Here is a 57,671-nt window from a genome sequence, read left to right as displayed (position 1 = left end):
CAGCGAGATTCGCCCCAAGAAACGGAGATGACGATGATGTCCATGTTGGTACCCCGCTCTAATCGTATTTTCAACGACCTTATGACCGACCCGTTCGAGAACTTCTTCGGTACCATGGCGGCGCCGAGCGTGAAGACCACGCCGAACCTGATGCGCACCGACATCCGCGAAACCGAGACCGGCTTCGAGCTGACCATCGACCTGCCGGGCTTCGATAAGGAAGGCGTGCAGGCCGAGCTGAAGGACGGCTACCTGACCGTCACCGCCGAAACCAAGCAGGAGACCGAGGACAAGAAGGGCACCTACGTGCGCCAGGAGCGCTTCAGCGGCAAGTGCAGCCGTACCTTCTACGTCGGCGACGACATCGAGGAAGGCGACATCAAGGCCAAGTTCGACAACGGCACCTTGCAGATCGACGTGCCGAAGAAGATCGCCAAGCCCGAGCCCGAAACCTCGCGTTCCATCTCCATCGACTAGCCGGGTCGAGCGCTTCCGGTCAATCGTGAGCTGCGCGCATAGCGCGAAGCCGCGAGCGCTTGCCGGTTGCCGGCAAGTCGCGGGCGATGCTTGCTCTTGCGCGGCTCGCGATCACGAATCGGTTCTTCCTCTGCCCCTCGCTTGAACCTTTTCTCAACTCTCACCTCCTTATGAAAGCCCCGTCGCGGCATGTCCGCGGCGGGGCTTTCCGCGTTTCTTTACCCCACTCTCACCTGGGTAAACACTAAGTTTACCCCACGGGGGTACTAGGCGTGCGCGCCTGTGCGGGCGCATGATGTGCGCGTTGAGTGGGGCCGTGGAGGTCCCCGCGGCAAGTCCGGCGGGTGGGGCACGGCGCAGCGCGTCGCTTTCGCCGGCATGCGGCCGCCGTCCGGTCGCTGACGTCTTCCTCCAGCGTCGTCGCACCCGCCGGGCTTGCCGAAGGTCTCAAGGAAAAGGAGAGGAACGAATGGCTGAAGACGAGAAGTTCTCCCAGCCCGAGGAGGGCGCGCAAACGCCTTCCCCGAAGCGCAAGGCCAAGCGCGGCTGGATCATCGGCGGCGTCGTGGCTGCCGTAATCGTGGTGGCAGGTGCAGGTTTTTGGGTGTGGCACGAAACGCCCAGCTTCTGCAACTCCATTTGCCACAGTCCTATGGACAGCTACGTTGACACGTACTACTCCGGCGACAAGGGCATGTTGGTGACTGCCCACGCCGAGGCGGGCAACAACTGCCTGAGCTGCCACGAGCCCGTGATCACCGAGCAGGTGGGCGAGGCCATGAAGTGGGTTGCCGATGACTACCCGATGACGGCCGACGGCGCGAAGCTGGCTGACGGCGCCGACATGGCCAGCGAGGAGTTCTGCGCGAAGAGCGGCTGCCACAACATGGACGACGTTGTGGCCGCAACCTGGGGCTTTGAGGGCAACGACGAGAAGTACAACCCGCACAGCAGCCACCAGGACCTGGCGCTTGAGTGCGGCGACTGCCACAAGGCGCACGAAACCAGCGTGCTTATGTGCAACCAGTGCCACGACCTGAACATGCCCGAGGGATGGGAGGCTCCTCATGCAGCATAACGGACTCGATCGCCGCACGTTTCTGAAGGGTGCGGGCATCACGGCCATCGGCGCGGCCGCCATGGGCGCGCTCACGGGCTGCGGCAACGGCTTCGCGGTTGCCGAAAGCGAAGAGCCGGTGCGCGAAACCGCTGGTCAGGCAAGCGCAACTGGCTGGCTGGGCGAGGCGCCCGAAATTGCCGAGCGCGACATCACCGAAACGCTGGACTACGAAGTGGTCGTGTGCGGCTGCAAAACCGGCGGCTTGCCGGCCGTTATCTCTGCAGCTGAAAACGGTGCGCGCGTACTGGGCATCGACCGCGTTTCGAAGGTGAGCAACCCGCGTGAGGACATCGGCGCCATCGACTCGAAGCTGCAGCTGGCCTCGTTCGACGAGTATCCGCAGTTCAAGATCGACAAGATGGAAGCCATGGAGGACATCGTCCGCTATGCGAACGGCTTTGTGAACTACGACTTGGTGAAGCTGTGGGCCAACGAATCCGGCGCCATGCTCGACTGGCTGACCGAGATTGTTGAGCGCGATGGCCGCCTGCGCATGGACTTCGAGGGCTCCGTGGGCACCGAGGGCCAGGGCGCACGTGACAAGGCGTGGGCAACCGGCCATTCTCCGAACAAGACCGAGCTGGGCAAGCAGGACAAGAACTTCACGTTCGGCGTGTCTCTGAAGGAATACGCCGAGGAAAAGGGTGCCGAGTTCCGCTGGGAAACTGAGCTTATCAAGTGCGAGCAGGACGCGAATGGCCGCGTGACCGGCGTCATCGCTCGCGACGTGAAGGACCGCCACTACATCCGCATCAACGCGAGCAAGGGCGTTATTCTGACCACCGGTGGCTACGGCAACAACCTTGAAATGATGCAGGCGCGCCAGCCGTGGAACCAGAAGATTCGCATTGCAGCTCCCGGCAAGGGCGGCAACCCCACCGGCGACGGCATCAAGGCTGCGCTGTGGTGCGGTGGTGAGATGGACCCGCTGGGTGCGGCGTGCACGTTCAACCGCGCATGCGTCAAGCCCGATGAGCTGGCCGGCGACGGCGTTGTCGGCGAGTGGTGGTGGTTCGGCGAGCAGCCGTTCATGAAGGTGAACCTCAACGGTAAGCGCTTCTGCAACGAGTCCGGCCCGTACGATTACATGCTGCACTCCACCATCATGCAGCCTGGTCACACGTACTGCGACATCTTCGACAGCGATTACGCCGCGCAGGTCAAGCAGATGAACGAGGTTGGCTGCTGCCGCCTGTACCCGTTCGACAACGGCAGCCCGTCGAACCGCTCGATCGACGACATGCCCGCCCTGTTCGACAGCTTGCTGGAGAAGGGCTACCTGCAGAAGGCCGACACGCCCGAGGAGCTGGCCGAGAAGCTGAACATCCCGGTGGACAACTTCGTGGAGACGTTCAACCGTTACAATGAGATGGCCGAGAACGGCAAGGACGAGGACTACAACAAGGAGCCGTATCGCCTGATGGCGCTGAAGACGCCGCCGTATTACGGCATCCGCACGGGCGCGTGGTTCCTGGCAACGCTGGACGGCGTGCGCATCAACACGAATATGCACCCGGTGCGCGCCGACGGCTCCGAGATCGAGGGCCTGTACATGGCCGGCGACTGCTCGGGCGGCTTCTTCAGCGTAAGCTACCCGAACCTGTTCACGGGCCTGGCCTGCGGCCGCACCATGACGTTCGGCCGCCGCGCCGGCATGCTGGCCGCAACCGGCCAGGCGTAGGGCCTGCCGGGAAGTTAGCGTATGAAGCGCCGCGCACCTTTGGGTGCACGGCGCTTTCGCTATATCGCCATGATAGAATGCGGGCATGACCGATAAGAAGCTGCATACCGAAGCCGGCCGCGCTAACGTGCGCGACTTGTTCACGCCGGCGTTTTGGCGTTCGTTCGCCGCGCTTTCGCTGGCGCTTGCCACCACATCGTTCATGAACGTTTCGGTGTTCCCCGGCTTCGATGCTGTGTTCGCCTATGCGCGCGACATTTCTGTGACGTCGCATGCGGTGGCGTTGATAGCGCTGGGCCTTGTTGCAACCTTCCGACCTGCGGTTTTGCGCGTGAATGCGCTGAACATCGGTGCGCTTGCATTATTGGCGCTGGGGTGCACGTTGCCGTTGGCGCTGGGGCTTGGTAGTGTTCCACTGCTGGTCTTGGCATCGTGCGCGCTTGCTGTTGGCCGCGCGTGGTGCATTCTTGTTGCGGGCATTGCTGCTTCGCGGTTGTCTCTTGCGCAAGCCAGCGTGTTGGTGCCGCTGGCGTTTGTGGTGCAGTGCGCGGCCTCGGCGTTCGCGTGGCTGCTGCCCGTATGGTTCGGCATGCTGTTTTTCCTGGTGGCGCTGTTTGCGGCGTGGGCGCTTTCGTGGCGCGACGCGCGTCCGGTGTTCGAGGAAACGCAGGCCGGCGAAGCGCCGCACGACTTTTCCGTCACGCGCCCGTCGTCGTTTCTGCCGCTGGCCAGTCAGCTGTTCGTGTGCCTGTTCCTGTTCCGTGTGGCGTTTGGCTGCTCGCTGCGTTTCGGCGAGGTTGACGGCGCGCCGCTGTCGTCGTTCTTCGTGATCCTGCCTGTGGCGGTGGTGGCCATTTGGGTGCTGCTGTCCAGCAAACGGTTCCCCACCGACCTGCTGGTGCAAGTGTCGGTGCTGTTCATCGTGGCGGGATTCCTTGCCATGACCATGCAAATTGAAGGGTCGAAAACGGCAACAGTGCTGTTGCTGAGCACGGGCAACACGCTGTTCGACATGGTGGCGTGGCTGGTGCTTATTGCGGTGGCGTCGCGCAACAGCCGCGGCGCAGTGGCGGCGTTTGCCTGGGGCCGGGGCGTGTCAAGCCTGGGCACCACGCTGGGCGCGGCCGTGGGCGTGCACGCCAACACGTTGGCCGGTATGGGCACGCCGCTGTTCGACGTGTTCGCGGCCGTGCTGGTACTGCTGTTCGTGGGGTACGCGCTTATCGGGCTGAAGAACTTCAGCTTCCGCGAGGCCATCGACGGCGTGACACCGGTCGAGACGGCGGTGGTCGAGGCGCCCAAGGCCACGTTCGACGAGCGCTGTCAGGCGCTGGCAAGCCAGTACGGCCTGACCCCGCGCGAGCTCGAGGTGTTCCAGATGCTCGCGCGCGGCCGCGACCGCGCCTACATCCAGGAGCAGCTGGTGGTATCGCGCAACACGGTGAAAGCGCACGTCAAGCACATATACGCGAAGCTAGACATCCACTCGCACCAGGACCTGATCGACCTGGTGGAAAAGGGGTAGGGCGCTGTTCGCGAGGTCGGCTTTCGCGGCTGCTGCGGGGCTGGAAGGTCGACGCGTCTACGTGGCGCTTGCGTTCGAAAAGAGAAGGTGATGCTTGCATGAAGCTGGTCGGATTGATCTCGGATACGCATGGGCGCCTGCCCGATGCGGCGCTGGGCGCTTTGGCGTATTGCAATCACATCATCCATGCGGGCGATATCTGCGACCCCGGCATTTTGCGCGAGCTGCAGATCATGGCGCCCACCACGGCGGTGCTGGGCAACAACGACTACGACGAGTACGGCAAGAACGTCACGCGGTTCGCGCATCCGGTTATCGACGGCGTGCGCTTCCTAGTTGCGCATTATCCCAACGACGCGCGCATCGGCTTCAACGGCTCGCGCGCCATCGCGCCGGGCGACCCGTTGCCGCAGGTGTGCGTGCATGGGCACACTCACATCCCCGAGCTTCTGACCGGCCGCGATGCCTATCCGGCCAGCTTGCTCATCTGCCCCGGCAGCTGTAGCCGCCCGCGCGGTGGATTCCCCGCATCCGTAGGCTTCATCGAGCTGGAGGCGGGACGCGTTCGCGCCGCCCGCGTGGAGTCGCTCGACGGCGAGGTGCTGTTGGAAATGGGGAAGTAGAACGAAAAAGGCCGCCCGGTGGGCGGTCGCTTGTGCGATGCTGGTTTCTTCTTATCGCTCAATTACATTTTCGCGGCTTGCTTCGAGGCTGAAATCGTCTGACCTGGGAAAACGCAAATCGAAGTCCCGGATTCTACTTATCACGTACTTATCATCTACTTGCCTTGTTCTTATCAGAAGCTGGTAACTGCGGACGAATTCCCGCGTGCGCGCCGCCCGCGTGGAATCCCTCGACGGCGAGGTGCTGCTGGAAATGGGGAAGTAGAACGAAAAAGGCCGCCCGGTGGGCGGCCTTTGCGATTCGTTTGCCTGCAGCTTAGAACTGCTTGAACACCTTGGCGGGCGCGCCGCAGATGGGGCAGTTCTCGGGGGCGGCGGAGCCCTTCTCGATGTAGCCGCAGCCCGGGCACAGGAAGTAGGAGTCGTCATCGGCGGCGTCGATGTTGTTGTACGCCTGCAGGTACAGCTCGGCGTGCACGGCCTCGGCCAGCTTGGCCTTGGTGAACACCTGGACGGCCTTGTCGTTGCCCTCCTCCTGGGCCTTCGCGATGAAGCCCGGGTACATGTCGGAGGTCTCGAAGATCTCGCCGTTGGCGGAGGCGATCAGGTTCAGGTCGATCTCCTCCAGCTCGGGGGCGTCGGCCGTGGGGCGCTCGTAGCCCGGCTCAAGCTCCTCGACCAGGCCGGCCTCCAGGCGGATGTGCACCTGCTCGGCGGCGCTGGTGGCCTCCCACAGGCGGCCCAGCTGCTCATAGCCCTTCTCCTTGGCCAGCTTGGCGCAGGCGGCGTACTTGGCGGAAGCGCCCGTCTCGCCGCACACGGCGGCCTTCAGGTTCTCCAGCGTGGTGCCGACCTGGCAGGTTGCGCCGGCGACGCGGTTGAAGTTGGAGGAATTCTCTGCGGTGGGCAGCTCGGTGCGCTTATTCATGGTGATACTCCTTCTCGTCTGAAGTAGTGCTTCCTGTTGGAATCGTTAATGAGAATTAATCTCAATAGCTATAGAATACCCGGCCCCCGGTTCGAGCGCAAGCGCCAATCGCCCGCAACCGCCCGGCTCCGCACAACCGTCACACGGATAGCCACGGGTAACTTTAACGCGACGATCATAGGGCGCGTTTGTCGGGATTGGGAAAAACGAGGCAGCCCGCCCCAAAGCGAGCCGCTGGTTTGCGCTCGATGGGAGTTTCGTGCCGCGGTGTCTGCGAGCGGTTCGGGTGGCTTAAGGCAGCTGCTGGAGCCAGCAGGAGGCTGCTAGCTCCAAAGAGTTCGCCATGGTTGCCTCAGCAAAGAAGCTATGGTAAACTTCTCGGAATTTGTTAGCGTGTTGAAACAGTGAGCGAGCGTGAGACGTGAACGAGCAGATTGTCTTGATCGAGCAGACGGCGCCTTCCGGCCCGGTGTATCCCGATGCCGTCCGATCAGCGGAGGCGGCCTGTCCGGTCGGTAGCGGCCTATTCCGTGCGGCATCGTGTCGTTTAACGGGCGATAGCCGTTGTTTCAGCCATGCCCTATGGGCCGTCGGCGGCTTCCTGTGCTTCGCGTTGGGAATGGTCGGCGTGGTGCTGCCGATCCTGCCCACCACGCCGTTCATTCTGGTCGCGGCCTTCTGCTTCGCCCGCAGCTCCACGCGTTTGAACAGCTGGTTCAAGGGCACGAAGGTGTACAAGCAGGTGCTGGAGGGCTACGTGACCAAGCGTTCCATGACGCTGCGCGCGAAGCTGACCATCCTCATCCCGGTGACGGTGCTGCTGGCCATCGGCTTCGCCCTGATGGGCCGCGTCCCCGTCGGGCGGGTCGTCCTGGCGGCGGTCTGGGTCGGCCACATCATCTACTTCGGCTTCATAGTGAAAACCGACAAGCAGGCGTAAGTCTGTCCCGCTTGCGGCAAACGCGGTGGTCCGCTCTTGGGCATGCGTTCCCGATGCGTTTCCCCGGCATCCCTTTCGCACAAAACGCAGCGGCTCCGAACCGGCAACTCCGGACTTCAAAAGAACGGCTTCGCATCTCCCTCGTGTCAACCGCGCTCTCTCCGCATTCTCTTGCGTTAAGCGAGGCAGTCCCAGCCTGGATAGGGGTCGATTAGACCGGCTCCGAAAAAGCTGACCGCGCTGATCATCTCGACGTCAGAGCGAGGCGGCTCTGATCCCAATAGGGGCCGGTCGCGCCGGCTCCGGAAAAGCCGACTGCGCCGATCATCGCAACGTCAACTCGATCACAAGAAGCGCCGCTGCCAGCGCTAGGGCCGCCCAGTCCGCGCGTCGAAGGCGGTAGCTGCGCAGACAGGTCCGCGAAGCGCCGGCAGCGCCGAACGCACGCGCCTCGACCGCATACGCGAGCGATTCCGATCGACGCAGAGCGCTGGCGAACATGGGGACGAGGGCGGATACGAGCGCAAGGCCGCGCTGCAGCACGCCGCCGTTTGCGAAATCGGCGCCGCGCGACATCTGGGCGACGCACACCTTGTTGAACTCCTTCGTCAGCGTGGGGATGAAGCGCAGCGTCATGCTCATGGCCAAGCCGGCGGATGCCGTTCGTACTCCGAAGCGGTTCAGGGGGCGCAGCATCAGCGAGAACCCGTCGGTCAGCTGCGTCGGCGACGTGGTGGTCATGAGCGCCGACGTGCCTAGCAGCACGCAAACGAAGCGCAGCACGTTCTCGATCGCGCATGATACCCCGCCCGCGGTGATCGTCGCCGGGCCTGCGCACCAGATGACATCGCCCGAGTTTACGAACAGCGTATCGAACACCAGGACGAAGCCCATAAGCCATGCGAACGGCTTCAAGGAGCGCAGCGCCGTATGCGCGCTCGAACCGGAGGCCGCCTGCACGGCCATGGCGGCCGCAAGCAGGATGAGCAATGCCGGCGCACCTTGCGCGACGAATGCCGTCGCGATGAACAGCACCGCGAAGACGATCTTCGCGCGCGGGTCCAGCTTGTGGGCCGTCGTCGTTCCGGGGCGATATGCCCCAAACATCGCGACGTCGACGGCAAGCGGCCTGAAGCCGTTCCCGCTCGATGGCGCCTGCTTTTTCATGCGGGGTCGCGGGATCTCGATGCTTTCGGCTGCGTACGGGCCGTTGGGCTGCGACGCCAGCACGCCCGCCGCAACGGCGCCCGTGACGAAGCCCGTTGCGCATGCCGCCAAGGCGAGCGGCGGCAAGCTGAGCAGCACCGATGGCGTTCCCAGCAACAGGGCGGCAACCGCGATCTGGCCTGCATTGTGGAGGATCGCCGCCACCATGCACGTTGCCACCGCGCCTAAGCCGGGGATGCGCGACGCCGCCGCGCTCCCTGCGAACGCGAGCGCCGTGCCGCCCAGGCTGTACATGAGCATCATCGGCGAACCGAACAGGAAGCCCGACGCCATCACCTTCACCACCGCAACTGCGGCCGCGGCGCGCACGTCGAGCCCTAAGAGCGCCACCACCACTGCCACGTTCGCCAGGCCGAGCTTCACGCCCGGCAGCGCCACGGGGAGCGGGATCATCGTCTCAATATAGCTCAGGACAAGCGCGAGCGCGCTCAAAAGCGAGATGCGCGCAAGACGCTGCGTGGCGATGATGCGGGGATTTACGGCCATAACGAAGCGTCCGACCCGCTATTGCCCGACGACATCGTAGGTCGATGCGGCGTCCTCGTCCGTTATGTTCACGACGAGCTTATGCGGAAGGCATACGATCTGCTGGCCCGCCTTCGAGATCCAACCCTGCTCGACGCAGTCCTGGTTGGGGCAGTCGGCCTCGCTCACGCGCACTTTGCCCGCTTGCACCTCGATCACGTTCGTGCCGGCGCTCGAAGCAACCGTAAGGACGTCATCTTGGGAAAGCGGCATCGTGAAGGTGTTGCCGTCCGCGTCTTGGATGACGGCGGTCCGGGCATCGTCTGCGCTGCCAAGCGCGTTGGCGGCCGCGGCGGCGGCCAACGCAACCGCTACGATGACCAACACCGCAATGACATTGAGCCTCATTCGCCTGCATGCTTTTTTCTGGGCGGTAGTCATGTTACATCTGCCTCCTTCTATTCGTTCAGGAGCGTGAACCCGGAGCCGTCCGACGCCGTGGCCGTATCGTTCATATCCACCAGCAGTCCGTTGAAGCGCTCGTCGGAGTTCAGCAGCTCCATGGCCTTGTCGTGACCCATCAAAAACAGCGTGGTGGAATACGCGTCGCCATCGGTGGAGCTGTCGGACACGATCGAGGCGCTTGCCAGGTCCGTCTTCACCGGATAACCCGTGCGCGGGTCGAGGATGTGGTAGTACAGCACGTCGCCAACGGTGAAGCTGCGCTCGTACAGCCCGCTTGTGACCAGGGATTTATCGCGTGCAGGAATGCTTGCGATCACGTCGTTCGCCGTGCCGTTGGGGTCTTGCACGCCAACGTTCCAGTCGTCGCCGCGGAAGCTTTCCCCCAGCACGTAGACATTTCCGCCCAGAGAGAGCATGGCGCTTTCGCAGCCCGCTTCCCGCAGCATGGAGACCAGGTCGTCGGTGATGAATCCCTTCGCGATGCCGCCAAGGTCGAGCATCGCGTCGGGGTCGGCGAGCGTCACCGTGGTGCCGTCGACCGAGATCGTGCGGTAGTCGACGTGCTTGACCGCTTCCTCGATCGCGTCGTCGTCGGGTTTGATGCCCTCAACGAAATCCCAGAGGCTGGAAACGGCGCCGATGCTGATGTCGAACAGGCCGTCCGAAGCCTCGGAATACGCAAGCGATGCCTCGATGCACCGCGCCGTTTCCTCGGAGACCTCTACCGGCGCGCCGTGCGCCTGGTTGATGTTCCAGATGTCGCTGCCTTCCTTCGTGCGCGAGAAGCGGTCTTCGAAGAACTGGCAACGCTCGGAGATGCGGTCCATCAGCTCGGGCGCGCATAGCGCGCTGATCTGGATGACGGTGTCGAATAGGAACAGCGTGAGGGATTGGACCTCGTAAGCTGCGCTATCGGCGGCATCGTTCGCGGCCGCGCCGTCGTTTCCGTCGTTTTGCCCCGCCGAGCAGCCTGTCAGCCATGCGGGCGCGGCCATCGCGCACATCGAGCCCGCCGCAAGCATGAGAAACCTTCGGCGCGAGAGCATTCCGTTCTCCATCGACCAAATCCTTTTCGTTTCCTATATGAACAACCAGCACAACGCGAAAAGCGCCGCCGCCTTGATCAGCACCAAGGGGATCTCGGTGCCGCGTAGACGCACGAGATATTCCTTGACCTGGGCCTTTTTAGCGCCAGGGGCCTCCGCCAGGTTCGACGCCGCCGAAGCGCTCGGGTTGGGCACGCGCAGCATCGCCACGTTCTCCAGAGGGCATCCGTCGGCGCATCGGCCGCACGAGATGCACTCGCCCGCGGCAAGCGCATCGGGGTCGGGGTGCACCGACACCGGGCATGAGCGCTTGCACAGCCCGCACCCTTTCGCGCAGCGCGTCGTGTTGCGGCGGAAAGAGGAGAAGGGGAGCACCGGCAGCAGGCTGAACACCGCGCCGAGCGGGCAGAGGAACTGGCAGAAGAAGCGCTCCACGAACAGCATGCCGAGCGCGATGGCGCCGAGGATGGCGAACGCGCCCGCCGCAACGCCGTCGACGTTGCCGGCGATGATGCCCGCGAACGCCGTCCAGGGGCTGTACCCCGAGACGCTCGACCACGAGCCCGCGATGCACAGCCCGCAGATGGCGACCAGCACCAGGTATTTCAGCAGCTGCAGCGCGCGCTGCAGCTTCGGGGGCAGAAGCGGTTTCCTGACGCCGATGCCCAGCTTCTTGCGCACGGGGGAGAACAGGGCGAACAGGGCATCGCCCAGCGTCCCGAACGCGCAGGCATAGCCGCAGAAGAAGCGGCCGAACACCACGGTGAACGCCAGCACCGCCGCCAATGTGACGATAAAAGCGCTCAGCTCTATCGGCTGCATGGCGCCGATCTGGGTAAATGCGTATTTCACGCCGTTGAACGCCGCGCTGAACACGGCGGGGAACGCTATGAAGAACGCGATTTGCACCGCCCAGCGCACCCCGCGATCCAGGAGGAGGCGGCGATGGCGCGCCAGGGCCTTCGTCTTGATCTTCGCCATGCTATTCGCCGTCCTCTGCCGATGCCGCGGCGCCTGCCTGGTCGGAGCTGCTTGCTTCAAGCGCCTGAACCGCGCCGTTGATGATGCCGGCAGACGAGAACGTGGCGCCCGATACCGTGTCCACGTTCGGCGTTTGCTTGGCCAACATGTCGTCGATGAGCTTGACGGCCTGCTCCAGGTAGGGGCCGTCCTCGTTGGGGGCGTCCACGACCTGAACGGCGTCGATGTAGCCGTCCTTCACGGTGACCTGCGTGGTCACCGGCCCGCCGTATCCTTGAGCGGTGCCCGTGAACACGCCGTCGACGGCATATGGCCCGCGGGTTGCCGCGCGCTCGGCCTCTTGGATCTGCTTTTGAACCATGGCATCGGCGGCGTTGGCGTCGGCGGCCCACAGGCTGAAGCCGACCGCCAACGCTCCGATAACCGCAACGTTCACGGTTTTCGCTATAAGGTTTCGCTTGCGTACGAGAAGGTTAAGCACGGTCGGCCCCGCCTTCGCTGTTCGAGGTGCTTCCCGCATCGTCCTTCCCGGATGCAGTGTCCGAGCTGCCGGCGTCGCCCGTTGCGGCGTCGTCTGACGGATTCGCCTTCTTGTAGGCCTCATTGGCCAGCTCGAGCGCCTTCTCGTATGCCTTCACGATGGCCTTCGAGGAATAGGTGGAGCGGGACACGACGTCCACGTTGCTTGGGGCCGCGTGCAGATCGATCAGCTGCTTGACGACGCCGACGTACTCCTTGCCGCGAACGACGCGTCCGAACGCCGCCCATTCAAGATACGCATCGTTCGATTCATCGTATTCCTCGAGCACCGCGTCTTTGTCGGTCGCCTTGTTCGTCCCGTGAACGTCCTTGATCGCGGATGCCTTGCCGTTTTCGACCGTAACGGTCATGGCCAGGTAATACGGCTCGAACGCGTTGGGGTCCTCGGTGTTCTCGCACTTCACGTACGCGGTATAGTCTCCGTCAAGGTAGCGGGTCTCGGTTTGCCCGCCCTGGGAAGGCTCGTCGACGTCGGGCTTGCTCGGCGAGTCGCCGCTTCCCGTGTTGCCGGAATCGCCGGAGGGTTTATCCGTTGCGGCGTCGTTGCCGCTTTTGACCGCCGCTTGGCGCAGGGCGTCCTCGACGGCGGCCAAGATGCCTTCCGAGGAGAACGTTGCGCCCGACACTGTGTCGACCGCCGTCGTCTGCTTGTCGATGACGGTTGCGATCAGCGATTTCGCGCGGTTGAAATATGCGGCATCGTCGTCTTGGGAGAGGACGTCTATCTTGGAGATCTTCCCTCCTGCGATGGTCACGGCCACGCGAATGGTGCTTTTGTAGCCTTCTCCCTTGCCGTAGTAGGTGCCATCGGCGTAGCCACCTGCCGGCACCTGGGTCGGGTTCAGCGTTACGTGGCTTTTGCCCGAGGCGGTGGATGCCGGGGCGGATGAGGCGCCCGTGGCGGATCCCGTTCCGCCCGCGGCCTTTTCAAGAGCGTTCTTGATGGCGACGAGGATGCCCTTTGAAGAGTAGGTTGCCCCTGAAATGGTGTCCACCGACGTCGATTGCGCAGCGATGACCGAGCTTATCAGCCCCTTCGCGTTGCTGAAATACGGCTCGTCGTCGCCCGCGGACACTATTTCGATTGCGACGATCTTCCCGCCGCTGATGGTCACCGCCACCGTGATGGTGCTTTTGAATCCCTGGCCGGAGCCGGTGTACGTGCCGTCCTTCAGGTTGGAGGCGTCGATCCCGTAGTCCGCCGCGCTATAGTTCGCATCGGTGGCGGGTTGCGCATCCTGGCGTTCCGCCGTCACCTCGACGGGCTTGATTTCGGCCGTGGCCTGCTCGGTCGATGCGTATGCATCGGGGTTGAACACGAGCGGTTGGTATTGCGCCACGACCAGCGCAACGGCCACGCTCGTCAGCACCGACGGCATCAGCAGGCCCGCCGTGGCCGCCTTCCGCGGCAGCGCTGCGTGCTTGCCCGGCCCCTTCTCCTCATTTCCCGGCGTTGCGCCGTGCGTCTCCGCCTCGGCGCGTTCTTCGGTCTTTCGATCCGTCACGGTCTTCGCTTCTCCTTTAAACGGCCTTATGGCGGAGCCCGGGCTCCGCCATAAGGTGCAATGCATCGCTTTGGCGCAGGTGGCGAATATGCCTTCGCCACCTGCGCTTTCATGTTGTGCGGAACCTATTCCCGCGTGCGGCGGCGCATGAAGCGCGCCACCGCGGCCAGCGCGGCCGCGCCGATGGCAGCTGCGCCCGTTGCCGCTATCGGGGCGACGTCGCCCGTGGTGGCAAGGCCGGAAGCGGTGCCCGTGCCGGTCGCGCTCGCTGCCGCGCCGTTGCCGTCACCCGTTGCGGCGCCGCTGCCGGAGCCGTCCGTCCCGGTGCCGTTGCCGGAGCCGTCCGTCCCGGTGCTGCCGGCGGGCGGATTCTCGGCGGTCGGCTTGGCCAGCTGCTCGCGGGCCTTCTTCACGGCGGCCGTTGCGGACTCGACGTCGGCGGCGGACGTGTCCTCATCGCCGAAGAGCGCCTCCGCAGCCTTCACGGCCTGCTGATACGCGGCCCAGCTTTCGGACGTGTAGTCGCTTTCCTTCAGGCTGGAGCCGGCCTCGATCTCGGCGCGCAGATCGGCAAGCTGATCTGCGGTGGGGGTTGCGGCGAGCGCGGCCTGGGCGCCCTGCAGGGCGGAAAGCGCGTTGGCGACTTCCTCGTCGGTGGCGGAAACGGATTCGTTCACGCCTTGAGCGGCCTTAAGCGCCGTCTGGAAGGTGTCCCAGCTGGTTGCGGTATAGGCGTGTTCGCCGTTGTCGAGCTTCAGGGCGGACTGGATGGCGCTCTCGAGCGCAGCTTTGTCGGCGACCTTGGCGTACGTGAACTTCAGGTTGTTGCTGTAGCCCGTAGCGGCGACTTCGACCTCGTATTCGCCGTTCGCGGCGAACACCAAGGAGCCGTCCCTGTTCGCGGCGGCAAGGTTCAGGGAGCCGTCCTCGTTGATGATCTTCACGGCGCCCTTGCCCTGTGCGTTGTACACCACGTTGTTCACCGTCACCTGGGAGATGTTGCCCAGATAGTTCGCAAGGTCGCTCTCGGTCGCGCTCTCGGCGGCGGTCAGCTTCAAGCTGGAAGCATTGAATGCGGCAACGCTCTTCGCCGTGGTCAGCGTGAAGGACGCGCTCAAAGGAGCGTACTTGTCGTTCTTGTCGGTAGCCGTGATCGTGTACTCGCCCGGCTGCGTGCCGGTCGGGATCGTCACAACGGAAGCGTACGGCCCGGAAGAGGGATTCGACACCTCAACCGCGCCGTTCCAGCCCTTGATGCTGTACTGTGCGGCGAACCCTTCGGGCAGCTTCGGGTTCATGCCGATGAGGGAGGAATCGTCGAGTGAAACGCTATCCTGAATGGAGATAGCGCCCTTATCTGCGGAAACCTTAACCGGAACGTACTGATTCATCGCCACGGTGTAGGTGCCGGTGGAGGTATAGAACACCACCGATTTGATGGTCTTGCCCATCATCGACGTGTAGTACTGCGAGCTCAGCGGGCTGCCGTGAGACTCGGTCACGAAGCCGCAGCTCCACGCAAGCTCCTTGCTCTTCCAGATGTTCTCCAGGGCGCGCATGCCGTAGCCCTCGATCTTGCCGGCCTCATCGGCGGCGTTCACCACGGCGCCGTATACGACCGCCTGGTTGCCGTCGGCGTCGACCATCTGCTCGCGCAGGTTGTCGAAGTCGATCTCGTAATCGCCGTACTTGCTGTCGGTGGTGAACTCGGCGGTGACGTTCGCGAGTTCGGTGGCTTTCTTGCTCTCGACGGCGCCGAACTTCAGGTTGCCGGATTCGTCAACCGTGACTTCCTTGTAATTGGCCGGCGTCTCGCCCTTGGGCAGCACGTAGTACGAATAGCTCGGCGCCTGGAACAGGGCGTCGCGACCGGAATAGGTCGTGGTGGACGTCTTACCCTTGATGGAAGTGGTGATGTCGACGGAGTCGGAATCCGTCACGCGTTGGAACTTGGACCAATCGATGCTCTCGGAGCCGACCTTAACGGCGAACGTGGCGCCCGTGATGTCGCTGCCGTCGGCGTTCACGTGGTAAGAACCGGCAACCAGCGAACCGGCCAGCGTCTTCTGCTTGGTAGCGGACGTCACCACGTCCGTGCCGGAGTTGTTCTGCTCTGCGGCATAGAACTGGCTGTACGGGATGTTCATGAGCACGTACGAGCCAACTTCGGGATACAAGCTGACCAGCGCGTCAAGCGCACCTTGGAGGTGCGTGATCTGCTCGGCGGCTTCGGCTTCGCCAAGGTTCTTCTTCTCCAGCAGGTCCTTGGTCTCGGCGGTCTCGGTCTCGATGGAAGATGCGGTCCAGGAGTCCTCGGTGTACTTGGACTTATCAAGCGCGGCGGCCTTGTCGTACAGGCTTTGCAGCTGTGCCTTCGTCGCCTCGGTCACAGGTTCCTTGGCGCCGACGATGTTGTCGTCGGTTGCCTGGAAGGTGTAGGTGTAATCGTTGTAGCCCAAGGCATGGACGGTGAGCTTCCAGTAGCCGGTGCCGTTGGTGTCCTCGGGCAGCTGGCAGCGCTCGGACTTGGTGAGGCCAAGCTGAATGCCCATGGACTTGTGCATCCAGTTGTCGGCGGCGAACTTGGTGCCGTAGGTGGCAAGGGCGTTCGTATAGGTCGCGTCGTCACCGTAGTAGGTCCAGGTGACGCTTTGCATGTTTGCGCCCAGGTCGCCGTAGTTGCCGTTAAGGTCCACGCGCAGGAACTCGCCGTAGGATCCGCTTGCTTCCTTAACCGTGGGCTCGATACCCGTGGCGGTCTTGAGCCCCTGGCCCTCGATGCCCGATTCGGTGCCGGTGGCGGCAGCCGAGAAGCTGAAGGTGCCGTTGTCGTTTGCCACGGTCTTAAGGCCGTTGGTGTCGGCGTCGACATTCGCGACCAGGCCGGAGTAGGCCTGGAGGTTTTGCTCGCCAAAGCCGCCGGCCAGCGTCTCACCATTGGCGACGAAGCTGTGGCTCGCCTTGAAGGCCTCGAGATCTGCGGTCTTGATCTTGACGGGAACGTATTTGAGGCCCGTGACCTCGTAGTCCTTGAGCGTGTAGCTCGCACCGTCACAGGTCATGGCACCGCGGTTCCACGTTACGGTCTTGCCGTCGGTCGTAGTGAACGATTTGCCGTCGGCGGCCCAGGTGGCCAAATCAAACGTTGCACCCTCGTTGGTGTAGATGGTGGCCATGCACTGGTAGCTGCCGCGGTGCAGACCGTGGTTGGCGGTTGCGCGGGTCACAACGTCAAAGGCGCCCGTGTCGGACTCGTTGTGCGAATCCAGCTCGGCACCAGTTGCCGTGGAGCCTGCGGCCTGTACGTCCTCGGCGGCCCAATACTCAGCCCAGGTAAGGCCGGCGTAGCCGTAGGTGTACTCGTCGGTCGCGGGGGTCGACGGATTCTGCTCGTCGTAAGCGGCCTGCAGGGCGCTGTCTGTCGCAGCCTTGATGGCCGTGCTCGTAAACGTGGCGCCGCTCACGCTGTCGACGTCTGTGGACTGTGCGTCGACGATCGCCGCGGGCACGCCGGTGGCCTTTTTGGTACCCTCGACTGCTTTCTTGACGTAGGAGGCGCTCTCGCCCGGTTCATCGCGGACCATCTCGACCTTTGCGATCTTGTGGTCGGCGACGGTCACGTTGACGGTCACGGTATAGCCAGCGAACTCGTCGTCGTTGTCGGCGTTGCCGTTATCGGCGACCTGAGCGGTTCCCCGGTAGGTGCCGTCTGCGATTTTGGTCAAATCGTAGGATGCTTCTTGCGCGGAAGCGGACTTTTCGCCCCCCGACAAGGTATAATCCTCGATTGAGCTAGAAGACGTTTCCGCGTCTTCGCTCGCTAGCGGGGCAGCCGTTTCAGTGTTGGTAGCATCGGAGCCGGCTGCCCCTTCTATTTCGCCGCCGTCGGTTTGGGCAAGTGCCGTCACCGGGGTTAGCGACAACGTGAGCGCCATGGCCATCACGCCTTTGGAGGCATTGCCTCCCGCCGTGGCCAGGACACGTCGAATCGCGTTGCGTTCGATCATCCCGTTTCCTTTCTTCGATTGTCCGTGTGGATGCGTTCCCCCGCGCCTATACCATTTGGGGTTCGCTGGAGCGAAGCTGCGGATCGGGCCTCCGTTCTAGCTGCGATGACCGGCGATGATGTATGCGCGGGCTAACTAAAGCAGAAGGATAACCTATGGTTAACTATGTTTGCCAAATAAAACATAGTTCCCCTACATAGCTTTCAGCTTCGCTCTCGGGAAAGCTGCTCGAGCTTGGCTTTCGGTCGGGCCTTCCGTTCGCCGAGGCGGCGTGCCTGCTCCCCTGCAGCCGGCAAGCCCTCGCGGAAGCCTCCGCCTTCTCGGCTTCCGCTCGCGTTCGGCTGGCTCGCAACCCCCGCCCGCGCGAACCCCGTCAGCCCGCGGCTCGCGCACAGTCCCGCCCACGCAAAAGGCCCCGCGTTCGCGGGGCCTTCGACCTGCGGTTATTTCGTTTTCCATACTTTCACGCGGCAGCAGTTCACGGCTTCGCCGCCGATGGGCGTGTAGTCGATGTTGGAGTACGTGACCACCGTGTCGTTCTGGCCGCTGGAGGCCAGCCACTCGCCGTAGTCGTCGGCGCCGTTTTCCGCGGACAGCGCGAAGTAGCGCTTGCCCTGCAGGTCGACGCCGCATACGGCGCTCGTGGACTTCACCATCAGCCAGTTGCCGCACCATGCCGGCGCGGTGGTGGGCGTGCGGTCGAAGCGCAGCCACTTCTGCGCGCTGTAGCCGCCGCTGCCCGGCGACTCGGCGGGGGCGTACGTGCCCAGGCTGGCGATGCCGTCGCCGTAGCTGTACGTGGCGTCGAACGCGAACGTGAAGCCGGTCTTGCCGTAGCCCGCCTCGAGCGGCTTCATGGACGCGGGAAGCGTCAGCGTGTCGGTGACGTCGCCGTTCTCGCTTACGCGCGTGAGCTGGTAATACGACGATGCGCCGGTGACGCGGGGCGTGATGACCACGCCGTCGCCCGCCGCGTACGGCGCCGTTGCCATGCGGCCGGCCGACTCGTACACCACGCTGGCGTCCGAGCTGCCCATGGAGGCGCTCTTGAGCTGCGCGATCAGCGACGCCGCGGTGACGGTGCTGTCGGCCTGCGGCATGACCTGCCAGAACGCATGCCCGCCCACGGCGGCGATGGTGGGGGTCTCGAACCGATCGGTGGACCCCTCGTCGAGCTGCTGGATGTTGGAGAGCGCGTCGCCGTTGGAGTTCAGCTTCCCGGCGAAGATCCGCCAGGTGCCGTCCATGATGTTCGCCTCGGTCCACACCACGCCCTGCGAGGTGCAGCGCGCGTCGTAGATCTCGAAGCCCTCGTCCTGACCGCGCGCCTTGTCCAGCACCACGGCCGACGTGCCCGACGACAGGGCCAGCGTGGCCACCTGTGCCAGCGGCTTGGCCTTTTCCGTGGGGATCAGGCAGCAGGCGAGCTTCGAGTCGTTGCACCAAACCAGGGAGCCGTAAGGCAGGTCGTAAGAACCGACTTGCTCCGCGCAGTCGTCGGCGTTCTCCACCTGCGACAGGTCGGAGATGGAGAAGACGGCGTCGGTGGGCACCTTCAGCGTCTGGATGTCGGGTGTGGAGGAATCCTTGCCGCCCGCGACCGCGGCGACGCCGGCGCCTGCGGCGGCCAGTACGCCTACGCCGAGCGCGCCCAGCAAAAGGCCGCGGCGCGTGATGAGCGTCTGGCCGCCGTCGCCGACGGCGGGCCGCGGGGTGCCGCGGCCGGTGGGGGAGCCGCCGGAGATCCCGATGCCGCCCAGGCCCGGCGTGCCGGAGAGCGGGGTGGGCGTGGCGGCGCCTACGTAGGTGCCGGTATCGCGGCGCGCGCGACCGGCCGCGGCGCGCTGGGCGCGCACCTGCGTGCGCTGCGCGGTGCGTGCCGCGGGGGCGCCCGCCTTGTCCGCCTTGCCGGCGGCCCGGGGTGCGGAAGCGGTGCGCGGGGCCGTGCTTTTCGCCTTCCCATGTGCGGAAACGCCGCGACCGGCGGTACGCGGGCGTGCGGAGGCGCCGCGCAAGGGGCGGGCCGGCTGCGCGGCTCGTCTGCCTGTGCGGGTTGCTCGGGAGGGTTGGCGGCCTGCGCCGCCCTGTGGTGTCCTTTGGGTTGCCATGGCGGTAATTATGTCATTTCGCCTACAGGCGCGAGGGGGTTTGACTTGACTTGTTACAATAAACCCAAACACCCTTCACCCGCACGGCCGCGCAAAGGGGACGTGCGTGCGAGGTGACGAAAGCATGGAAAGCAGCTTCCTAAGGAGTGAACCATGAGCAATGAAACCAGGCGCATCCTGCTGGTGGAGGACGAGAAGGCCATCCGCGATGCCGTAACCGCATATCTTGAGCGCGAGAACTATTGGGTAACCGCCGTCGGCGACGGCCAGGAGGCGCTGGAGGAATTCTCCAAGCACCACTTCGACCTGGTCATCCTCGACCTCATGCTCCCGCGCGTTCCCGGCGAGCGCGTCTGCCGCGCCATCCGCGACAACTCCGACGTGCCCATCATCATGCTCACCGCCAAGGGCGAGGTCGAGGACCGCATCATCGGCCTGGAGCTGGGCGCCGACGACTACCTGGTCAAGCCGTTCAGCCCGCGCGAGCTGGTCGCCCGCGCCCGCGCGCTGCTGCGCCGCGTGCACGCCGATTCCGAGCCTCAGCGCGAGGTGCTCGAGTTCGGCGAGCTCACCATCGACGTGTCCGGCCACAAGGTCATGGTCTCCGGCAAGGAGATCGACCTCACGGCCAGCGAGTTCAAGCTGCTCACCACGCTGTCCCGCTATCCGGGCCGCGTGTACTCCCGTATGGAGCTGGTCGAGAAGGTGCTCGGCTACGACTTCGAGGGCTACGAGCGCACCATCGACTCCCACGTGAAGAACCTGCGCGCCAAGATCGGCGACAACCCGCGCAACCCTAAGTGGCTGCACACTGTGCACGGCGTGGGCTACCGCTTCGAAGACCCCACCAAGCAGGGTCAGTAAGCTAGCCGCCGCGCGGCCGCCAGCGCTCGGCCGCGCCTCCCTTCCCAGAAGAAAGGCCGCGAGCCCACGTGGATACCGATACCAACACAACGCAAGACGCTCCTTCGACCGGCTCCGCCACCACGGGGCCGGTCGTGGTTGAGCGTCCCTCCGAGGAAAAGAAAAGGCGCAAGCCGTACCAGGGCGTGGTGAACTGGTGGAACAGCCTGACGTACACCACGCGTATGACCATGGCATTCGCCCTGATCGCCGCCATGACCGCCATGGTGGCCATCGGCGTGCTGTCGTTTGTGTGGCAGCAGCACTTCCATACCTACACGCAGGAGAACATGGAGTCGCTCGCCGAAAGCACGGCGACGCGCATCGAGGAGGTGTACAACACCTCCCATACCCTGCACGACCCACAGGTCGAGGCCGTGGCGAAGTATGCCGAAAGTCTGAACAGCGGCGTGGGCGTGGCCGTTATCGACAACACCACGGGCAAGGCCGTGTACGATTCCTCGGCCGTCGCCATCGACGACGGCACGGGGTCGTCCCGAAGCGAATCGGGCGCGGGCATGTCGCCGAGCTCGGACAGCGGGCGCACCCTGGCGCCGCCGGCAAGCGCCAGCCAGCAGTTCGCCAGCGCGCCCATCGAGTACGGCGGCGCGGCCGTGGGGTCCGTGCGCATCTGGGTGTACGGAAGCGAAACCCTGCTCACGCAGGCCGACGAGCAGTTCTCCAACAACTCCTACCAGGCAATGGTGTTCGCAACGGTGCTGGCCATCGTGCTGGCGTCGTGCATCGGCTTCCTGTTCGCGCGCACCCTGGTGCGCCCCGTCAACACCATGGCGCAGACCGCCCGCGCCATCAAGGAAGGCGACCTGTCGGCGCGCACGGGCATCCGCGGCGAGGATGAGATCGCGCGCCTGGGCATGACCTTCGACGAGATGGCCGACTCCATCGAGCGCGACCGCAAGCTCGAACGCCGCCTCACCACCGACGTCGCGCACGAGCTGCGCACGCCGCTCATGGCTATCCAGGCAACGGTCGAGGCCATGGTCGACGGCGTGTTCGATGCCGACGAGGAGCGTCTTGAAACGGTGAACGGCGAGGTCAAGCGCCTAAGCCGCCTGGTCGACGCCATCCTGAAGCTCTCGCGCCTTGAGAACCGCAGCACGCCCATGAAGAAGGAAGTGCTCGAGGTGGGCGACCTCATCAGCAGCATCATCTCCACGCACGAGGCCTACGTGTCCGACTCGGGCCTTAAGCTCATCTACGAGGTGGAGCGCGGCGTGCGCGTGCGCGGCGACGCGGATATGATCCGCCAGGCCACTGCCAACCTCATCTCCAACGCGGTGCGCTACACGCCCGAGGGCGGCACCATCACCGTCAGCGTGTCCAGCCACGAGGGCATGTGCGCCATCGCCGTGCGCGACACGGGCATCGGCCTTTCGCCCGACGAGGCGAAGATGGTGTTCTCCCGCTTCTGGCGTGCGGACGCCGGCCGTACGCGCGAAAGCGGCGGCCTGGGCATCGGCCTTTCCGTGGTGAAGGAGATCGTCGACCGCCACAACGGCTACGTGGACGTCGAGGGCGAGAAGGGCGTGGGCGCCTGCTTCACCATCAACCTGCCGTTGTACTACGAGGGCGACGAGCAGCGCGAGCAGCGTCAACAGCAGCGCCAGCAGCAACAGCAGCAGCGCGAGCAGCAGCTGCAACAGCGCCAGCAGCAGCGCGAGGCGCAGCGACAGCAGAAGGAGCAGCAACGCGCGCAGCAACATGCGCAGAAAACGGGGATACCGTTCGGACGGTCGCACGACGACGGAAAATAGACGATAATGGCAACGTTACAGTCACGCCGCAAACGGCGCGCAAATGCCGGCTGGGCGCCGCCCGCGCCCGGCGCAACTCTCATGGGGAAAGGATAAGCAGGCATGAGCGGAATCGATATCAAGCCGGACGCACAGGGCAAGGTGCGCGACATCTACGACCTGGGCGACAAGCTGCTGATGGTGGCCACCGACCGCATCTCGGCATTCGATTACATCCTGGAGGACGAGATCCCGCATAAGGGCGCGGTGCTCACGCAGATCTCGCTGTTCTGGCTTGAGCAGCTCAAGGACGTCATCGGCAACCATCTGATCAGCGCCGACGTGGCCGACCTGCCCGAGCAGTTCAAGCCCTACGCCGACTACCTGCGCGGCCGCTTCATGCTGGTGAAGAAGGCCGAGATGTTCCCCGTCGAGTGCATCGTGCGCGGCTACCTTGCCGGCAGCGGCCTGAAGGAGTACCAGAAGCAGGGCACCGTGTGCGGCATCCAGCTGCCCGAGGGCCTGGTGAACTCCTCCAAGCTCCCCGAGCCCATCTTCACGCCATCCACGAAGGCCGAGATCGGCGACCACGATGAGAACATCAGCTTCGAGCGCTGCGCGGAGATCCTCGGCGAGGATGCCGCCACGCAGCTGCGCGACCTGGCCATCAAGGTGTACTCCGTCGCCCGCGACCACGCTGCCGAGAACGGCATCATCATCGCCGACACGAAGTTCGAGTTCGGCGTCATCGACGGCCAGATCATCCTGGCCGACGAGGTGCTCACGCCCGACTCCAGCCGCTTCTGGCCGGGCGACGCCTACGAGCCGGGCCGCGACCAGGCCAGCTTCGACAAGCAGTACGTGCGCGACTGGCTCAACGCCAACTGGGACCGTCAGGGCAACCCGCCGCATCTGCCTCAGGAGGTCATCGAGCGCACCAGCCAGAAGTACATCGCGGCGTACGAGAAGATCTCCGGCAAGAAGTTTGAGTTCTAGCCCCAGGCCCGGCAGGGCCGCATAAGCAGTACAGGTTCGCAAGGACGCATGCGGCGTCTCGGATCGGCCCCAGGCAAGCGACGCCGGCGTCAAGCCGGCTCGCGCGCCGAAGGAGATGCGGGGCGCCGCACGCGACCGCAGCAGAAGAAGGTTCGCCTGCCGGCAGGCGGGCGAAGGAGTGAGAATGACACAACGCAACCCCATGAACGAGCGCTACCAATCCGAGGACCGCAAGGGCGCCACGCGTAAATCGGCCGCTTCCGCGAAGCCGGTCTCGAAGGCCGCATCCTCGGTGCGCATCGAGTCCACCAAGAAGACGCCTCAGCAGAAGAAGGCCGAGCGCAAGCAGCAGCGCGCCAAGGACGCCGAGCGCGATCGCCAGTTCTACAACCCGCCCACCGCGGAATACAAGCGCCTGCGCAAGATCTGGTGGGTGTGCCTGATCCTGGCCATCATCCTGACCGTGGTCAGCTTCGCCGGCAACAACCTCGGTATGCCCGCGCCCATCATGTACGTCACCTTGGCGCTGGCCTACGTGTTCATCATCGCCGCCCTCTACATCGACATGGGCAAGTGCCGCAAGGCGCGCCAGAAGTACGCCGATGAGGTGCTCAACCACCCCACCAAGGAGATGCGCGCCGCCGAGAAGAAGGCCAAGGCGCAGCAGCGCGCCGCCGAGAAGCAGGCGGCCGAGCAGCCCGCCGAGCCCGAGCCCCAGAAGAAGGGTCTGTTCGGCTTCGGCAAAAAGAAGAAGGACGAGTAGGCGCGGCCAAGCAGGCCGCCAGCCCGTCTCGGCCCAGCAAGACGGAAAACAAACGGGTGCCCGCGCGGTGCCCGCTTGCATTTTAGGAAGGAAGCGGGGCAGGGCCGTCGCCCTTGTCCCGCACGATTGCGGGTGGCTCGCCATCCGCGCATACGACTAGGAAGGACGTCCATGGTTTCCCGCATCTATGTGGAGAAGAAGCCCGGCTTCGACGTTGAGGCCCAGCAGCTGGCGCACGAGCTGCGCAGCATCCTGGGCATCACCTCGCTCGAGGGTTTGCGCCTGGTGAACCGCTACGACGTGGAGGGCATCTCGCAGGAGCTGTTCGATCAGTGCGTTCCCACCGTGTTCAGCGAGCCCCAGGTCGATGTCGCCTCGGCCGAGCTGCCCCAGGCCGACGGCGCGCAGGTGTTCGCCGTGGAGTTCCTGCCCGGCCAGTTCGACCAGCGTGCGGCTTCGGCAAGCGAGTGCATCCAGCTGATCAGCCAGGGCGAGCGCCCCGAGGTTCGCAGCGCGAAGGTGTACCTGCTGTCCGGCCCGCTGTCCGATCAGGACGTCCAGGCCATCAAACATTACGTCATCAACCCCATCGAGGCGCGCGAGGCAACGCTTGAGCAGCGCGACACGCTGGCCATGGCGCAGCCCCAGCCCGAGCCGGTCGAGGTGCTCGAGGGCTTCCTCGACCTTGACGCTGCGGGCCTGGCGCAGTTCATCGCCGACCGTGAGCTGGCTATGGACGAGGCTGACCTGGCGTTTTGCCAGCAGTACTTCCAAAGCGAAGGCCGCTGCCCCACCATCACCGAGATCAAGATGATCGACACCTACTGGTCCGACCACTGCCGTCACACCACGTTCGGCACCGAGATGACCGACGTTGCCATCGACGACCCGCGCGTGCAGGCCGCCTTCGACCAGTATATGGACATGCGCAACGAGCTGGGTCGCCAGGCCAAGCCCGTCTGCCTTATGGACATGGGCACCATCGGCGCGAAGTGGCTCAAGTCCAAGGGCGTGCTCATGGGCCTGGACGAGTCCGAGGAGATCAACGCCTGCACGGTGAAGTGCAAGGTCGACGTCGATGGCGAGGAGCAGGACTGGCTGTACCTGTTCAAGAACGAGACGCACAACCACCCCACCGAGATCGAGCCGTTCGGCGGCGCGGCAACGTGCCTGGGCGGCGCCATCCGCGACCCCTTGTCGGGCCGCAGCTACGTGTACCAGGCCATGCGCGTCACCGGCGCCGCCAACCCGCTGGCGCCCGTGTCCGAGACGCTGCCCGGCAAGCTGCCGCAGCGCAAGCTGGTCACCACGGCCGCTGCCGGCTATTCCAGCTACGGCAACCAGATCGGTCTGGCAACCGGCCAGGTCAACGAGCTATACCACCCCGGCTACGTGGCCAAGCGCATGGAGATCGGCGCCGTTGTCGCCGCAACACCGGCCGACCACGTGCGTCGCGAGACGCCCGAGGCGGGCGACGTGGTGGTGCTGCTGGGCGGCCGCACCGGCCGTGACGGCATCGGCGGCGCAACGGGCAGCTCCAAGGAGCACAACCTGGAGTCGCTGGAGCATTGCGGCGCCGAGGTGCAGAAGGGCAACCCGCCCGAGGAGCGCAAGATTCAGCGCCTGTTTCGCCGCGGCGAGGCCACGCGTCTCATCAAGCGCTGCAACGACTTCGGCGCGGGCGGCGTGTCCGTCGCCATCGGCGAGCTGGCCGACGGCCTGCGCATCAACCTGAACAAGGTGCCGAAGAAGTACGAGGGCCTCGACGGTACCGAGCTGGCCATCTCCGAGTCGCAGGAGCGCATGGCCTGCGCCATCGCCGCCTCCGACGTGGACGAGTTCCTGCGCTATGCGCGCGAGGAGAACCTCGAGGCCACCGTGGTCGCCGAGGTCACCGACGATGCGCGCGTGCGCGTCATGTGGAACGACAGCGCCATCATCGACCTCAGCCGCGAGTTCCTGGCAAGCAACGGCGCGCCGAAGCAGCAGGCCGTGCATGTGGGCCAGGCGGGCGCCTACGAGCGCACGTGGGAAGGCGATACCCTTGCACAGCGCATGAACGCCCTGGTCACCGACCTGAACGTGTGTTCGAACAAGGGCCTGTCCGAGCGCTTCGACTCCACCATCGGCGCGGCCACGGTGCTCATGCCCTTCGGCGGCAAGAACCAGCTGACGCCGGCGCAGGCCATGGTCGCCAAGCTGCCCGTGGGCGGCGAGACCACCACGTGCAGCGGCATGGCGTGGGGTTTCAACCCCTACCTCACCGAGGCCGACCAGTTCACCGGCTCGTACGTGGCCGTCGTGGAATCGGTCGCGCGCCTGGTGGCGGCCGGCTTCAAGCGCCAGGATATGTACCTGACGTTCCAGGAGTACTTCGAAAGCCTGCGTGGCGACGCGAATCGCTGGGGCAAGCCCACGGCTGCCGTCCTGGGCGCGCTCATGGCGCAGGTCGACCTGGGCATCGGCTCCATCGGCGGCAAGGACTCCATGTCCGGCAGCTTCGAGCAGCTCGACGTGCCGCCCACGCTCGTGTCCTTCGCCACGGCGGTGGGCAAGGTCGGTCGCGTGACGTCTCCTGAGTTCAAGGGCGCTGGCCATCGCGTGGCGTTGGTGGCCCCGCGCTGCTACGACGCCGAGGGCATCGCGCCCGCGTCCGAGGATGCGCTGGCGGCTATGGATGCCGTGCAGGAACTCATCGGCAACGGCGCCGCGCTGGCGGTCTGCACGCCGGGCTACGGCTGCATGGCCGAGTCGCTGTTCAAGATGTGCGTGGGCAACGGCCTGGGCGTGAAGCTCGACGACGTCGACGCCGATGCGCTGTTCGCGCCTGCGTACGGCAGCTTCCTGGTGGAGCTGGCCGACGACGCGCAGCTGCCTGCCGCAACCGACAACCTGGACGTGGTCGTGCTGGGCGCCACCACCGAGGACTACCGCTTCGTCGCCGCGGGCGAGGAGCTTGACATGGCTGCGCTGCAGGAGGCATGGGAGGGCGCCATCGAGAGCGTGTACCCGTACCGCCAGGAGGGCGAGGCCGTGAAGCAGGTGACGGTGGATAACCGCCTGCCGCTCACCTACAACGGCACCATCGCGCGCCCGCGCGTGATCATCCCCGTGTTCCCGGGCACGAACTGCGAGTACGATTCCGCTCGCGCCTTCGAGCAGGCGGGCGCCGTGGCCGACACGCTGGTCATCAACAACCTCACGCCCTCGGCAGTTGCCGAGAGCACGAAGGCGCTGGTGGAGGCAATCAAGAACAGCCAGATCATCATGCTGCCCGGCGGCTTCTCCGGCGGCGACGAGCCCGACGGTTCGGCGAAGTTCATCACGGCCTTCTTCCGCGCCCCCGAGGTCACCGAGGCCGTGCGCGACCTGCTGTTCAACCGCGACGGCCTGATGCTGGGCATCTGCAACGGCTTCCAGGCGCTCGTGAAGCTGGGCCTGGTGCCGTACGGCGACATCCGCCCCATGGACGACGAGTGCCCCACGCTCACGTTCAACACCATCGGCCGCCATCAGAGCCGCTTGGTGCGCACGCGCGTTGCCAGCAACCTGAGCCCCTGGTTGTCCCAGTGCGAGCCCGGCGACATCCACACCGTGGCCATCAGCCATGGCGAGGGCCGCTTCGTGTGCAGCCCCGAGCTGCAGCACCAGCTCGAGGTCACGGGCCGCATCGCCACGCAGTACGTTGACGAGGCGGGCCAGCCCAGCATGGATTGGGACGTGAACCCCAACGGCTCGGTCATGGCCATCGAGGGCATCACCAGCCCCGACGGCCGCGTGCTCGGCAAGATGGGCCACGTGGAGCGTCGCGGCGACGGTCTGTACAAGAACGTCCCCGGCAACAAGTTCATGCCCCTGTTCGAAAGCGGCGTGAAGTACTTCACGGACTAGAATGCGAATGCGCCGGCCGCTCGGCCGGAGCAGCGTTGGAAGATCGAAGCGCCCTGTCGGCTTTCGCCGGCAGGGCGCTTTGCGAATCGCGGGATCAACATGCTGGTTAGTTGTAAGTGCCACGATCAGCGAAAAGCCTCCCATCCCTAGCTTCAAACGAAGCTTAGGGGTGGGAGGCTTCGTTTTACCCGGCGTATTCAGAATGGGCCGATAGCAGGTAAGCCTCTGATTGGCCAGGCATTCCTCGAATACTTCGTCTCATGGATTTCGTGATGCTCGGCTCCTTTTGCCGTCGCGTAGGTGCGTAGACGGTGTAGGCGGAGGCGGGACGTTTCTTCATAAAGCTAGGGACCCGGTACACTCGAAACGATATATGCAGCTGCGGTGGCTAGGTTGGTCCTGGCGTCACGATTGGGGTTCGAATCGTAAACCGTTCCGAAACGCACGCGAGATTCGCTTGTGTCCGAACGCTATATGGGTAGACTGGCCGATGCCGACCGTTCTTGGTGCGCTTTCGAGCGCAGAAAGGAGCGAGTCATGACCATGTATGGATACGCAAGGGTGTCAAGCAAGGATCAAAACCTGAACAGGCAGCTCGATGCCCTGTCCGCCATTGGCGTTTCAGAGGAATCCGTGTTCGTCGATTACCTGAGCGGACGTAACTTCGATCGTCCCGGGTATCAATCGCTGCTCGAACGCCTGAAACCTGGCGACGTGCTCGTGGTGAAGAGCATCGACCGCCTTGGCCGTAACTACGACGAGATACTCGGCCAGTGGCGGCTGCTCACCAAGCAGAGAGGCATCGACATCGTGGTGCTGGACATGCCGTTGCTCGACACGCGCTCGACCTCCGGCCACGGGGTGACGGGCAAGCTGATCGCCGATATCGTGCTGGAACTGCTCAGCTATGTGGCGCACGTGGAGCGCGACAACATCCGCCAGCGCCAGGCGGAGGGGATTGCGGCGGCGCGTGCGCGCGGCGTGAAGCTGGGACGGCCGGCGCTGGCCGTGCCAGATGAGTTCGATGCGGTACACCGCAAGTGGGAAGATGGCTGTTTGAACAGCCGGCAGGCGGCGGAATCGCTGGGAGTTTCGCATACGACGTTCTTGAAGTGGGCGAAGCAACGGCCCGCGGACGTCACAATCCCATACAAATAGATGCGTTCATAGCAAGAATCGCATCGTTTGCCAATACCGATTTCGGACGGTGGCAAATAATCTAGACGTTTGCTTACAGCCCCCTCGGCCTGGTAAAGCGCGACTCGTTTCAGAGTGCAAAACGCTTTATCAGGCCGTTTCTTTTCAGTCAATCAATGAAATCAATATAGCCGACCACTCAAGTAATGTCTGCATTTGCTTCCGCCCATATACAACGAATGCGCGGAAAGGCAGATATGCGCAAGTTACATGAGGGTGATATTTCGCTAACTCCCACGCAGGAGCGTCTGCTCGGCTATATCGCCGCGCAAACAACCATATCGGGTGCGGCGCAGGCAACGAAAAAGGAGTTGTCGCAGCTGATGGGCTGCAGCGTCAAGACAATCGATCGCGCCATCACGCGTATGAGCCGAGAAGGGCTTATCAAAGTCGAGCCATGCCATTCCGAAAACGGAGGGCAGCTTTCGAATGCATACAGCGTTGTAAATAGCTGATCGGGGCTCTTACGACCCGGTCCTTTCGTGATTGCGAACCAGACGAGAAACAAGCAACGCAAGGCGATAACGGAAAAGGGAGAAAGAAGCCCGGACTGCGGTCCCTAGATGAGGAGACTGAATCCGCCGAACCGACAACGGACCAGGTCAACCCACTGTTACAGCCACTGATAACGCGGTAGACGAACCGATAACGGTGGCTTTTGGAGCAGGCGATTTGCATCGGTACGCATCGATGCCGATGCAAAGCATAGGTTGGGGGATTGCGAAAAAAGCAATCCGGATAGCTGAATCTGTCAAGGAGGTTAATCAATGAAAGGATTCAGAAAAACACTGGGCATCGTAGCGTTGGCGCTGATAACCTCGCTTACCCTTGCGATGCCGGTCAGCGCTTGGGCAGACGAGGCGGAGAGCTATGGGAAACCCAACGTTTCCGGTCCTCAGAGCGCATGGTACAACGGCCAGTCCCATCACTTCAGGTCTACGGTCAAGGACTCCGTAAGCGGTAAAGACCTTGTGGAAGGAGAGGATTACACTCGATCCTTCGGCTTTATCAGCGACCGTGGTAACGCGGACGGCATCGATACCTGGCTTGCGACCGATGACAGCATGGTAAGCTCGGGTTTCGTATATGAGAGAATTGACTTCAAAGGCAATTACGCGGGAAACGGCTCCTACTTTGTACGTCACAATATCATGACGCTGTATGAATTCAAGGAGCTGAATGCCACGAAGGTCGAGGGCGAAGCCGACCCGACCTTGGGAGCCACTTTGAGCCTGTTCGTCGGCGATCCCACGACCCTGCTTGACCTTTCGGCTTTTAGCCTCAGCCGTGAGGCGGGCGAGCAGCCTGGCGAGTATGCGATCACCTATACGACCGATCCGGAGCAGCTTCCGGAAGCTTACACGAGCAACAGCGCGAAAACCCGTACGGGCCTTGGCGACGTCGATTTGGGCGATGGCTATATCTACAAGATGGTAGTCGGCGACGACATCTGCGGCTATAACTACATCCGTATCGTCCCCGGCACGCTCACCATCGTCCCCGCCTATACCGACATCAGCGCTACGATCGCTTGGAGGGATTCCTCTGACAAGGAAGGCCTGCGCCCGAGCGCCGAGGATTACGCCAAGCTTCTCTCGCTGACCGCCGATGGCGTCGCCTCCGATATCCTGCCCGCTGTTGTGGACAATGGCGACGACACGTATACCGTCACGTACGCCGGTGTCCGCCAGTACGCCTATGACGACAACGACGAGCGTCATGACATCGACTACAAGATTACCCAGGCAGACGTCGACGGCTACACCACCGACAACGCTACCGTCGGTAACGAGGGCGTTATCACGAATACGCATGAGGTGGCTGCTCCTCAGCCTGAGCCGCAGCCCGAACCTCAGCCTCAGCCCGGAGAGGAGCAGCAAGTAGCTTCCAATGTCGAGATGCCTGAGACCGGCGACCAGAGCCTGGGCGCCATCGTGGCCCTCGCGCTGGGCGCTTCCGCACTGGGCGTCGCCGTCGTTGCAAAGAGGCGCAGCAAGCGCTAAGCGCGGCGTTTCTTCAACTTCATAATAACGAGAGAAGCCCATCGGCTCGCGCCGATGGGCTTCTTTTTGGCGTCGGTGCTTATCGGGCTGGTTGCCCTGGCAGCGGTCGCTGCTGCGGTGATCGCCTATCGTAGGTGCTCTGGTGAGTAGTGCGGTATCAATCAACGGTTTTGCTCATCAATGAATAGGGCGGCGGGTTCGTTCGAACCCGCCGCCCTATTCTCGTTTATGCTTGGATGCTCCCGCCTACGCGTAGATCTCCTTCTCCACCACCAGCTCGTTTTTGATCTTGCCGACCAGCTTCTGCAGCGCGTCGATGCAGCGCGGGCGGATGTCGGCGCCGATGAGCACGTACATGAGCGAATCGCCCACGTTCAGCACGCCCTCGTTGAGCCATACGCGCACATAATAGACGCCCGGCCACGTGAGCGCTTCCTTGACGGCCCGCTCAAGACCTTCGGCGTCGTAGCTGAAGTCGACCTGGGCGACGTCGCCGAGGCCCTCGACGCCCTCGCGCACCTGCGCCTTGGGCGTGATACGCACCACGCCGTTGTGCGTGAGGAACATGCCGCATTGCGCGGCCTTCGGGTCCTGCTTCGCTTCCTTAAGCCATTCATCCATGGACGGTTCGGGTTTCGCCATTTTCGGCCTCCTTGCGTGATGTTGACGGTTATTGCAGTGCCGACTGGGCGGGGAATCGCCGCAGCGGCATGTTTTCGCGGCTCAAATTGTACCGCACGCGTAAAGGCCTGGTGGGGCTTCTGTGAACGCTGCAAAAAGCTCTTTAAAACGTAAAAGTAAAAAGATAGTCTTGAACAATTTTCTTATGAGGCGTAGATTAATCGGCCAGTTTTTTAGTGGCCGATTCGCCAGGGCAACAATCGATTTTCTACTGATAACCTGGTGAAACATATATTCACATAGCCTATCGGTTAAGAGGATTTCCATTGACTCAACTTTTGTGCAAGCGCACAAAAACATGGGAAAAGTGTCCGAATCGTGAAGAAAACGAAAGACATCTTCACTTCTGCTGCAGCCCTGATAGATTGGCAATCACACCGAACGCAACGAAGTTGTCAAGGAACAGATTTCCAACGTTGCCAAACGGTGAAGTAGACCGAAGCCTGAAACGGATTCAGGCGAGCGAGAAAGGATGACGGGTTAAAATGAACGCAGCAACGAACGTAAAGCAGATCCAAGGAAACCATACCCCGATTACCATGCTCGTCGGGTTCGTCGCCCTGCTGGCGATCGCGATCGCGGTATGCGCCATCGCTTCCTCGGCCGTGGCATCGCTGACGGGCTTCTCCCTGGTGGCGGCTCAGACCCCGGCCATCAGCCTCGCATGGTTCGGCAGCACCGTGGCGCCGCTCCTAGGCGAATTCGTGGTGTTGTTCGCCATCGCCGTCGGCCTGGCCTACACGGCTTCCCGCAAGTAAACGCACCTGCGCGGCAAACACAATCTCATATGCAAAGCCCTCGCGGAACGCGGGGGCTTTTTCGTGTCTTGCATCCGTAGGCGGACGCCCGAAGGCAGCTCCCGCGTTCTCAAAGGAACGCTGTTCGCCCCAGCTCGCGTTCTCGAGGTCGAACGGTATCCGCCCAACCCCCGTTCTCAAGGCCGAATATCGTTCGCTCAACCCTCGTTATCGAAATGAAACGTTATCGGGTCGGTTCGGGCCTGCTCTAGACGACCCATCGACGGCGCGAAATCGCCGTTCGCACACTTAACCTGCAACGGAAACCAAGCAACCAAGAGCGAATCAACGTTTGTGCTCGAATTTACCAGGTTGACACAGTGGCGCGCGTTCGAGCCTGATACTATGGAACGGATTGAGAAAAGCGTCAGTTTGCCAATTGCAACTTGACACCGGGAACTGCGAGAAAGCGAGCGCGCCTATGTCTTTGGCACCATCGGATCACACCAAGCAACCTGATAACCGCACCACCATGGAACTGGGCGCCGTGCTGCCCATGACCGCCGAGGTGCGCGACGACCACCTGTTCGTCGGCGGCGTCGATATGGTGGAGCTTGCCCATAAAGAAGGCACCGCGCTCTACGTCATGGACGAGGCCGACATGCGCAACCGCATGGAAACCTACCTCAAGGCGTTCCGCAGCCGCTATGAGAACTCCGACGTCATCTTCGCCTCCAAGGCGTTCCTTAATAAGGAAACCGCGCGCATCGTTGCGCAGGAGGGCCTGTGCCTCGACGTGTCCGGCGGCGGCGAGCTGTGGTGCGCGCAGCAGGCGGGCTTCCCCATGGAGCGCGTCTTCGTGCACGGCAACAACAAGACGCCGCAGGAGCTGCGCGAGGCCATCTCGGCTGGCGTCGGCCGCATCGTGGTGGACAGCCGCATCGAACTGGGCCGCATCAGCCAGATCGCCGGCGAGCTGGGCGTCACGCAGGACGTCTACATGCGCGTCACCCCCGGCGTCGAGGCCGACACGCACGAGTACATCCGCACGGGTTGCGAGGACAGCAAGTTCGGCTTCACCATGCTCGACGACTTCGCCTTCAAGTGCGTCAAGGACGCGCTTGAGGCTCCGAACGTGCGCTTGGCCGGCTTCCATTGCCACATCGGCTCGCAGATCTTCGCGCTCCATTCGTTCGCCGAGGCCGTGCAGGTCATGGTCGAGTTCATCGCCCGCGTGAAGGAAACCTACGGCTACGAGGTCGAGGAACTGGACATGGGCGGCGGCCTGGGCATCGCCTACAAGGCCGATGACAAGCCCTCCACCATCGACGAGTTCGCCGAGTGCACCGTCAACGCGGTTCGCGAGAACTGCGAGCGCCTGGGCGTGAAGCTGCCGCGCCTGGCCGTCGAGCCCGGCCGCAGCTTGGTGGCAACCCCGGGCATCACGCTGTACACCGTCGGCATCCTGAAGACGCTGCCCGGCATCCGCAAGTACGTGGCCATCGATGGCGGCATGTCCGACAACATCCGCACGGCGCTCTACCATGCCGATTACGAGCCCACCATCGCCAACAAGGCCGGTCAGCCTCGCACCGAGATCGTCACGCTGTGCGGCAAGCACTGCGAAAGCGGCGACGCGGTGGTCATCGACATGCCGCTGCAGACGCCCGAGCTGGGCGACGTCATCGCGGTGTTCGGCACCGGCGCGTACTGCTACACCATGGCCAGCAACTACAACGGCCAGCCGCGCCCCGGCATCGTGTTCGTGAAGGACGGCCAGGCCCGCGTGGTCACCCGCCGCGAAACCTACGCCGACCTGTACCACCGCGACATCTAGCCGCATTCGGGCGGTTGGGCTGGCGCAGCGTCGGGGTTGACCCGGCTGCCGCAAGCCCGACCGCCCGCCGCATATTCCGCGCTTTCGCGGGTTTTGCGAGCTTGGCGGTCGTCTCGCCGGCTCCAGGGGGCCTGTGGGCGGCATCGGCGCGCGGCGCCGGCGTTCCTGCGGTATCCTCTGTTCCGTAACGAAGTCATCCCAAACCCGCCCAGCGCTTCGGGCACATTTTTTCAACCTTTCGAAGGGGGAGATATGACCATCAAACTTGGACTCGTGGGAACGGGCACCGTCGGCGGCGGCTGCTTGGACATCCTGCGCAACCATCGCGAGGACTTCAAGCGCCATCTGGGCGTCGACATGGAAGTGGTGCGCGTGTGCTCGCGCAATCCCGAGCAGGCCGAGGCGCGCGGCGTGCTGCACCTGTTCACCGAGGACTTCAACGACATCATCAACGACCCCGAGATCGATATCGTCATCGAGCTGATCGGCGGCACCACCGCTGCGCGCGATGTGGTGCTGGGCGCCCTGCGCGCCGGCAAGAACGTGGTCACCGCCAACAAAGCGCTCATGGCAACGTTCGGCGACGAGGTCATGGACCTTGCCCGCGAGAAGAACCTGGAAGTGGGCTTCGAGGCCAGCGTCGGCGGCGGCATCCCCATCATCCAGCCGCTGAAGCACTCGCTCATCAGCAACGAGATCACCTCCGTCATGGGCATCGTGAACGGCACCACCAACTACATGCTCACGCGCATGGTCGACGACGGCCTGTCCTACGAGGACGCGCTGGCTGAGGCTCAGGCGAAGGGCTTCGCCGAGGCCGACCCCACCGCCGACGTCGACGGTTTCGACGCCGCCGCGAAGATCGCCATCCTGGCGTCTATCGCCTTCAACAGCCGCGTGAAGCTCAACGATGTCTACACCGAGGGCATTCGCAACATCACGCAGCTCGACATGGACACCGCCGACGACATGGGCTACGTCATCAAGCTGCTGGCGCTGGCGCATCGCACGCCCGAGGGCATCGATGTGCGCGTGCACCCCACCATGCTGCCGAAGGCCCATCAGATGGCCCAGGTCAATGGTGTGTTCAACGCAATCTACGTCACGGGCGACGCCGTGGGCGAGACCATGTTCTTCGGCGAGGGCGCCGGCGCGGGCCCGGCCGCCGCGGCGGTTATGGGCGACGTGCTGGAGGTTGCGCGCCATATGACGCTCGGCATCCCGCCGGTGGTCGGCTGCACCTGCACCGACAACTTGCCCATCGTTCCCATGGAGCAGCTCAGCACGAAGTACTACATCCGCTTCTCCGTTGCCGACCGCTCCGGCGTGTTGGCCGCCATGGCCGGCGTGTTCGCCAAGCACGGCGTCAGCGTGCGCAGCGTGGTGCAGCGTGGCAGCGCCCAGCATGAGACGGTGAACCTCAGCTACGTCACGCACACCGCCAGCGAGGCGAGCGTGCGCCGCGTGCTCGAGGAGATCGGCGGGCTCGAGGACGTCCTGCGCGCCGAGCCCAGCGTCATCCGCGTGGAGGACTAACTCGACGATTGGCGTAATCGAAGAGATTTTGCTACTTTATAGAGAAGCCGGTTGAACGGGGCGAAGGGGTTGTTTCCCCGCCCCGTTTCTTTGCGAAAGGGGAATTCATGGAGCAGTATAAGGAAGAGTTCATCCACTTCATGGTGGAGAGCCACGTGTTGAAGTTCGGCAGCTTCACGCTGAAGAGCGGCCGCCAGTCCCCGTTCTTCATGAACGCCGGCGCGTACGTCACGGGCGAGCAGCTGCACCGTCTGGGCAAGTACTACGCCCAGGCCATCCATGACAACTTCGGCCTGGACTTCGACGTGGTGTTCGGCCCGGCCTACAAGGGCATCCCGCTGGCCGTGGTCACCGCCATCGCGCTGCAGGAGCTCTACGGCAAGGAAGTGCGCTACTGCTGCAACCGCAAGGAGGTCAAGGACCACGGTGCCGACAAGGGCAACCTGCTGGGCGCCGACCTGCACGACGGCGATCGCGTCATCATGGTCGAGGACGTCACCACCTCCGGCAAGTCCATCGACGAGACGTACCCTATCCTCAAGGGCGCTGCCGACGTGGAGGTAAAAGGCCTGATCGTCAGCCTGAACCGCATGGAGGTCGGCAAGGGCGGCGTGGTCACCGCTCAGAAAGAGGTGCAGGAGAGGTACGGCTTCCCCGTGGCGTCCATCGTCAGCATGGCCGAGGTCGTCGAGTGCCTGTACAACAAGGAGGTCGAAGGCGAGGTCGTCATCAACGACGACATCAAGGCCGCCATCGACGAGTACTACGAGCAGTACGGCGCAAAGGAATAGGCAACGCGCCTGACCTTTTCGAGCGAACCGAATAAAGAAGCCTAGCGGCGCCGAACGGCCTCAGGTCGTCCGGCGCCGCTGCTGTTTTCGGGTGTTGGTCTGCAGTTCTGGCGGGCGGACGCGCTTCCTGCTAGGCTTGGGAAAAGGCAAACGCAAGGGAAGGATGAGTCATGGACGCAAGCGAGATCGGCGTGGTGTTCGACTGCGATGGTACGTTGCTCGATTCGATGGGCGTGTGGCATGGGCTGCAAAACGAGCTGGCTGAACGCGCGGGAGGCACGCTGACCGCCGACGATGTGGCGGCGTTGGCGCCCATGAGCATTCCCGAGTGCGGCGCGTTCTTCCACGAGAAGTTCGGCTTGGGCGAAAGCGACCGCGAGGTGGTCGGCATGATCGACGAGTATATGCTGGACTTCTATCGCCATCGCGCCGAGGCGCGTCCCGGCGCGCTCGAGTTCGTGCAGGGGCTTGCCCAGGCGGGCGCGCATCTAACGGTGGCGTCCTCAAGCCCCAAGCCGTACCTGATGGCCGGCATCGAGCGCTGCGGGTTCGCCCCGTATCTCGAGCGCGTGCTGTCGGTGGAGGACGTGCATTCCACCAAGCGCGAGCCCGACGTATGGGACCGCGCCCGTGAAATCATGGGCACGTCCAAGGAGCTGACCTGGGGCGTTGAGGATTCCGCATACGCCATCGGCACGCTTGCCGGCGCCGGCTACCGCACGCTCGCCATATACGACAGCGACGACGCCGGTACCTGGGACGCCCTGCAAGCCTCCGCCGAGCACGCGATCCGCAGCTTCGAGGGCCTTACGGTCGAGGAATTCCTCGCCTGGAATGAGCAGCCGCTCTTCGTCGGCACGGCGAACAAGTAGGGGCAACGAGGGGCTGGCTCTCCTCATTGCTCGTCGCTTCTGTTTTCGGCGTTGACTTGTGCAGTTGCTGGCGCGAAACGAGCGTCGACAAGAGGGTGCGCTCTCTGATTAAGCGGGGAGGCCGGCAGGACGGCTCCCAATGCGTGAGGGGGCGCTGGTCTGTGCTCCTTTCGAGGTGCATCGCCCCTCCCGATTCTCTGATCAAAACCGATGGGCCCGGAACGATTACTCGTTCCGGGCCCATCGCAGTTTGTTGGTCGGTTTGATTTTCCCTCGAGGCGCCCCCTAATCCCAGGGGTTTTCCTGGAACAGGGGCTCGGGTGTGGGCGGGCGGTCCGAATAGGGGTCGTAGCCGTCGTCGTCCTCGTTCTCGGCGCGGATGAAGGGGTCGTTCGCGGGCTGCTCGGATGCGGAGCCGGACGTCACGCCCTCCTTCGCCGAATGCCGCCTCGTTTCGGTCGACGACCCCTTGCCGGCTTTGCCGGGCAAGGGGGTGACCTGCGGTTTAATGGTGTAGTGCTTCGGCATGGCGTTTCCTTATTCTCCAGCGCCCAGATCGCTCAGGTCGTAAGGTGTGGTCTGATACACGTAGTAGTTCAGCCAGTTCGTGTACAGCAGCTGCGCGTGCGCGCGCCACGTGCTGACCGGCTCCTGCGTAGGGTCGTCGTTGGGGAAGTAGTGGGCCGGGACGGGGACGTCCATGCCCTTGTTCACGTCTCGCTCGTACTCGGCGCGCAGCGTGCCGGTGTCGTACTCGGGGTGGCCGAACACGAAGAAGTGGCGGCTGTCGGTGCTCTTGGCGATGTAGACGCCGGCCTCATCGGACTGCGCGACGATCTCCAGGCGCGGGTCCGCCTCGATGTCCTCAGCGTACACGGTGGTGTGGCGGGAATGCGGCGCCCAGAAGCGGTCGTCGAATCCGCGCACCAGCGGGCTGGAGGGTTTGAGCACGTCATGGTTGAACACGCCGGAGAGCTTCTTCGGCAGCTCGTGCTTCTGGATGCCGTAGTGGTAGAAGATGCCGGCCTGCGCGCCCCAGCAGATGTGCAGCGTGGAGTGCACGTTGGTGGTGGACCACTTCATGATGCGGCACAGCTCGTCCCAGTAGTCGACGTCCTCGAACTCGTGCAGCTCGACGGGCGCGCCGGTGATGATCATGCCGTCGTAGCGGTTATCTTTGACCTGGTCGAACGAGCGATAGAACGTCTTCAGGTGCTCTTGGGAGACGTTGCGCGACTCATGCGAGATGGTGTGCAGCAGCTCCACCTCGATCTGCAGCGGGGTGTTGGACAGCTTGCGCATGATCTGAGTCTCGGTCTCGATCTTCTTCGGCATGAGGTTGAGCAGCAGCACGCGCAGCGGGCGGATGTCCTGATGCATGGCTCGATGCTCGGTCATGACGAAGATGTTCTCGCTTTCCAGCTGCTCGGTCGCGGGCAGCTGGTCGGGGATCCTGATTGGCATGGATCGGTCCTTTCCGGATTGAGCGTCCCGCGCGCGGGCGGGACGGGTATGTGCGGTTGTGCGGCGGAGTTGGCGCCGTTCACCTGCTGAAACTTACCGCCTGCACCATAATATCAAAGGCCCAGAATACCGGGTTATTGGTAAACCAGAAAGCAAGTTATCGCCGCAAGCAAACGCAGCAGGTGAGCAGGCGGTAGGCGGTGGAGGTAGGGCTAGCGGCACAGGGTTTGCCGGCATGGCGCGGCGGGGTTTTCCGCATGGTGTTGCCAGCTCGGTGGGGCGGGTCGGCCTGGTGCGAACGTCGGTCGGCGATGGTTTGTCGCGCGGTTGCGTGCGGGGCGGCGCCGCAATCGTGCAGTCCGTGTGAAAATCGCGGAGTAACCCCAGATGGGCACACATGCCCCATTGACTTCAAAGCAGCTGAAACCGTAGACTATAAAAGTTCGCTTTCAAAAGCCCCGTAAACGCAAGGTGGAGGCAGCGCCAAGAAGGGAAGTCCAGACCCGACGAAGCGCGCCGGCGTAGGAAACCGGCAGCATACAGACTTGCACTTTTGAAAAACGACACCCTGTGCGCTGTGGTCGCACAGCGTAACAGGAAGGACATGGAGGAAAAACAGTGAAGACGTATCACGCTAAGCCTCATGAAGTTGAGCGCAAATGGTACATCATCGACGCTGAGGATCAGGTCCTCGGCCGTGTTGCCACCAAGGCCGCTACCCTTCTGAAGGGCAAGCACAAGCCGCAGTACACGCCGCACGTGGACACCGGCGACTTCGTGATCATCATCAACGCGGACAAGGTTCGCGTGACTGGCACGAAGGAGCTGAACAAGGTCTACTACCATCACACCGGTCATCCGGGCGGACTGAAGTCCGAGACCTTCGCCGAGGCCATGGCCAAGCACCCCGAGCGCGTCATCGAGCATGCCGTCAAGGGCATGCTGCCGAAGAACACGCTGGGCCGCAAGCAGGGCCTGAAGCTGAAGGTTTACGCTGGTGCCGAGCACCCGCATATGGCTCAGAAGCCGACCGAGATCAAGATGGAGGGCTAAACCATGGCGAATGAAGCATTGTACTACGGCACCGGTCGTCGTAAGAACGCTGTCGCTCGCGTGCGCCTCGTTCCCGGCACCGGCAAGGTGACCGTCAACGGTCGCGATGGCAAGGAGTACTTCGGCCGCGAGGCTCTGCTCGACTATGCCAAGACCCCGTTCAAGGTCACGGATACCCAGGATCACTTCGACGTGCTCGCCCGCATCGACGGCGGCGGCATCTCGGGTCAGGCCGGCGCTCTGCGTCACGGCATCTCCCGCGCCCTGCTGGCAGCTGGCGACTACCGCGCCGAGCTGAAGAAGGCTGGCTTCCTGACGCGCGACGCTCGTATGGTCGAGCGCAAGAAGTACGGTCTGAAGAAGGCCCGCAAGCGCCCGCAGTTCAGCAAGCGCTAAGGTTTGTTTCCTTTGGCTGCGCCACGCGTGGCCGTGCAAGCCTGGAAAGCCCGTTCCGCGAAAGCGGGGCGGGCTTTCCGCGTTGTTGGGGCGCAAAAGCCTTCAGCAATCCCAACCCTTCCGTAACGAAACGTTCCATGGGCTGAAAACTGCCGGAAACATAGCGCCGGTACCGTAAGTTACAGCAAGTTGACGTGCTGCTTGCCGGTACAAGATGCTAAGCTACGAGAGTTGACAAACTCGCTAACCTGTAGCATGCAGTGGCAAGGGAAGCGCGCGTCTGAAAGGTAACTATGAAGGAGCTCACGCCTATGTCGAAAATTCCTGAGATCTACGGCTCGATGGTGTTCAACGAGCACACGATGCAGGAGCGACTGCCATCTGCAACGTATAAGGACTTGATGAGGACCATCAAGAAGGGCGAGCCTTTGAACCTTGAGGTCGCCAACGTCGTCGCCCACGCCATGAAGGAATGGGCCATCGAAAAGGGCGCCACGCACTACACGCACTGGTTCCAGCCCCTTTCCGGCATCACCTCCGAGAAGCACGACAGCTTCCTCGATCCCACCGGCGACGGCCGCGCTATCATGAGCTTCTCCGGCAAGGAGCTCATCCAGGGCGAGCCCGACGCCTCCAGCTTCCCGTCCGGCGGCCTGCGTGCAACCTTCGAGGCCCGCGGCTACACGGCGTGGGACCCCACCAGCTACGCATTCATCAAGGACGAGGTGCTGTGCATCCCCACCGCCTTCTGCAGCTACACCGGCGAGGCGCTTGACAAGAAGACCCCGCTGCTGCGTTCCATGAGCGCCATCGACGAGCAGGCCAAGCGTGTGCTGGCGCTGTTCGGCGAGACCGCCGACCGCGTGATCACCACCGTCGGTGCTGAGCAGGAGTACTTCCTGATCAGCGAGAAGGATTACGCAAAGCGCTCCGACCTCATCATGACGGGCCGCACGCTGTTCGGCTACTCCCCGCTGAAGGGCCAGGAGCTTGAGGAGCATTACTTCGGCGCCATCCGCCCCACGGTCAACGAGTTCATGAAGGAGCTCGACAGCGAGCTGTGGAAGCTGGGCGTGTCTGCTAAGACCAAGCACAACGAGGTTGCTCCCGCGCAGCATGAGCTGGCGCCGCTTTACACCAACGGCAACCGCGCCATCGACGAGAACCTCCTGACCATGGAGAAGATGCGTCTGCTGGCAAGCCATTACGGCCTGGTGTGCCTGCAGCATGAGAAGCCGTTCGAGGGCATCAACGGCTCCGGCAAGCATAACAACTGGTCCATTTCCGCCGGTAAGACCAACTTCCTGGATCCCGGCGAGACCCCAATGGACAACCTGCGCTTCCTGGTGTTCCTCACCGGCGTCATCCAGGCTGTCGACGACTACCAGGAGCTGCTGCGCATGACCGTGGCCTCCTGCGGTAACGACCATCGTCTGGGCGCCAACGAGGCCCCGCCGGCTATCGTGTCCATCTTCCTAGGCGACGAGCTGGGCGCCATCGTGGACGCGCTGGTTGACGATCATGAGTACACTTCTGCGGAGAAGGTTGCCGTCGACCTGGGCGTTTCGGTGCTGCCGAACTTCCTCAAGGACAACACCGATCGTAACCGTACCAGCCCCTTCGCCTTCACCGGCAACAAGTTCGAGTTCCGCATGCCGGGTTCCGCGGTGAACCTGGCCGACTGCAACATGGTGCTCAACACCGCCATGGCCAAGTCGCTGAAGGACTTCGCCGACGCCATGGAGGGCAAGTCCGGCGACGAGTTCGAGTCCGCCGCCATCGCTTACATCAAGGAGACGCTGAAGAAGCACCAGCGCATCATCTTCAACGGCAACGGTTACTCCGACGAGTGGCCCGCCGAGGCCGAGCGCCGCGGCCTGGCCAACAACCGCACCACCGCCGACGCGCTGCCGGCCTACGTTGCGGAGAAGAGCATCAAGCTGTTCGAGGAGTTCAACGTGCTCACCGAGGTGGAGGCTCGTAGCCGCTACGAGGTGAAGCTGGAGAAGTACACGAAGCTCATGAACATCGAGGTCCGTACGATGAAGCGCATGACGCGTCGTACGTTCCTGCCGGCCATCAACAAGTACGCCACGCTCGTTGCCAACGAGATCAACGAGATGAAGGCCGCTTGCGCAGGCATCGACACCTCGGTGCAGGATCAGCTGCTGAACACGGTGGTCGACGGCATCAAGGAGATCAACGACGCCCTGAACGAGCTGCATGCCGCGCACCTGGCCATTCGCGACCTGGCCGACGAGCAGGAGAAGGCCAACAAGTACGCGCACGAGATCGTCCCGATGATGGAGCGCCTGCGTGCGGGCGTGGATGCCATGGAGATTGTGGTCGCTCACGACCTGTGGCCCGTCCCCACGTACAACGACATCCTGTTCTACTGCTAGCAAACGGGATTCAACCGGAATGCGAAGGAAGCCGCCCTCGGGCGGCTTCCTTTTTGCGATTTTACAGCTGATCAGTATCCAGCCAGATGGTGAAGGGGCCGTCGTTGACCAGGCTGACCTGCATCATGGCGCCGAAGCGGCCGGTTTCCACGTGCGGCACGTCTTGGCGGGCGCGTTCAACGAACTGCTCGTAGAGCTGTTCTGCCTGATCAGGCGCGCCGGCGCCGGTGAACGAGGGTCGGTTGCCCTTCTTGCAGTTGGCGTACAAGGTGAACTGCGACACGATAAGCACCTGCCCATCCACGTCGGCCAGCGAACGGTTCGTCTTGCCGTTCTCGTCCTCGAAGATGCGCAGCTTGAAGATCTTGCCCCACAGTCGCTCGATCTGCTCGGGGCCGTCATCCGCGCCCACGCCCAGCAAGATCAGGTACCCGTGCTCGCATGAGCCCACCGTTTCGCCATCGATATCCACCTGCGCATGCGTCACGCGCTGCACCAATGCCCGCATAAGGCCCTCCTTTCGCGTTTTGCCTTCCAGCATAGCGCATCAAGGGATCCTAAGGCCCCGCAAGCCTCAAGGCCCCGCCGCCGGACACCTCGGGGACGTGGCGCTATCTGTCAGGTTTGTGGTTGCGAGGAAGTGCGGCTCGAGCGAGCCCCGGCGTCGATTTGCTGGCAGTGCCGCTTCGCACCGAATCCCGAGCAGATAGCGCTACGTCTCCCAAGCGTCCGACATCGTTGGCCTAGCGGGACGGACCTTCTGTCCGTCCCGCTAGGCCTTCTCTTCTTGAATCAGGTCGATCATCTCTTGGCTTGAATGGACGCCGAGCTTTTGGTAGATGTGCTGGCGGTGGGTGCTCACGGTGCTCTTCGACAGGCACAGCTGGTCTTGGATGTAGGCAAGGTTACGGCCTTTGGCGAACAGCGTCATGATCTCGGTCTCGCGCTCGGATAGCCCGCAGCGCGCGGCAACGGCAAGGCACTTGTCGATGAAGCGTCGTTTCCTATCCGTGGGAAGCAGATTCACGGCGAAGGCTAGGTCGTGCTCGGTGAACGCCATCGCCGCCATCATGACGAGCACCGCGCCCAGCACGGCGCATGGGAACACCTGGGCAAGCTCGAAGGGCGTGCAATTCACCACGAAGCGCCCGATGAGCATGCCGATCAAAGGCCCGAAGGTCCAACCTGCGCGAACGAACTGGAATACGCGGACGCTGGTCGCAGGATACTGGTGGCAGGCGCCGCAAATGAGGACCCATGCTAGGATGCCGTAGCACTGGAATGCCGCCGAGTTGAGGGCGTAGGGGGCCACGGCGCTTATCGGGTACAGCAGGGGGGTGGGCAGCAGCAGCGCACCGAGCGCCAGGAACAGCATGAGGATGCGGTAGCAGAGCTCTGGGGCTCGCGGCGTTTTCATGCTGACCAGGGCCAACATGATCACTGTGGCCCCGAGCCCGATGATAAGCGCCGCGCCCGCCTGGATGAACGCGTAATATTGCCCGCCTGCGCCTGCGATGCCCATTTGAATGTACAGCGTGCGCGCCAGCTCGTTCGCGCAGCCGATAAGCGCGCAGCATAGCGCCAGAGCCAGCGTGAGGTGGCGCAGCTGGCGTCGATTCTCCGGGCTGGCGGGCTCGGTTTGCGCGGGAAGGGGCTTGTCGTCGATGGCCTGCTTGCCCTTTTGGGTTGACGCGCCCGTGTCACGCAAAAAGGAGCTGATCACGGGCATGCTGGCGGCGAAAAGGCATGATTCAAGCGGTCCGAAGAACGAGAACAGGCAGAAAAGCGCCGACATGCACAGGTATCCCAAGGCGGCTATGGCTGCGGTGGCCTTTGCGGAGAACTTGCTCATAAGGATGCCGAATTGCGCTAGGAAGAGGCCTGACGAGACGCCTGAGACGACGCCCGATGCGGTGGTGAGCGCGATGCTTGCGGCGAATGCCCCCGTCGCTGATTCGCCGTCGGCCCAGCCGGCTGCAACGGGCAGCAGCAGCGTAGATGCCGCCATGGCTATTGCCGACCCTACGCGGGCGGGCCTCTTCGCCAGCCAGAGGGCGCAACGCCTGTGCTCGATTCCGATGAGGATCTGCGTGAGCAGCAGCGTGCAGATGGATATCAGGTAAACCGTATCGAGCACGGGCTCGCCTTTGTCGCCCACGATGTTCAGGCTTTGGAACGTCATGGGGACCCATGCCAGAAAGCAGCCGAGCGCCACGCCCGTCAACGCCTCGGTGCGCCCGAGCGATTCTCGGGCCTGCTCCTTTTTACCCTCCAGTGTTCGAGAGAGTTTCCCGCGATTCGTCGAGCCGTCGCCGGCGCCTTGCTTCGGCTTTCCGCAGCCGCGGTCCGCGGTGCGCGCTTCTTCGCTTTTGCCGGCATCGGCAGATGCCTGCGCGGCGCGCAGGCTGCGATCCCTCGCAGCGGCCGTGGTGTTCTTCTCCCCCAAGAAAAATCCTCTCCCTCGTTTGAAGGCGATTATAGTACACCCCCTTCATTCGCCTGAACCCATCCGTGAAGTCAGCCTGGGATAACACCCGAGTCAGGTATATCCCCAGTTCAAAGGCATCATGTTACTAACATGATTTCGAAAACCCGCCCTCAACCATGCTGCCGGCCGGATTCGACGCTTGCTTTGCGCGTCGTATCGTCGGGAAGGCGAACGCACCGCGGGCTCGGCCCCAAACCCCAAGCAAGCCCCGGACGCGGTGATGTTTCGCAGGGCCTTGGGAAACCCCGAGAACCCGAGAAGAGGGGCGGCAAGCAGCCGAAGACGAGGGCTGCGATGCCGTACGACCATAGAGGAGATGGCGCCTTGCAAGGCGTCGAAGGAAAGGAGGATGCATGGGCAAGCTCACGATGACGCGCCGCACGTTCGCGAAGATGGCTGCGGCCACCGCCGCCGCCGTCGGCGTTGCGGCTCCGGCAAGCTCTGCGCTGGCCGAGACCAAAACCGGCACCACCGGCGCCGGCGAGGTCAAGCGCATCCGTTCCACCTGCCGCGGCTGCGGCAAGATGGAATGCGGCGTGTGGGTGTATGTGCAGGATGGAAAGGTCATCCGCAGCGAAGGCGACGAGGCCGCCTTCCAATCCATGGGCAATCACTGCTCCAAGGGCCAGGCCTCGCTGCAGGCTGCATATCATCCCGATCGCCTGAAGTACCCCATGAAGCGCACGAACCCGAAGGATTCCAACGATCCCGGCTGGCAGCGCATCACTTGGGACGAAGCCATGGAGACCATCGGCGAGAAGTTCAGCGAGCTGCAGTCCAAGTACGGCAACGAGACGTACTTCAGCATGGCCGGCACCAGCCGCATCTGGTCCATGGGCCCTTACGCGGCGTTGAAGCAGTGCTTCGTAAGCCCGAACGCGATCCAGGCCAACGAGATCTGCAAAGGCCCGCGTTTCTATGCCACGAAGCTCAACGACTACAACGCTTACAGCTGGATGGAGACCGTCGGCCGTCCGCGCGTGTACGTGCAGTGGGGCGGCGCTTCCGAGCTGTCGAACTACGATGACTCGTGCCGTACCACGGTAGACGTGGCAACGCGCGCCGATTACCACATCCTGGTGGACCCGCGTCAGACGAACCTGGGCAAGGAAGCCGATATCTGGCTGCCGCTGCGCCCCGGCACCGATGCCGCCATGGGCTTGGGCTGGATCAACGTCGTCATCAACAAGGGCCTCTACGACGACCTGTACGTGCGCAAATGGATGAACGCCCCCATGCTGGTGGTGGAGGACGAGGATTGGGAGCCTTCCGTCTCCGATTCCCAGTCCACGCACGGCTCCAAGAAGAACCGCCTGCTCAAGCAGTCCGACATCAAGGAAGGCGGCTCGAACACCGCGTTCATGGTGCTCAACGAGCTGAACGGCGAGCTGACGTATTACGAGTCCAACGGCAAGTCCGTGGCGTCCTCGGTCACTGATGCCTCCGCCGCCGATCTGAGCTTGTCCAGCAGCTCCAGCTCCGGCAAGTTGCCCCACTGGGAGGGCGAGGATTGGAAGCCCGCGACCGCCGGCCGCGAGGCTCAGATCCACGGCCTGGACCTGACGGGCCAAAGCCAGGGCTTCGTCACCGACGCCACGCCGTTCATCGACGGCCTGTACCCGGCGCTGTACACGCCCGAAGGCGGCCTTGAGGTTACGCTGAAGGACGGCAAGAAGGTGCATTGCCGCACCGTCTGGGAGCATTTGTGCGACCGCGTCGCCGAGTACACGCCCGAGAAGGTTGCCGAGATCACCGGCTGCAAGGCCGAGGACATCGAGCGCGCCGCGACCATCTACGCCACGCGTCTCGACCCCTCCACCGGCTACGGCAACGGCGGCATCCAGTACATGCTGCCGCTCGAGCACAGCTGCAACTCGCTGCAGACCAACCGCACCATGGACATCCTGTGCGGCATCACCGGCAACATGGACATCCCGGGCGGCATGCGCGGCTCCACCGCTGGCTGGCCGTTCTTCGACCTGGCCATGACGCTGCCCTCCGCGGCCTCCGTGAAGGGCTCGCCCGACCAGTCCAAGATCATCGGCGGCGATAAGTTCCCTATGCTGGCAGACCCGAAGTGCAACCCCAGCTGGGCGGACGCCACGAGCATCTACAAGACCATCGAGACGGGTCAGCCCTACAAGCTGTCCTGCGGCATCGGCCAGACCGGCGACCACATGAACCAGTCGAACAGCCTGTACGCCTACGAGCAGCTCAAGAAGTTGGACTTCTGGGTTTCCATCGACCTGTGGGAGACGCCTACCGTGGGCGTCGCCGACATCGTGCTGCCGGCTGCGCATTGGATGGAGCTCGACTGCATCCGCAAGTCGCAGGGTTCTTCGGGCTCGTTCGGCGCTACGTGCAAGGCAGTGGAGCCGCCGGCGGAGGCGGAGCCTGACCTGAAGATCGTCATGCGCATCTTCAAGGCCATGGGCCAGCCGTACTGCGAGGGCAGCACCGATGACGAGAAGTGGCCCATCGACGATGCCGAGAACGTGTGCAACAACATCGCGCTCGCCGGCTTCAGGATCCCCGAGTGGCAGGACTACAAGCAGGCCTTCCAGGAGAACGGCCCGTGGGATTCCAAGATCGAGAAGCCCGAGGCCTGGGGCACGTATCGCCGTTACGAAACCGGTTGGGCAACCACGTCCGACTCCCCGGCGGCGGTGCAGGCGGTCATGGACCATCCGCAGGGTTGGGACACGTCCACCGGCAAGCAGGAGATCTGGTCGACGGTCATCGATAACTACTATCCCAACGATGACCAGGCTATTCCGACGTTCCGCGAGGCGCCGCACGGCCCGGTCGCCGATCCGGATCTGTTCGAGGACGACAGCTCGTTCCTGGCTACCACCGGTCGACGCATCCCCGTGTACTTCCACAACGAGCATCGCCAGCTTCCCTGGTGCCGCGAGCTGTGGCCCGTGCCGCGCATCGAGATGAACCCCGAGGATGCCGAGCGCATCGGCGTCGAGCAGGGCGACTGGGTGTGGATCGAGACCAAGGAGCACAAGATCCGCGAGGTCGTCGACCTGTACCACGGCATCGCGCCCGGTGTGGTGAACCTGGAGCACCAGTGGTGGTTCCCCGAGCTGAAGCAGGCCGACAAGGGCTTTGCGCTGTGCGGTGTGAACTGCCTGCTGGACAAGGACGCTCAGGACCCGTTCATCGGCACGTCGAACCTGCGCGCTTATGGCGTGAAGGTGTACAAGGCCACGGCGGAGAACTCCCCGTTCGGCAATCCCGTGCCCTGCGGCGACGACGGCACCGAGATCATCCATGACTCCAGCGATCCGCGCCTGAAGGCGTGGGCGCCTGATTACGAGGGGAGGACGAAGGCATGAGCCATCCGGCAATCGTAACCGACCTGAACAAGTGCGTCGGCTGCCTGGCGTGCAGCGTTGCCTGCAAAGCGTTCAACGGCGTGCCGATCGGCAGCTTCTGGAACAAGACGCTGCGCATCGGGCCCTATCCGACAGCGGAAGGTTCCGGGCACTTCCCGGACGTGTATACGTACTTCCTGACCGTGCAGTGCCAGCACTGCGCCGACCCGGAGTGCGTGAAGGTGTGCCCGACCGAGGCCAGCCACATCGCCGCCGACGGCACCGTGCAGATCGACAAGTCGAAGTGCATCGGCTGCCAGTTCTGCGCCATGAGCTGCCCTTATGGCGTGCGTTACCTCAACGATGAGGAGCGCGTGGTTGAGAAGTGCACCCTGTGCGAGCAGAAGACCGCGCAGGGCGAGCTGCCCCAGTGCGTCACGCAGTGCGGTGGTTTCGCGCGCTTCTTCGGCGACTTGGACGAGGGCATCGAGAGCTTCCGCGGCCCCTACAACAAGACGCTTGGCGAGCTGACCGGCGAGGACGGCGACTATCCGATCAAGCCGTTCGAGGATTCCGACGTGCATCATTTGCCCGATGTGGGGAACCATCCCTCGTTCCGCTACATCCTGCGCAACCACGAGTGGAAGGGAGAAGAGTAATGGAACTGCAATGGCCTCTGATCCTTTTCACCACCCTTACTGCATGGGGCTGCGGCGTGCTCGGCGGCGCCGGCGCGCTGGCGCTCAAGGACGCCGGTAAGAAGTCCCAGCAGCTGCTGGCGATCCTGTCCTGCGTGCTGCTGGCTTTGGGCGGCATCGCCGTGTTCTTCCACCTGCAGCACTGGGAGCGCATCTTCAACGGCTTCGGCCACATCACCTCCGGCATCACGCAGGAGCTGATCGCGATCGTGGTGTTCGTCGTGATCGCCGTGGCGTACTTCGTGCTCGCTCGCAAGTCCGACGACGGCGGCACGCTGCCGAAGTGGATGGCGTGGGTCGCCATCGCCATCAGCGTGGTGCTGGCCGCGGTGTGCGCGCATAGCTACATGATGCCGGCGCGCCCGGCGTGGGATTCCGTGCTCGAGGTGCTCTCCATCGTGGGCGCAGCCTTCCTCCTCGGCCCCGCCACCTGCGCGGTCGTGCTGGCCGCCAAGGGCGAGGATGCCGACGCCTGCGGCCTGCCGGCCGTGGCCGGCTCCGCGATCGGCGCCGTGTGCACCGCCGCCTACGCCGCGTTCATCCAGATGAGCGCCGGCGCGTTCTCCCAGGTCGGCTACTACTTCGACCCGACGCACCCCACCAAGGCCGTGGCCGACGCCGCCGCGACCGTCGGGGCGCAGGCTCCGCTGCTGTGGCTGGGCGCCGTGGTCGTTGGCGCGGTCGTGTCGCTCGTGTGCTGCGTGATGGCCCGCAAGAAGGGCGACGCGGCAAGCTGGAAGGTCTTCGGCGGCGTGGCCGTGGTCGCGGCCCTCATCGGCGCGGTATGCCTGCGCGTCGCCTTCTACAACGTGGGCCTGTCCGTGTTCATGTTCTACTAGGGCGCTTCCCCGGGTCCGGCCGGGCCGCTTGGCCCGGCCGCCCATGGCGGCCCGGGCCGATGCCCTTGCGGGGCTTCGGCCCGCCAATCTCCCCGCCTCGCCGTCGGCGACTCCCTCCTCGGCGGCGAGGCGGAGGCCGGCCCGTCTCGGCGGCCCCCCCATCGGGCAGCCGGCCGACAACCGAATATCCTGAGCGGCCCCTTCCGCTTGGAGACACCCTTTCCCCAAACCCCCCTTGCAAACAGGGACGTCTCCAAGCGGAAGGGGCCGCCTTGCGTTCAGGTCCGCGGACGTTTGACCGGCGCTGATCCTACGCCTCGACCTTCCCCAGCAGCCAATCAAGCGCGTAGATGCGTCGTATGCCGTCGTAGGATTGCTCGCGGGCGTCGTCGAGGGTCAGCAGCGTTTTCGGGTAGTTGTCGCGCACGCTTTCGAACGAGGACAGCTCCCGCTGCAGCGTTTCCTCGTGCGCTGTCGTTTCGCTCACTTGCCAGTATTTCACGCCTGCGGGGCCGTTGGTCACGAAGTCTATCTCGCCCGTGGGACCTTGGCCCACGTATACGTTCTTCTCGCGTCTCAGCAGCTCGAGGAACACCAGGTTTTCCAGGATGCGCCCCGTGTCGCGCACGCCGTTCGAGCACAGTACCCGGCGAAGGCCCATGTCAACGGCGTAGTATTTCTTCTCTTGCTTCAGGATGCGCTTCCCGCGCACATCGTAGCGGTCGACGGGGTACACGAGGAAAGCGGCCTCGAGCGCCTCGAGGTAGCGGTTCACGGTGGGCGCTGAGATGGAATGCCCGCCTGCGGTCATGGCTTTGGCGATGGAAGAGGGGCTGGCGAGGTTTCCGATGTTGTCGTAGAGAAACGCGCTGAGCCGTCGCAATGCGGGCGCGTTGCCGCCGACGCGCTGCGCCACGTCCTTCACCAATATGGTGTTCAGCACGCCGTCAAGGTAGTCGAACGTCAGACCGTCGTCGCCTCCGAGCTGCATGATCGCGGGAAACGATCCATCATGCAGGAAATCGGACCAGAGTCGGGTTTGCGTTACTTCGCCTTTGTGCGCTTCCGTGTATTCCGAGAACGAGAACGGCAGCATCTTGATTTCCACGTAGCGTCCGGAGAGCAGGGTTGCAAGCGTTCCGCTGAGCAGATGCGCGTTCGATCCGGTTATATATAGGTCGATGTTGGGGCGCACGTACAGGCTGTCGATGGCCTTTTGGAAGTCGGGTACGTTCTGCACCTCGTCGAGCAGCACGTAGTGTATGGCGTCGCCGGCGCACTGCGACAGCACGGCGTCGTGCAGCGCATGGTATTCGAGCAGAGGCTCGTTCTCCATCATCTCGAGATTGATGTGGATGATGCGCTCGGCGCCTATTCCGCTTGTGCGAAGATGGGCCTTCCATTGTTCCATGAGCGTGGACTTTCCGCAGCGGCGCACGCCCGTGATGACCTTGATGACATCCTTGTCCTTCCAGCATCGCAGGTCGGCAAGGTACCTCTCGCGTGATATCATGTGCGGCTCCTGAAACCCGAAGATAATGAAAATCTAATTTCAGAATAACATGTATAGCGATTGAAATGAAAATAGACTTTCATTTCAATCGCTATATGAAGGGAAGCCGAAGTTCGTTTTGCTTTCATCGAAGTCATGACACATAGGGGACGTAGCGCTATCTGTCCGGTTTGCGATTACGTGACAGCGCGGCTCAGGTTCGCCCCTGCTGCGCTTCCGGCCGGCGGCCGCCGTTTCGCTGTGGGAAACCCGGGCAGATAACGCTACGTCCCCGAGCGTCCGACATCGTCGGCGCTGCGGGACGGACCTTCTGCCCGCCCTCTACCCGTTCTCTTCTTGGATCAGGTCAATCATCTCTTGGGCGGAGTGGACGCCGAGTTTTTGGTAGATGTGTTGGCGATGGGTGCTCACGGTGCTCTTCGATAGGCACAGCTCCTCTTGCACGTAGGGCAGGTTGCGGCCTTTTGCGAACATGATCATGATCTCGCCCTCGCGCTCGGTCAGGTGGTAGCGCTCGATGACGGCGCGGCAGCGATCTTGGAAACGCTGTTTGCGGTCGGTCGGCATGATGCTGAGCGCCCGGGCAAGCGCGTTCTCCGTGAACACGAAGTTGTTCACGACCACGATGAGCAGCACGCAGGTGCACGCGGCGGTGAACGCGCCGGCGACGTCGAGCCCCACGCCGTACCACAGCCATCGTCCGACCAGCATTCCCATAAGCGGCCCGGCGCACCACGCGGCTCGGATAAGCCCGAACGCGAACAGGCACGAGGTTTGATAGCGGCGGCACAAACCGGCGATGAGAATCCACATGCCCATGCCCAGGCATTGGAACGCGCCGACGTCGATCGCCAACGGCAGGTAGGCGGGAATGGCGGGGAACAGCATCGGTGCAGGCAAGAGCAGCGCGCCGACAAGCAGGAACGTGGTGATGAGCCGGTAGCATGCCTCGGGGCCGCGGACGCCCTTCGAGGTGATGAGCACGAGCGCCACGCCGATGGATCCGATAGCGGTCAGCGTGGTGATCCCGCCCTGCGCAATGGCGTAAGGCGTCACATCGCTGCTGGCGAACTGCCCCATCTGCACATAGAGCGTTCGCGACAGCTCATAGGACACGCCGCATACGAGCATGGTCGAGCCGAGCGCGCAAATCAGGTGGATCAGCTGGCGATGTTCGGCGGGGTCCTCGGGGTCGGCTTGGCGCGGCAGGGCGTTGACCTGCTTCTTGTCGATTTGCAAGCTGGAAACCCCGTAGAACAGAAACGCCGCGGCCACGGGACCCATGCTGGCGCAGAACAGCACGGACTCGAAGCGCCCGAAGAACAGGAAAGCGAAGAACAGTACGGTAGAGGCTAGGTACCCGATGGCGATGGCTGCGGCCGATTGCTTGAGCGACAGCACGCCCAACACCGCGCCGAAGTTCATGAGAAACAGCGCGGAGAACACGCCGGTTCCTATTCCGTACGCGGTGACGAGGACCATGCCTACCGTTCCCTCTTCGCCCCCGCCGAGCACCAGCAGCGTGCAAATGGCTAGGCCGGTGGGGAACAGATAGCGCGCCGGCACCGAGCCCAGCAGCCGATCGAACTGTTTGTGGAAGATGCCGCAGAGCGCCAGTGTCACAGTGGTGGCGATGATGGACAGCAGGTACGCCTGGTCGAGGATGCCCTCGTAATGCGGAAGCCCTGCGTAGAGGTTCATGCTCTGAAACGCCATAAGCGGCCATGCCAGCGTGCATCCCAGCGCCACGCCGATGCCGATGATGGCGGGCGTGATGAGCCCTGCGGCTTGACTCCGCGTCCTCTTGTCGCCTTTGCTCGTCTTCAAGTTCCCCAAAACCTGCTCCCCCGGTAACCCATATCAACTTGGTTTCATTATACGAATGCTCGACGGTTCGAGGGCGTTTGTCGGAGCCTCGATTTCGTTATTCCGCAAAACCCCCAGGTCAAACATCTCATGCATATCGCACGATATTGCGAAATCGGCTCTCGTGCCCGATTTCGAAGCCCTATCGCGCTCGCTATCTTCGGATGCGTTGTGAAAACGCAAGGGCTGAGCGCAACACGTCGGCGGCAATGCGGGCGAAGTCGCTTGATGCTCGGGGAAGCGCCCGAGGGAGCGTTTTCCTCCCCGCGACGCGATGCCGCTGCAGCGCGTTCGCGGGAGCGAGAGGACGAGAGAAGGAGGAGAGCATGGGCAAGCTGAATATGACGCGTCGCGCGTTCACGAAGCTGGCCGCCGCCACTGCGGCCGCCGCTGCCGTGGTTGCGCCTACGGGCGCCGCGCTGGCCGAGTCGAACAGCGCCACCCAAAGCAAGGCGGGCGAGACCAAGCGCGTGCGTTCCTGCTGCCGCGGCTGCGGCAAGATGGAATGCGGCGTGTGGGTCATCGTCGAGAACGGCCGCGCCATCCGCACGGAAGGCGACGAGAGCGCGTTCCATTCCATGGGCAACCACTGTGGCAAGGGCCAGGCGTCGCTGCAAGCGGCGTACCACCCCGACCGCTTATACCATCCCATGAAGCGCACGAACGCCCGCGGCGAGGACGATCCCGGTTGGGTGCGCATCAGCTGGGACGAGGCGATGAGCACCATCGCCGAGAAGCTGCAGGAGACGATGGACCGCTACGGCGGAGAGTCCATCTTCGGCATGTCGGGCACTAGCCGCATCTGGGGCATGTTCGCGTACGGTGCGCTCGGCCAGCTGGTCGGCAGCCCGAACATGTGCATCCCGTGGCAGGTGTGCAAGGGCCCGCGCTTCTTCGCCACCGCGCTGAACTCCATGATGCAGGCATCGTGGATGGAGACGGTCGGCCGCCCGAAGGTCTACACGTCCTGGGGCACCGGTCCGGAGCTTTCGAACTACGACGACTCCTGCCGTACCGTGGTCGACGTCGCCGAGAAGGCCGACACTCACATCGTGGTCGACCCGCGCATGACCAACCTGGGCAAGGAGGCCGACATCTGGCTGAACCTGCGTCCCGGCACCGACGGCGCCATGGCCATGGGCTGGTTGAACGTGCTGATCAACAACGACCTGTACGACGATCTGTTCGCCAAGAAGTGGACCGACGCGCCGTTCCTGGTTTGCAACGACGTGGAGCCCTCCGGCTACGAGGTCTACCGATTCACCAGCGGCAAGTGCCAGATCAAGACGCGCCTGCTCAAGGAAAGCGACCTGAAGGAAGACGGCGATCCGCACAAGTTCATGGTGTGGGACAACCTGAACAACCGCATGACCTACTTCGACGCCAACAGCGGCCTGTGGGAAGGCGAGACGTGGAGCAAGCCGACGGCCGGCCATGAAGGCATGCAGGAGCATCTGGTGCCCGGCGTGAGCCAGGGCTGGGTTCCCGATCCGACGCCGTTCGACCCCGCCATCGACCCGGCGCTGTACGGCGAGTTCGAGGTGGAGCTGAAGGACGGTCGCAAGTCCAAGGTCAAGCCCGTGTGGGAGTACTTCACCGCACGCGTGGCCGAGTACACGCCCGAGAAGGTTTCCGAGATCACCGGCGTGCCGGCCGAATCCATCGAGCGCGCTGCGAAGATCCACGCCACGCGCATCGACCCGTCCACCGGCTACGGCAACGGTGGCGTGCAATATCAGCTGGCCATCGAGCACAGCTGCAACGCCATCGCCATGGTCCGCGCCATGGACACCTACATCGGCCTGTCGGGCAACTGGGACGTTCCCGCAGGTCATCGCGGCGGCACCCAGGGCGAGTTCATCTTCAAGGCCGGCCTTGGCGCCGTGGCCCCCGGCATCCCGAACATCTCGGCAGAGGAGTTCAACAAGACGCTCGGCATCGAGGATTACCCGCTTTTGGGCTGGTGGCAGGGCTGGGCGGACGACGCCAGCGTGTGGAAGGCCATCGAGACGGGCGACCCGTACCCGGTGAAGGCCGGCTGGTGCTCCACGGGCGACTTCATGTGCATGTCGAACTCCCTGCAGAAGTGGAAGGCGTTCCCCAACCTGGACTTCTTCGTGTGCGAGGACCTGTGGAAGACGCCGACCGCCGGCATGGCGGACATCCTGCTTCCCGCGCAGCACTGGCTTGAGACCGACTGCCCGCGTCTTTCGCAAGGCCCGTCGGGCGGCCAGGGCGCAACGTGCCGCGCCATCGAGCCTCCCGCCGATACGCTGCACGATATCGAGATCGCCACGATGATTTACAAGTACATGGGCAAGCAGTGGGGTCCCGACGAGAACAAGTGGCCCAGCCGCATCGAGAACCTTGACATCATGCTCAATACCGGCCGCCAAGGCGATCCCATCACATGGGAAGAGTACAAGGACGACTTCCAGAAGAACGGCTGGAAGGACGCCAAGGTGGCCGCGCCCGACACGTGGGGCACGTATCGCCGCTACGAGACGGGCATGATGCCGCTGAAGGCATACGGCGACAAGAACGCGCTCGAGGAGTTCGCCAAGCCCGGCTTCGGCACGCCGACCCGCAAGATGGAGATTTGGAACACGCTCATCGAGACGTTCATGCCCGAGGATGAGGAAGACTTCTTGCCCACGTACAAGGAGCCGCCGCTGAGCCCGATCTCCGACCCGGAGATGAACGAGAAGTACCCGTTTACCGCCACGACCGGTCGCCGTATCCCGGTGTACTTCCACTCCGAGCATCGCCAGCTGCCGTGGTGCCGCGAGATGTGGCCGGCGCCGCGCATCGAGATCAACCCGCAGGATGCCGCGCGCTTGGGCATCGAGCAGGGCGATTGGGTGTGGATCGAGAACGATAACGGTAAGATCCGTCAGGTGGCCGACCTGTACCACGGCATCGCGCCCGGCACGGTGAACCTGGAGCATCAGTGGTGGTTCCCCGAGCTCGATCAGGCCGACAAGGGTTACGACCTGTGCGGTTGCAACTGCCTGGTCACCACGGGCAAGGGCTATCAGGACCGCATCTCCGGCACCAGCTACCTGCGCGCGTACCCCGTGAACATCTACAAGGCAACGGCGGAGAACTCGCCGTTCGGCAATCCCGTGCCGTGCGATCACAACGGCAACGAGATCATCCACGACGCCTCCGACCCGCGTCTGAAGGAATGGCTGCCGAACTACGACGTTCGCGATGAAGCGTAAAGGAGGTGCGCGAAGATGACCCATTATGCGATTGCGACGGATCTGAACCGTTGCGTGGGCTGCCTGGCATGCAGCGTGGCGTGCAAGGCCATGAACAACGTGCCGGTGGGCGATTACTGGAATAAGACGTTGCGCATCGGCCCGAACCCGAAGAAGGACGGCTGCGGAACGTGGCCTGATGTGGAGATGTACTTCCTGACCGTGCAGTGCCAGCACTGCAAGGATCCGGAGTGCGTGAAAGTGTGCCCGACCGAGGCCAGCCACATCGCCGCCGACGGCACCGTGCAGATTGACAAGTCGAAGTGCATCGGCTGCCAGTTCTGCGCCATGAGCTGCCCTTATGGCGTACGTTACCTCAATGCCGAGGAGCGCGTGGTTGAGAAGTGCACCCTGTGCGAGCAGCGCATCGCCCAAGGCGAGCTGCCTGCTTGCGTGGCGCAATGCGGCGGCCGTGCCCGCTTCTTCGGCGACCTGGACAAGGGTATCGATTCGTTCGAGGCGCCGTGGGTGGTCGACGTGACCGAGGGCGATCCGAGCTACGACAAGACCGAGCACACGCGCATCACGTTGAAGGAGTGCGTGCAGGAGTACAAGCAGTCCGACGTTCACCATCTGCCGGACGTGGGCAATGACCCCAGCTTCGTGTACATCCTGCGCGACCGCGATTGGCAAGGGGAGGAGTAGATCATGGAACTGCAATGGCCTCTGATTTTGTTCACCACCCTTACCGCATGGGGCTGCGGCGTGCTCGGCGGCGCCGGCGCGCTGGCGCTCAAGGACGCCGGTAAGAAGTCCCAGCAGCTGCT

At 63.5% G+C, this 57,671-nt stretch carries 43 protein-coding genes; 27 read left to right on the top strand and 16 right to left on the bottom strand.

The annotated features are described in order from the left end of the window. The first annotated feature begins 27 nt into the window (after window positions 1-27). The 5 genes from Q0G75_RS05025 to Q0G75_RS05005 all read left to right on the top strand — a co-directional run bounded on the left by Q0G75_RS05025 (window position 28) and on the right by Q0G75_RS05005 (window position 5,426). On the top strand, window positions 28-477 hold the full coding sequence (locus Q0G75_RS05025) for an Hsp20/alpha crystallin family protein (RefSeq protein WP_294381256.1): 450 nt from the start codon (window positions 28-30) through the stop codon (window positions 475-477). 469 nt (window positions 478-946) lie between these two features. Next, window positions 947-1,555, top strand: a complete 609-nt coding sequence (locus Q0G75_RS05020) for a cytochrome c3 family protein (RefSeq protein ID WP_294417788.1) — start codon at window positions 947-949, stop codon at window positions 1,553-1,555. Then, window positions 1,545-3,278: an FAD-binding protein gene (locus Q0G75_RS05015; protein WP_294417786.1), complete on the top strand. Its 1,734-nt coding sequence runs from the start codon at window positions 1,545-1,547 to the stop codon at window positions 3,276-3,278. Before Q0G75_RS05020 ends, Q0G75_RS05015 begins: the two co-directional genes overlap by 11 nt. 85 nt (window positions 3,279-3,363) lie before the next feature. Continuing rightward, a complete protein-coding gene (locus tag Q0G75_RS05010) occupies window positions 3,364-4,803 on the top strand; it encodes a helix-turn-helix transcriptional regulator (protein WP_294417784.1) in 1,440 nt (479 codons plus the stop codon). A gap of 98 nt (window positions 4,804-4,901) precedes the next feature. Then, window positions 4,902-5,426 carry a metallophosphoesterase family protein gene (locus Q0G75_RS05005; protein ID WP_294417783.1) on the top strand — a complete coding sequence of 175 codons (525 nt, stop codon included), beginning with the start codon at window positions 4,902-4,904 and terminating at the stop codon, window positions 5,424-5,426. Window positions 5,427-5,742: 316 nt separating this feature from the next. Here the strand turns inward: Q0G75_RS05005 and ngr are convergent, their stop codons facing one another. Next, entirely contained in the window at window positions 5,743-6,354 is a 612-nt protein-coding gene (gene ngr, locus Q0G75_RS05000) for a nigerythrin (protein WP_294381248.1), read from the bottom strand. A 421-nt stretch (window positions 6,355-6,775) separates the two neighbouring features. On the opposite strand from ngr, the gene Q0G75_RS04995 reads away from it, so the two are divergent. Beyond that, window positions 6,776-7,294 carry a YbaN family protein gene (locus Q0G75_RS04995; protein ID WP_294417781.1) on the top strand — a complete coding sequence of 173 codons (519 nt, stop codon included), beginning with the start codon at window positions 6,776-6,778 and terminating at the stop codon, window positions 7,292-7,294. A 324-nt stretch (window positions 7,295-7,618) separates the two neighbouring features. Here Q0G75_RS04995 and Q0G75_RS04990 read toward each other — a convergent pair whose 3' ends face one another. The 8 genes from Q0G75_RS04990 to Q0G75_RS04955 all read right to left on the bottom strand — a co-directional run bounded on the left by Q0G75_RS04990 (window position 7,619) and on the right by Q0G75_RS04955 (window position 19,545). Beyond that, window positions 7,619-9,007, bottom strand: coding sequence for a Gx transporter family protein (locus tag Q0G75_RS04990; RefSeq protein ID WP_294417779.1), 1,389 nt, complete (start codon window positions 9,005-9,007; stop codon window positions 7,619-7,621). A gap of 18 nt (window positions 9,008-9,025) precedes the next feature. Continuing rightward, window positions 9,026-9,427: a NusG domain II-containing protein gene (locus Q0G75_RS04985; protein WP_294417776.1), complete on the bottom strand. Its 402-nt coding sequence runs from the start codon at window positions 9,425-9,427 to the stop codon at window positions 9,026-9,028. 17 nt (window positions 9,428-9,444) lie between these two features. Continuing rightward, window positions 9,445-10,509: an FAD:protein FMN transferase gene (locus Q0G75_RS04980; protein WP_294417775.1), complete on the bottom strand. Its 1,065-nt coding sequence runs from the start codon at window positions 10,507-10,509 to the stop codon at window positions 9,445-9,447. A gap of 21 nt (window positions 10,510-10,530) precedes the next feature. After that, complete coding sequence (locus tag Q0G75_RS04975; RefSeq protein ID WP_294417772.1) at window positions 10,531-11,478, bottom strand: 4Fe-4S binding protein; 948 nt, start codon at window positions 11,476-11,478, stop codon at window positions 10,531-10,533. Between the two features lies 1 nt (window position 11,479). Beyond that, the gene (locus Q0G75_RS04970; RefSeq protein ID WP_294417770.1) at window positions 11,480-11,959 is read right to left on the bottom strand and encodes an FMN-binding protein; all 480 of its coding nucleotides are present in this window, start codon (window positions 11,957-11,959) and stop codon (window positions 11,480-11,482) included. After that, complete coding sequence (locus Q0G75_RS04965) at window positions 11,952-13,523, bottom strand: FMN-binding protein (RefSeq protein WP_294417769.1); 1,572 nt, start codon at window positions 13,521-13,523, stop codon at window positions 11,952-11,954. The genes Q0G75_RS04970 and Q0G75_RS04965 overlap by 8 nt, the downstream gene beginning before the upstream one ends. A 125-nt stretch (window positions 13,524-13,648) precedes the next feature. Continuing rightward, window positions 13,649-17,530, bottom strand: a complete 3,882-nt coding sequence (locus Q0G75_RS04960) for a penicillin-binding Tp47 domain C-containing protein (protein WP_294417767.1) — start codon at window positions 17,528-17,530, stop codon at window positions 13,649-13,651. A 443-nt stretch (window positions 17,531-17,973) separates the two neighbouring features. Further along, window positions 17,974-19,545, bottom strand: coding sequence for a hypothetical protein (locus tag Q0G75_RS04955; RefSeq protein ID WP_294417765.1), 1,572 nt, complete (start codon window positions 19,543-19,545; stop codon window positions 17,974-17,976). Window positions 19,546-19,791: 246 nt separating this feature from the next. Between Q0G75_RS04955 and Q0G75_RS04950 the strand changes: the two genes are divergently transcribed. The 8 genes from Q0G75_RS04950 (at window position 19,792) to Q0G75_RS04915 (ending at window position 31,145) form a co-directional block, all read left to right on the top strand. Further along, on the top strand, window positions 19,792-20,502 hold the full coding sequence (locus Q0G75_RS04950) for a response regulator transcription factor (protein WP_042432516.1): 711 nt from the start codon (window positions 19,792-19,794) through the stop codon (window positions 20,500-20,502). A 68-nt stretch (window positions 20,503-20,570) separates the two neighbouring features. After that, a complete protein-coding gene (locus Q0G75_RS04945; protein WP_294417763.1) occupies window positions 20,571-22,316 on the top strand; it encodes a HAMP domain-containing sensor histidine kinase in 1,746 nt (581 codons plus the stop codon). 102 nt (window positions 22,317-22,418) lie between these two features. Next, window positions 22,419-23,291 (top strand): phosphoribosylaminoimidazolesuccinocarboxamide synthase, encoded by an 873-nt coding sequence (locus Q0G75_RS04940; RefSeq protein ID WP_042432519.1) that lies wholly within the window; start codon window positions 22,419-22,421, stop codon window positions 23,289-23,291. Window positions 23,292-23,475: 184 nt separating this feature from the next. Next, window positions 23,476-24,054 carry a hypothetical protein gene (locus Q0G75_RS04935; RefSeq protein ID WP_294417759.1) on the top strand — a complete coding sequence of 193 codons (579 nt, stop codon included), beginning with the start codon at window positions 23,476-23,478 and terminating at the stop codon, window positions 24,052-24,054. Between the two features lie 171 nt (window positions 24,055-24,225). After that, the gene (locus Q0G75_RS04930; protein ID WP_294417757.1) at window positions 24,226-27,945 is read left to right on the top strand and encodes a phosphoribosylformylglycinamidine synthase; all 3,720 of its coding nucleotides are present in this window, start codon (window positions 24,226-24,228) and stop codon (window positions 27,943-27,945) included. Between the two features lie 537 nt (window positions 27,946-28,482). Beyond that, window positions 28,483-29,103: a recombinase family protein gene (locus Q0G75_RS04925; protein WP_294417755.1), complete on the top strand. Its 621-nt coding sequence runs from the start codon at window positions 28,483-28,485 to the stop codon at window positions 29,101-29,103. Window positions 29,104-29,339: 236 nt separating this feature from the next. Then, window positions 29,340-29,597, top strand: a complete 258-nt coding sequence (locus tag Q0G75_RS04920; protein ID WP_294417752.1) for a hypothetical protein — start codon at window positions 29,340-29,342, stop codon at window positions 29,595-29,597. A gap of 312 nt (window positions 29,598-29,909) precedes the next feature. After that, window positions 29,910-31,145 carry an MBG domain-containing protein gene (locus Q0G75_RS04915; protein ID WP_294415085.1) on the top strand — a complete coding sequence of 412 codons (1,236 nt, stop codon included), beginning with the start codon at window positions 29,910-29,912 and terminating at the stop codon, window positions 31,143-31,145. A gap of 246 nt (window positions 31,146-31,391) precedes the next feature. Here Q0G75_RS04915 and Q0G75_RS04910 read toward each other — a convergent pair whose 3' ends face one another. Further along, window positions 31,392-31,787 (bottom strand): molybdenum cofactor biosynthesis protein MoaE, encoded by a 396-nt coding sequence (locus Q0G75_RS04910; protein WP_294415083.1) that lies wholly within the window; start codon window positions 31,785-31,787, stop codon window positions 31,392-31,394. A 524-nt stretch (window positions 31,788-32,311) separates the two neighbouring features. On the opposite strand from Q0G75_RS04910, the gene Q0G75_RS04905 reads away from it, so the two are divergent. The 5 genes from Q0G75_RS04905 to Q0G75_RS04885 all read left to right on the top strand — a co-directional run bounded on the left by Q0G75_RS04905 (window position 32,312) and on the right by Q0G75_RS04885 (window position 37,599). Next, window positions 32,312-32,584: a hypothetical protein gene (locus Q0G75_RS04905; protein WP_294415080.1), complete on the top strand. Its 273-nt coding sequence runs from the start codon at window positions 32,312-32,314 to the stop codon at window positions 32,582-32,584. A gap of 460 nt (window positions 32,585-33,044) precedes the next feature. Then, window positions 33,045-34,400 carry a diaminopimelate decarboxylase gene (gene lysA, locus Q0G75_RS04900; protein WP_294415079.1) on the top strand — a complete coding sequence of 452 codons (1,356 nt, stop codon included), beginning with the start codon at window positions 33,045-33,047 and terminating at the stop codon, window positions 34,398-34,400. 252 nt (window positions 34,401-34,652) lie between these two features. Beyond that, window positions 34,653-35,936, top strand: coding sequence for a homoserine dehydrogenase (locus tag Q0G75_RS04895; protein ID WP_042432546.1), 1,284 nt, complete (start codon window positions 34,653-34,655; stop codon window positions 35,934-35,936). A 107-nt stretch (window positions 35,937-36,043) separates the two neighbouring features. Continuing rightward, on the top strand, window positions 36,044-36,727 hold the full coding sequence (pyrE, locus tag Q0G75_RS04890) for an orotate phosphoribosyltransferase (protein WP_294415076.1): 684 nt from the start codon (window positions 36,044-36,046) through the stop codon (window positions 36,725-36,727). A gap of 170 nt (window positions 36,728-36,897) precedes the next feature. Continuing rightward, entirely contained in the window at window positions 36,898-37,599 is a 702-nt protein-coding gene (locus tag Q0G75_RS04885) for an HAD family phosphatase (protein ID WP_294415073.1), read from the top strand. A gap of 285 nt (window positions 37,600-37,884) precedes the next feature. Here Q0G75_RS04885 and Q0G75_RS04880 read toward each other — a convergent pair whose 3' ends face one another. Both Q0G75_RS04880 and metA read right to left on the bottom strand, forming a co-directional pair. Then, entirely contained in the window at window positions 37,885-38,127 is a 243-nt protein-coding gene (locus Q0G75_RS04880; RefSeq protein WP_294415070.1) for a hypothetical protein, read from the bottom strand. Between the two features lie 9 nt (window positions 38,128-38,136). Further along, window positions 38,137-39,063, bottom strand: a complete 927-nt coding sequence (gene metA / locus Q0G75_RS04875; protein ID WP_294415068.1) for a homoserine O-succinyltransferase — start codon at window positions 39,061-39,063, stop codon at window positions 38,137-38,139. 618 nt (window positions 39,064-39,681) lie between these two features. On the opposite strand from metA, the gene rplM reads away from it, so the two are divergent. The 3 genes from rplM (at window position 39,682) to Q0G75_RS04860 (ending at window position 42,914) form a co-directional block, all read left to right on the top strand. Next, window positions 39,682-40,116, top strand: a complete 435-nt coding sequence (gene rplM / locus Q0G75_RS04870; protein ID WP_042432563.1) for a 50S ribosomal protein L13 — start codon at window positions 39,682-39,684, stop codon at window positions 40,114-40,116. 3 nt (window positions 40,117-40,119) lie between these two features. Next, a complete protein-coding gene (gene rpsI / locus Q0G75_RS04865) occupies window positions 40,120-40,512 on the top strand; it encodes a 30S ribosomal protein S9 (protein ID WP_042432566.1) in 393 nt (130 codons plus the stop codon). 311 nt (window positions 40,513-40,823) lie between these two features. Beyond that, the gene (locus tag Q0G75_RS04860) at window positions 40,824-42,914 is read left to right on the top strand and encodes a glutamine synthetase III (RefSeq protein WP_294415064.1); all 2,091 of its coding nucleotides are present in this window, start codon (window positions 40,824-40,826) and stop codon (window positions 42,912-42,914) included. Window positions 42,915-42,975: 61 nt separating this feature from the next. Here Q0G75_RS04860 and dtd read toward each other — a convergent pair whose 3' ends face one another. Beyond that, on the bottom strand, window positions 42,976-43,422 hold the full coding sequence (dtd, locus tag Q0G75_RS04855; RefSeq protein WP_294415062.1) for a D-aminoacyl-tRNA deacylase: 447 nt from the start codon (window positions 43,420-43,422) through the stop codon (window positions 42,976-42,978). 264 nt (window positions 43,423-43,686) lie between these two features. After that, window positions 43,687-45,360, bottom strand: a complete 1,674-nt coding sequence (locus tag Q0G75_RS04850) for a helix-turn-helix domain-containing protein (protein ID WP_294415060.1) — start codon at window positions 45,358-45,360, stop codon at window positions 43,687-43,689. 395 nt (window positions 45,361-45,755) lie between these two features. Here Q0G75_RS04850 and Q0G75_RS04845 point away from each other — a divergent pair, with 395 nt between their 5' ends. From Q0G75_RS04845 to Q0G75_RS04835, 3 genes are read left to right on the top strand one after another with little or no spacing between them, the layout of a single operon-like run. Next, on the top strand, window positions 45,756-48,746 hold the full coding sequence (locus Q0G75_RS04845) for a molybdopterin-dependent oxidoreductase (protein WP_294415058.1): 2,991 nt from the start codon (window positions 45,756-45,758) through the stop codon (window positions 48,744-48,746). Continuing rightward, window positions 48,743-49,384, top strand: a complete 642-nt coding sequence (locus Q0G75_RS04840; RefSeq protein WP_042432574.1) for a 4Fe-4S dicluster domain-containing protein — start codon at window positions 48,743-48,745, stop codon at window positions 49,382-49,384. The genes Q0G75_RS04845 and Q0G75_RS04840 overlap by 4 nt, the downstream gene beginning before the upstream one ends. Continuing rightward, complete coding sequence (locus Q0G75_RS04835) at window positions 49,384-50,262, top strand: DmsC/YnfH family molybdoenzyme membrane anchor subunit (protein ID WP_294417749.1); 879 nt, start codon at window positions 49,384-49,386, stop codon at window positions 50,260-50,262. The genes Q0G75_RS04840 and Q0G75_RS04835 overlap by 1 nt, the downstream gene beginning before the upstream one ends. Window positions 50,263-50,572: 310 nt before the next feature. Here Q0G75_RS04835 and Q0G75_RS04830 read toward each other — a convergent pair whose 3' ends face one another. Together Q0G75_RS04830 and Q0G75_RS04825 are read right to left on the bottom strand one after the other, a co-directional pair. Further along, window positions 50,573-51,775, bottom strand: a complete 1,203-nt coding sequence (locus Q0G75_RS04830; protein WP_294415052.1) for an ATP-binding protein — start codon at window positions 51,773-51,775, stop codon at window positions 50,573-50,575. A 321-nt stretch (window positions 51,776-52,096) separates the two neighbouring features. Then, window positions 52,097-53,602: a LuxR C-terminal-related transcriptional regulator gene (locus tag Q0G75_RS04825; protein ID WP_294415050.1), complete on the bottom strand. Its 1,506-nt coding sequence runs from the start codon at window positions 53,600-53,602 to the stop codon at window positions 52,097-52,099. Window positions 53,603-53,967: 365 nt separating this feature from the next. On the opposite strand from Q0G75_RS04825, the gene Q0G75_RS04820 reads away from it, so the two are divergent. Then, entirely contained in the window at window positions 53,968-56,865 is a 2,898-nt protein-coding gene (locus Q0G75_RS04820) for a molybdopterin-dependent oxidoreductase (protein WP_294415047.1), read from the top strand. A 15-nt stretch (window positions 56,866-56,880) separates the two neighbouring features. Continuing rightward, the gene (locus tag Q0G75_RS04815; protein ID WP_294415045.1) at window positions 56,881-57,549 is read left to right on the top strand and encodes a 4Fe-4S dicluster domain-containing protein; all 669 of its coding nucleotides are present in this window, start codon (window positions 56,881-56,883) and stop codon (window positions 57,547-57,549) included. The last annotated feature ends 122 nt before the right edge of the window (window positions 57,550-57,671 follow it).

The organism is uncultured Senegalimassilia sp. (assembly GCF_934636665.1).
GTDB lineage: Bacteria > Actinomycetota > Coriobacteriia > Coriobacteriales > Eggerthellaceae > Senegalimassilia.
Note: the sequence above shows the minus strand (reverse complement) of the source record. Positions and strands in the feature narration are given on the sequence as shown.

Bases quoted from the DNA above. Each gene is read 5' to 3' on its own strand.
- Q0G75_RS05025 (WP_294381256.1), top strand. From the start codon at position 28: ATGACGATGATGTCCATGTTGGTACCCCGCTCTAATCGTATTTTCAAC.
- Q0G75_RS05020 (WP_294417788.1), top strand. From the start codon at position 947: ATGGCTGAAGACGAGAAGTTCTCCCAGCCCGAGGAGGGCGCGCAAACG.
- Q0G75_RS05015 (WP_294417786.1), top strand. From the start codon at position 1,545: ATGCAGCATAACGGACTCGATCGCCGCACGTTTCTGAAGGGTGCGGGC.
- Q0G75_RS05010 (WP_294417784.1), top strand. From the start codon at position 3,364: ATGACCGATAAGAAGCTGCATACCGAAGCCGGCCGCGCTAACGTGCGC.
- Q0G75_RS05005 (WP_294417783.1), top strand. From the start codon at position 4,902: ATGAAGCTGGTCGGATTGATCTCGGATACGCATGGGCGCCTGCCCGAT.
- ngr (WP_294381248.1), bottom strand. From the start codon at position 6,354: ATGAATAAGCGCACCGAGCTGCCCACCGCAGAGAATTCCTCCAACTTC.
- Q0G75_RS04990 (WP_294417779.1), bottom strand. From the start codon at position 9,007: ATGGCCGTAAATCCCCGCATCATCGCCACGCAGCGTCTTGCGCGCATC.
- Q0G75_RS04985 (WP_294417776.1), bottom strand. From the start codon at position 9,427: ATGACTACCGCCCAGAAAAAAGCATGCAGGCGAATGAGGCTCAATGTC.
- Q0G75_RS04980 (WP_294417775.1), bottom strand. From the start codon at position 10,509: ATGGAGAACGGAATGCTCTCGCGCCGAAGGTTTCTCATGCTTGCGGCG.
- Q0G75_RS04975 (WP_294417772.1), bottom strand. From the start codon at position 11,478: ATGGCGAAGATCAAGACGAAGGCCCTGGCGCGCCATCGCCGCCTCCTC.
- Q0G75_RS04960 (WP_294417767.1), bottom strand. From the start codon at position 17,530: ATGATCGAACGCAACGCGATTCGACGTGTCCTGGCCACGGCGGGAGGC.
- Q0G75_RS04950 (WP_042432516.1), top strand. From the start codon at position 19,792: ATGAGCAATGAAACCAGGCGCATCCTGCTGGTGGAGGACGAGAAGGCC.
- Q0G75_RS04940 (WP_042432519.1), top strand. From the start codon at position 22,419: ATGAGCGGAATCGATATCAAGCCGGACGCACAGGGCAAGGTGCGCGAC.
- Q0G75_RS04935 (WP_294417759.1), top strand. From the start codon at position 23,476: ATGACACAACGCAACCCCATGAACGAGCGCTACCAATCCGAGGACCGC.
- Q0G75_RS04930 (WP_294417757.1), top strand. From the start codon at position 24,226: ATGGTTTCCCGCATCTATGTGGAGAAGAAGCCCGGCTTCGACGTTGAG.
- Q0G75_RS04925 (WP_294417755.1), top strand. From the start codon at position 28,483: ATGACCATGTATGGATACGCAAGGGTGTCAAGCAAGGATCAAAACCTG.
- Q0G75_RS04920 (WP_294417752.1), top strand. From the start codon at position 29,340: ATGCGCAAGTTACATGAGGGTGATATTTCGCTAACTCCCACGCAGGAG.
- Q0G75_RS04915 (WP_294415085.1), top strand. From the start codon at position 29,910: ATGAAAGGATTCAGAAAAACACTGGGCATCGTAGCGTTGGCGCTGATA.
- Q0G75_RS04910 (WP_294415083.1), bottom strand. From the start codon at position 31,787: ATGGCGAAACCCGAACCGTCCATGGATGAATGGCTTAAGGAAGCGAAG.
- Q0G75_RS04905 (WP_294415080.1), top strand. From the start codon at position 32,312: ATGAACGCAGCAACGAACGTAAAGCAGATCCAAGGAAACCATACCCCG.
- lysA (WP_294415079.1), top strand. From the start codon at position 33,045: ATGTCTTTGGCACCATCGGATCACACCAAGCAACCTGATAACCGCACC.
- Q0G75_RS04895 (WP_042432546.1), top strand. From the start codon at position 34,653: ATGACCATCAAACTTGGACTCGTGGGAACGGGCACCGTCGGCGGCGGC.
- pyrE (WP_294415076.1), top strand. From the start codon at position 36,044: ATGGAGCAGTATAAGGAAGAGTTCATCCACTTCATGGTGGAGAGCCAC.
- Q0G75_RS04885 (WP_294415073.1), top strand. From the start codon at position 36,898: ATGGACGCAAGCGAGATCGGCGTGGTGTTCGACTGCGATGGTACGTTG.
- Q0G75_RS04880 (WP_294415070.1), bottom strand. From the start codon at position 38,127: ATGCCGAAGCACTACACCATTAAACCGCAGGTCACCCCCTTGCCCGGC.
- metA (WP_294415068.1), bottom strand. From the start codon at position 39,063: ATGCCAATCAGGATCCCCGACCAGCTGCCCGCGACCGAGCAGCTGGAA.
- rpsI (WP_042432566.1), top strand. From the start codon at position 40,120: ATGGCGAATGAAGCATTGTACTACGGCACCGGTCGTCGTAAGAACGCT.
- Q0G75_RS04860 (WP_294415064.1), top strand. From the start codon at position 40,824: ATGTCGAAAATTCCTGAGATCTACGGCTCGATGGTGTTCAACGAGCAC.
- dtd (WP_294415062.1), bottom strand. From the start codon at position 43,422: ATGCGGGCATTGGTGCAGCGCGTGACGCATGCGCAGGTGGATATCGAT.
- Q0G75_RS04845 (WP_294415058.1), top strand. From the start codon at position 45,756: ATGGGCAAGCTCACGATGACGCGCCGCACGTTCGCGAAGATGGCTGCG.
- Q0G75_RS04840 (WP_042432574.1), top strand. From the start codon at position 48,743: ATGAGCCATCCGGCAATCGTAACCGACCTGAACAAGTGCGTCGGCTGC.
- Q0G75_RS04835 (WP_294417749.1), top strand. From the start codon at position 49,384: ATGGAACTGCAATGGCCTCTGATCCTTTTCACCACCCTTACTGCATGG.
- Q0G75_RS04830 (WP_294415052.1), bottom strand. From the start codon at position 51,775: ATGATATCACGCGAGAGGTACCTTGCCGACCTGCGATGCTGGAAGGAC.
- Q0G75_RS04820 (WP_294415047.1), top strand. From the start codon at position 53,968: ATGGGCAAGCTGAATATGACGCGTCGCGCGTTCACGAAGCTGGCCGCC.
- Q0G75_RS04815 (WP_294415045.1), top strand. From the start codon at position 56,881: ATGACCCATTATGCGATTGCGACGGATCTGAACCGTTGCGTGGGCTGC.